This window comes from Flavobacterium sp. (assembly GCF_044369455.1).
Lineage (GTDB): Bacteria > Bacteroidota > Bacteroidia > Flavobacteriales > Flavobacteriaceae > Flavobacterium.
Genome location: NZ_JBIPLW010000005.1, coordinates 1 through 57671, shown reverse-complemented (window position 1 = coordinate 57671; position 57671 = coordinate 1). Strand labels below are relative to the sequence as shown.

55 protein-coding genes (1 of these 55 running past the window's edge) are annotated in these 57671 nt (G+C 33.2%); 33 read left to right on the top strand and 22 right to left on the bottom strand.

Annotated features, from left to right (window positions below; genetic code table 11):
• Window positions 1-66, top strand: partial view of a hypothetical protein gene (locus tag ACIQ2L_RS06340; protein WP_396157301.1) — the 3' end only. It extends 450 nt beyond the left edge of the window; 66 of the gene's 516 nt are visible here — the last part of the coding sequence; its start codon lies off the left edge, out of view; it ends in the stop codon at window positions 64-66.
• Between the two features lie 68 nt (window positions 67-134).
• Here the strand turns inward: ACIQ2L_RS06340 and ACIQ2L_RS06335 are convergent, their stop codons facing one another.
• Entirely contained in the window at window positions 135-1397 is a 1263-nt protein-coding gene (locus ACIQ2L_RS06335) for an aminotransferase class I/II-fold pyridoxal phosphate-dependent enzyme (protein WP_396157300.1), read from the bottom strand.
• 117 nt (window positions 1398-1514) lie between these two features.
• On the opposite strand from ACIQ2L_RS06335, the gene ACIQ2L_RS06330 reads away from it, so the two are divergent.
• From ACIQ2L_RS06330 to ACIQ2L_RS06320, 3 genes are all read left to right on the top strand, one after another.
• The gene (locus tag ACIQ2L_RS06330; protein WP_396157299.1) at window positions 1515-2087 is read left to right on the top strand and encodes a non-canonical purine NTP diphosphatase; all 573 of its coding nucleotides are present in this window, start codon (window positions 1515-1517) and stop codon (window positions 2085-2087) included.
• 276 nt (window positions 2088-2363) lie between these two features.
• Window positions 2364-4313, top strand: a complete 1950-nt coding sequence (locus ACIQ2L_RS06325; protein WP_396157298.1) for a DEAD/DEAH box helicase — start codon at window positions 2364-2366, stop codon at window positions 4311-4313.
• Window positions 4314-4483: 170 nt separating this feature from the next.
• Window positions 4484-5272: a carboxypeptidase-like regulatory domain-containing protein gene (locus ACIQ2L_RS06320; protein ID WP_396157297.1), complete on the top strand. Its 789-nt coding sequence runs from the start codon at window positions 4484-4486 to the stop codon at window positions 5270-5272.
• 4 nt (window positions 5273-5276) lie between these two features.
• Here the strand turns inward: ACIQ2L_RS06320 and ACIQ2L_RS06315 are convergent, their stop codons facing one another.
• Together ACIQ2L_RS06315 and ACIQ2L_RS06310 are read right to left on the bottom strand one after the other, a co-directional pair.
• Window positions 5277-5939, bottom strand: a complete 663-nt coding sequence (locus tag ACIQ2L_RS06315) for a TrmH family RNA methyltransferase (protein WP_396157296.1) — start codon at window positions 5937-5939, stop codon at window positions 5277-5279.
• A gap of 13 nt (window positions 5940-5952) precedes the next feature.
• A complete protein-coding gene (locus tag ACIQ2L_RS06310) occupies window positions 5953-7230 on the bottom strand; it encodes a hypothetical protein (RefSeq protein WP_396157295.1) in 1278 nt (425 codons plus the stop codon).
• A 57-nt stretch (window positions 7231-7287) separates the two neighbouring features.
• Here ACIQ2L_RS06310 and ACIQ2L_RS06305 point away from each other — a divergent pair, with 57 nt between their 5' ends.
• Window positions 7288-7986: an SIR2 family NAD-dependent protein deacylase gene (locus ACIQ2L_RS06305; protein ID WP_396157294.1), complete on the top strand. Its 699-nt coding sequence runs from the start codon at window positions 7288-7290 to the stop codon at window positions 7984-7986.
• Window positions 7987-8144: 158 nt separating this feature from the next.
• Complete coding sequence (gene purB, locus ACIQ2L_RS06300; RefSeq protein WP_396157293.1) at window positions 8145-9488, top strand: adenylosuccinate lyase; 1344 nt, start codon at window positions 8145-8147, stop codon at window positions 9486-9488.
• Here the strand turns inward: purB and ACIQ2L_RS06295 are convergent, their stop codons facing one another.
• On the bottom strand, window positions 9489-10808 hold the full coding sequence (locus tag ACIQ2L_RS06295) for an ammonium transporter (protein WP_396157292.1): 1320 nt from the start codon (window positions 10806-10808) through the stop codon (window positions 9489-9491). It abuts the gene before it with no gap.
• A 212-nt stretch (window positions 10809-11020) separates the two neighbouring features.
• On the bottom strand, window positions 11021-12493 hold the full coding sequence (gene guaB / locus ACIQ2L_RS06290; RefSeq protein ID WP_396157473.1) for an IMP dehydrogenase: 1473 nt from the start codon (window positions 12491-12493) through the stop codon (window positions 11021-11023).
• Between the two features lie 185 nt (window positions 12494-12678).
• On the opposite strand from guaB, the gene ACIQ2L_RS06285 reads away from it, so the two are divergent.
• The gene (locus tag ACIQ2L_RS06285; protein WP_396157290.1) at window positions 12679-15174 is read left to right on the top strand and encodes a cation-translocating P-type ATPase; all 2496 of its coding nucleotides are present in this window, start codon (window positions 12679-12681) and stop codon (window positions 15172-15174) included.
• On the opposite strand, the gene ACIQ2L_RS06280 is transcribed toward ACIQ2L_RS06285, so the two are convergent.
• Complete coding sequence (locus ACIQ2L_RS06280; protein WP_396157289.1) at window positions 15171-16034, bottom strand: hydroxymethylglutaryl-CoA lyase; 864 nt, start codon at window positions 16032-16034, stop codon at window positions 15171-15173. The two genes, ACIQ2L_RS06285 and ACIQ2L_RS06280, sit on opposite strands and share 4 nt — an antisense overlap.
• Before the next feature lie 172 nt (window positions 16035-16206).
• Here ACIQ2L_RS06280 and ACIQ2L_RS06275 point away from each other — a divergent pair, with 172 nt between their 5' ends.
• Together ACIQ2L_RS06275 and ACIQ2L_RS06270 are read left to right on the top strand one after the other, a co-directional pair.
• A complete protein-coding gene (locus ACIQ2L_RS06275) occupies window positions 16207-16818 on the top strand; it encodes a SatD family protein (RefSeq protein WP_396157288.1) in 612 nt (203 codons plus the stop codon).
• Window positions 16815-17567: a DUF3307 domain-containing protein gene (locus ACIQ2L_RS06270; RefSeq protein WP_396157287.1), complete on the top strand. Its 753-nt coding sequence runs from the start codon at window positions 16815-16817 to the stop codon at window positions 17565-17567. Before ACIQ2L_RS06275 ends, ACIQ2L_RS06270 begins: the two co-directional genes overlap by 4 nt.
• On the opposite strand, the gene ACIQ2L_RS06265 is transcribed toward ACIQ2L_RS06270, so the two are convergent.
• Entirely contained in the window at window positions 17538-18572 is a 1035-nt protein-coding gene (locus tag ACIQ2L_RS06265) for a quinone-dependent dihydroorotate dehydrogenase (protein ID WP_396157286.1), read from the bottom strand. The genes ACIQ2L_RS06270 and ACIQ2L_RS06265 overlap by 30 nt on opposite strands.
• 98 nt (window positions 18573-18670) lie before the next feature.
• On the opposite strand from ACIQ2L_RS06265, the gene nadC reads away from it, so the two are divergent.
• Genes nadC through priA form a run of 4 tightly spaced genes read left to right on the top strand, consistent with a single transcriptional unit; the run spans window position 18671 to window position 23417 of the window.
• On the top strand, window positions 18671-19528 hold the full coding sequence (gene nadC, locus ACIQ2L_RS06260; RefSeq protein ID WP_396157285.1) for a carboxylating nicotinate-nucleotide diphosphorylase: 858 nt from the start codon (window positions 18671-18673) through the stop codon (window positions 19526-19528).
• Window positions 19529-20476 carry a YihY/virulence factor BrkB family protein gene (locus tag ACIQ2L_RS06255; RefSeq protein WP_396157284.1) on the top strand — a complete coding sequence of 316 codons (948 nt, stop codon included), beginning with the start codon at window positions 19529-19531 and terminating at the stop codon, window positions 20474-20476.
• Window positions 20473-20898, top strand: a complete 426-nt coding sequence (locus ACIQ2L_RS06250; RefSeq protein ID WP_396157283.1) for a DUF2147 domain-containing protein — start codon at window positions 20473-20475, stop codon at window positions 20896-20898. Before ACIQ2L_RS06255 ends, ACIQ2L_RS06250 begins: the two co-directional genes overlap by 4 nt.
• An 11-nt stretch (window positions 20899-20909) precedes the next feature.
• On the top strand, window positions 20910-23417 hold the full coding sequence (gene priA, locus ACIQ2L_RS06245; RefSeq protein ID WP_396157282.1) for a primosomal protein N': 2508 nt from the start codon (window positions 20910-20912) through the stop codon (window positions 23415-23417).
• A 6-nt stretch (window positions 23418-23423) separates the two neighbouring features.
• Here the strand turns inward: priA and ACIQ2L_RS06240 are convergent, their stop codons facing one another.
• Entirely contained in the window at window positions 23424-24119 is a 696-nt protein-coding gene (locus tag ACIQ2L_RS06240) for a LytR/AlgR family response regulator transcription factor (RefSeq protein WP_396157280.1), read from the bottom strand.
• A gap of 188 nt (window positions 24120-24307) precedes the next feature.
• Here ACIQ2L_RS06240 and rpsF point away from each other — a divergent pair, with 188 nt between their 5' ends.
• From rpsF to ligA, 5 genes are all read left to right on the top strand, one after another.
• Entirely contained in the window at window positions 24308-24652 is a 345-nt protein-coding gene (gene rpsF, locus ACIQ2L_RS06235) for a 30S ribosomal protein S6 (protein WP_396157279.1), read from the top strand.
• A gap of 2 nt (window positions 24653-24654) precedes the next feature.
• On the top strand, window positions 24655-24951 hold the full coding sequence (rpsR, locus tag ACIQ2L_RS06230; protein ID WP_136152299.1) for a 30S ribosomal protein S18: 297 nt from the start codon (window positions 24655-24657) through the stop codon (window positions 24949-24951).
• A gap of 65 nt (window positions 24952-25016) precedes the next feature.
• Entirely contained in the window at window positions 25017-25457 is a 441-nt protein-coding gene (rplI, locus tag ACIQ2L_RS06225; RefSeq protein WP_396157277.1) for a 50S ribosomal protein L9, read from the top strand.
• A gap of 138 nt (window positions 25458-25595) precedes the next feature.
• Window positions 25596-26069, top strand: a complete 474-nt coding sequence (locus ACIQ2L_RS06220) for a DUF6495 family protein (RefSeq protein ID WP_396157276.1) — start codon at window positions 25596-25598, stop codon at window positions 26067-26069.
• A gap of 75 nt (window positions 26070-26144) precedes the next feature.
• Window positions 26145-28145, top strand: a complete 2001-nt coding sequence (gene ligA, locus ACIQ2L_RS06215; RefSeq protein ID WP_396157275.1) for an NAD-dependent DNA ligase LigA — start codon at window positions 26145-26147, stop codon at window positions 28143-28145.
• 14 nt (window positions 28146-28159) lie between these two features.
• Here the strand turns inward: ligA and ACIQ2L_RS06210 are convergent, their stop codons facing one another.
• Together ACIQ2L_RS06210 and ACIQ2L_RS06205 are read right to left on the bottom strand one after the other, a co-directional pair.
• Window positions 28160-29074, bottom strand: a complete 915-nt coding sequence (locus ACIQ2L_RS06210) for a bifunctional metallophosphatase/5'-nucleotidase (protein WP_396157274.1) — start codon at window positions 29072-29074, stop codon at window positions 28160-28162.
• A gap of 72 nt (window positions 29075-29146) precedes the next feature.
• Entirely contained in the window at window positions 29147-29923 is a 777-nt protein-coding gene (locus ACIQ2L_RS06205; RefSeq protein WP_396157273.1) for a 5'-nucleotidase C-terminal domain-containing protein, read from the bottom strand.
• Between the two features lie 48 nt (window positions 29924-29971).
• Here ACIQ2L_RS06205 and ACIQ2L_RS06200 point away from each other — a divergent pair, with 48 nt between their 5' ends.
• The 13 genes from ACIQ2L_RS06200 (at window position 29972) to ACIQ2L_RS06140 (ending at window position 44228) form a co-directional block, all read left to right on the top strand.
• Entirely contained in the window at window positions 29972-30490 is a 519-nt protein-coding gene (locus ACIQ2L_RS06200) for a DUF6913 domain-containing protein (protein WP_396157272.1), read from the top strand.
• Window position 30491: 1 nt separating this feature from the next.
• On the top strand, window positions 30492-31376 hold the full coding sequence (dapA, locus tag ACIQ2L_RS06195) for a 4-hydroxy-tetrahydrodipicolinate synthase (protein ID WP_396157271.1): 885 nt from the start codon (window positions 30492-30494) through the stop codon (window positions 31374-31376).
• Between the two features lie 109 nt (window positions 31377-31485).
• On the top strand, window positions 31486-32280 hold the full coding sequence (locus ACIQ2L_RS06190) for an outer membrane protein assembly factor BamD (RefSeq protein ID WP_396157270.1): 795 nt from the start codon (window positions 31486-31488) through the stop codon (window positions 32278-32280).
• A gap of 7 nt (window positions 32281-32287) precedes the next feature.
• On the top strand, window positions 32288-32608 hold the full coding sequence (locus tag ACIQ2L_RS06185) for a DNA-directed RNA polymerase subunit omega (protein ID WP_284652222.1): 321 nt from the start codon (window positions 32288-32290) through the stop codon (window positions 32606-32608).
• 5 nt (window positions 32609-32613) lie between these two features.
• On the top strand, window positions 32614-33825 hold the full coding sequence (gene coaBC, locus ACIQ2L_RS06180) for a bifunctional phosphopantothenoylcysteine decarboxylase/phosphopantothenate--cysteine ligase CoaBC (RefSeq protein WP_396157269.1): 1212 nt from the start codon (window positions 32614-32616) through the stop codon (window positions 33823-33825).
• Window positions 33815-34702: a DUF4835 family protein gene (locus ACIQ2L_RS06175; RefSeq protein ID WP_396157268.1), complete on the top strand. Its 888-nt coding sequence runs from the start codon at window positions 33815-33817 to the stop codon at window positions 34700-34702. The genes coaBC and ACIQ2L_RS06175 overlap by 11 nt, the downstream gene beginning before the upstream one ends.
• A gap of 41 nt (window positions 34703-34743) precedes the next feature.
• A complete protein-coding gene (gene recN, locus ACIQ2L_RS06170) occupies window positions 34744-36396 on the top strand; it encodes a DNA repair protein RecN (RefSeq protein ID WP_396157267.1) in 1653 nt (550 codons plus the stop codon).
• Window positions 36397-36461: 65 nt separating this feature from the next.
• Window positions 36462-37649, top strand: a complete 1188-nt coding sequence (gene fabV / locus ACIQ2L_RS06165; RefSeq protein WP_396157266.1) for an enoyl-ACP reductase FabV — start codon at window positions 36462-36464, stop codon at window positions 37647-37649.
• 99 nt (window positions 37650-37748) lie between these two features.
• Complete coding sequence (locus tag ACIQ2L_RS06160; RefSeq protein ID WP_396157265.1) at window positions 37749-40160, top strand: choice-of-anchor J domain-containing protein; 2412 nt, start codon at window positions 37749-37751, stop codon at window positions 40158-40160.
• A gap of 117 nt (window positions 40161-40277) precedes the next feature.
• On the top strand, window positions 40278-41282 hold the full coding sequence (locus ACIQ2L_RS06155; RefSeq protein ID WP_396157472.1) for a glycosyltransferase: 1005 nt from the start codon (window positions 40278-40280) through the stop codon (window positions 41280-41282).
• Window positions 41279-41863, top strand: a complete 585-nt coding sequence (gene coaE, locus ACIQ2L_RS06150; protein ID WP_396157264.1) for a dephospho-CoA kinase — start codon at window positions 41279-41281, stop codon at window positions 41861-41863. Before ACIQ2L_RS06155 ends, coaE begins: the two co-directional genes overlap by 4 nt.
• 70 nt (window positions 41864-41933) lie before the next feature.
• Complete coding sequence (locus ACIQ2L_RS06145; RefSeq protein ID WP_396157263.1) at window positions 41934-43514, top strand: sensor histidine kinase; 1581 nt, start codon at window positions 41934-41936, stop codon at window positions 43512-43514.
• Window positions 43515-43526: 12 nt separating this feature from the next.
• The gene (locus tag ACIQ2L_RS06140) at window positions 43527-44228 is read left to right on the top strand and encodes a response regulator transcription factor (protein ID WP_396157262.1); all 702 of its coding nucleotides are present in this window, start codon (window positions 43527-43529) and stop codon (window positions 44226-44228) included.
• A gap of 140 nt (window positions 44229-44368) precedes the next feature.
• Here the strand turns inward: ACIQ2L_RS06140 and ACIQ2L_RS06135 are convergent, their stop codons facing one another.
• From ACIQ2L_RS06135 to ACIQ2L_RS06115, 5 genes are all read right to left on the bottom strand, one after another.
• Entirely contained in the window at window positions 44369-45109 is a 741-nt protein-coding gene (locus ACIQ2L_RS06135; RefSeq protein WP_396157261.1) for an acyl-[acyl-carrier-protein] thioesterase, read from the bottom strand.
• Between the two features lie 11 nt (window positions 45110-45120).
• Window positions 45121-45720, bottom strand: coding sequence for a hypothetical protein (locus tag ACIQ2L_RS06130; RefSeq protein WP_396157260.1), 600 nt, complete (start codon window positions 45718-45720; stop codon window positions 45121-45123).
• A gap of 2 nt (window positions 45721-45722) precedes the next feature.
• The gene (locus ACIQ2L_RS06125) at window positions 45723-46361 is read right to left on the bottom strand and encodes a hypothetical protein (RefSeq protein ID WP_396157259.1); all 639 of its coding nucleotides are present in this window, start codon (window positions 46359-46361) and stop codon (window positions 45723-45725) included.
• A gap of 48 nt (window positions 46362-46409) precedes the next feature.
• On the bottom strand, window positions 46410-47339 hold the full coding sequence (miaA, locus tag ACIQ2L_RS06120) for a tRNA (adenosine(37)-N6)-dimethylallyltransferase MiaA (protein WP_396157258.1): 930 nt from the start codon (window positions 47337-47339) through the stop codon (window positions 46410-46412).
• Window positions 47340-47460: 121 nt separating this feature from the next.
• Window positions 47461-48822 (bottom strand): exonuclease domain-containing protein, encoded by a 1362-nt coding sequence (locus tag ACIQ2L_RS06115; protein WP_396157257.1) that lies wholly within the window; start codon window positions 48820-48822, stop codon window positions 47461-47463.
• Here ACIQ2L_RS06115 and ACIQ2L_RS06110 point away from each other — a divergent pair.
• Window positions 48812-49183, top strand: a complete 372-nt coding sequence (locus ACIQ2L_RS06110; protein WP_396157256.1) for a hypothetical protein — start codon at window positions 48812-48814, stop codon at window positions 49181-49183. The genes ACIQ2L_RS06115 and ACIQ2L_RS06110 overlap by 11 nt on opposite strands.
• A gap of 54 nt (window positions 49184-49237) precedes the next feature.
• Here ACIQ2L_RS06110 and ACIQ2L_RS06105 read toward each other — a convergent pair whose 3' ends face one another.
• The 5 genes from ACIQ2L_RS06105 to ACIQ2L_RS06085 all read right to left on the bottom strand — a co-directional run bounded on the left by ACIQ2L_RS06105 (window position 49238) and on the right by ACIQ2L_RS06085 (window position 53608).
• On the bottom strand, window positions 49238-49420 hold the full coding sequence (locus tag ACIQ2L_RS06105; protein ID WP_396157471.1) for a hypothetical protein: 183 nt from the start codon (window positions 49418-49420) through the stop codon (window positions 49238-49240).
• A 219-nt stretch (window positions 49421-49639) separates the two neighbouring features.
• A complete protein-coding gene (locus tag ACIQ2L_RS06100) occupies window positions 49640-50308 on the bottom strand; it encodes a YggS family pyridoxal phosphate-dependent enzyme (RefSeq protein ID WP_396157255.1) in 669 nt (222 codons plus the stop codon).
• A gap of 14 nt (window positions 50309-50322) precedes the next feature.
• Window positions 50323-51549, bottom strand: a complete 1227-nt coding sequence (locus tag ACIQ2L_RS06095) for a DUF1015 domain-containing protein (protein ID WP_396157254.1) — start codon at window positions 51547-51549, stop codon at window positions 50323-50325.
• A gap of 93 nt (window positions 51550-51642) precedes the next feature.
• Window positions 51643-52530: a 3-hydroxyacyl-CoA dehydrogenase family protein gene (locus ACIQ2L_RS06090; protein ID WP_396157253.1), complete on the bottom strand. Its 888-nt coding sequence runs from the start codon at window positions 52528-52530 to the stop codon at window positions 51643-51645.
• A 109-nt stretch (window positions 52531-52639) separates the two neighbouring features.
• A complete protein-coding gene (locus ACIQ2L_RS06085; RefSeq protein WP_396157252.1) occupies window positions 52640-53608 on the bottom strand; it encodes a Gfo/Idh/MocA family protein in 969 nt (322 codons plus the stop codon).
• A 240-nt stretch (window positions 53609-53848) separates the two neighbouring features.
• Here ACIQ2L_RS06085 and ACIQ2L_RS06080 point away from each other — a divergent pair, with 240 nt between their 5' ends.
• The gene (locus ACIQ2L_RS06080; protein ID WP_396157251.1) at window positions 53849-54490 is read left to right on the top strand and encodes a protein-L-isoaspartate(D-aspartate) O-methyltransferase; all 642 of its coding nucleotides are present in this window, start codon (window positions 53849-53851) and stop codon (window positions 54488-54490) included.
• Here the strand turns inward: ACIQ2L_RS06080 and smpB are convergent.
• Window positions 54487-54939 carry an SsrA-binding protein SmpB gene (gene smpB / locus ACIQ2L_RS06075; RefSeq protein WP_396157250.1) on the bottom strand — a complete coding sequence of 151 codons (453 nt, stop codon included), beginning with the start codon at window positions 54937-54939 and terminating at the stop codon, window positions 54487-54489. The two genes, ACIQ2L_RS06080 and smpB, sit on opposite strands and share 4 nt — an antisense overlap.
• Before the next feature lie 506 nt (window positions 54940-55445).
• The coding region (locus tag ACIQ2L_RS06070) for a T9SS type A sorting domain-containing protein (protein ID WP_396157249.1) at window positions 55446-57671 on the bottom strand (2226 nt) is incomplete at its 5' end.

Below are 57671 nucleotides of genomic sequence, written 5' to 3'. Positions count from 1 at the left end.
TTTTCTGATTACAATGCGGTAGTAAATTACTTTAATATAGACGAAAGTAAAATAAAGCAATTGTAATTTGCAATATAAAAAAAACCATTCGCCGAGCGAATGGTTTTTTATTTCTATATAATTCGATTTTTTTTTTAAGCATCTAAATCAACCGTAGTAGCATCTGCAATCTTTTTATACGTTCCGTTTACCAATTTCTCGCGAATGATCTCAAAAGCAGTTAGCGTTTCATCAATATCAGCTAAAGTGTGAGAAGCTGTTGGAATCATACGCAATAAGATAATTCCTTTTGGAATTACAGGATAAATCACTATCGATAAGAAAATACCATAGTTCTCTCTCAAATCATTTACCATTACCATTGCTTCTGGCACACTTCCTTCAAGATAAACTGGTGTTACGCAAGTATTGGTATCACCAATGTTGAAACCTCTAGTTCTTAATCCGTTTTGCAATGCATTTACGTTTTCCCAAAGTTTGTCTTTTAATCCAGGATTATCTCTTAATAATTGTAATCTCTTTAATGCACCAACGGTTTGAATCATTGGTAAGGATTTGGCAAACATTTGTGAACGTAAATTGTATTTTAAATAATCAATAATTTCTTTATCAGCAGCCAAGAAGGCACCAATACTCGCCATAGATTTGGCAAACGTCGAGAAGTAAACATCAATTTGGTCTTGTACTCCTTGCTCTTCACCAGCGCCAGCGCCAGTTTTACCAAGTGTTCCAAAACCGTGAGCGTCATCAACCAAAAGACGGAAATTGTATTTCTTTTTCATTTCCACAATTTCTTTCAACTTTCCCTGTTGGCCTCGCATTCCGAAAACGCCTTCAGTTATGAATAGAATTCCTCCACCCGTTTCAGTTGCCATTTTTGTCGCACGCTGCAAGTTTTTTTCCATGCTTTCTATATCATTATGACGGTAGGTAAAACGTTTTCCCATATGAAGACGGACACCATCAATTATACAAGCGTGCGCATCAACATCATAAACAATAATATCATTTTTAGTAACCAATGCATCAATACAAGACATAATACCTTGGTAGCCAAAGTTCAATAAATAGGCAGATTCTTTTTGAACAAAAGCAGCCAATTCATTTTCTAATAGTTCGTGAGCATCAGTGTGTCCGCTCATCATTCGTGCTCCCATTGGATAGGCTGCACCGTATTGAATCGCAGCATCAGTATCTGCCTGACGCACTTCCGGATGATTGGCTAGACCCAAATAGTCGTTCAAACTCCAGTTTAATATATTTTTTCCGTGAAATTGCATTCTTGGTCCAAGCTCTCCTTCTAATTTTGGGAAAACATAATATCCTTCGGCTTGAGAAGCCCATTTTCCTAGCGGACCTTTATTGTTTTGTATTCTTTCGAATAAATCTTTTACCATAATCACTTTGTGTTTAATCGGTGCAAAAGTAATAATTTATTATTGAAATTTATCCTTAAGTAATCATGTTTTATGAGCTTTTGAAAGATTATATTTGTAAACCAAAAAAAATCAATAATGCAACTCGTTTTCGCTTCCAATAACAAAAACAAAATCAAAGAAATACAATTATTACTTCCTCAATCTATTGAAATTTTAAGCTTGGAAGATATCGGTTGCTTTGAGGAAATTCCAGAAACTGCGGATACTATTGAGGGCAATGCTATTCTCAAAGTCAATTATGTAACCGAAAATTATGGTTACAATTGTTTTGCCGATGACACTGGTTTGGAAGTCGACGCTTTAAACGGTGAACCTGGAGTTTATTCCGCTCGATATGCTGGCGAAAAAAAAGACGCTAATGAAAATATGGATAAATTATTAGATAACCTTAACGATAAATCTAATAAATCCGCCCAATTTAAGACCGTAATTGCTTTAAATATTGATGGAATTCAAAAATTGTTTACAGGTATCATTAAAGGAACTATTATCGACCAAAAAATAGGAACCAATGGTTTTGGTTATGATCCCATCTTTATAGCTGATGGTTATGATAAAACTTGTGCTGAATTGACCTTAGAAGAAAAATCAGTTATCAGCCACAGAGGTTTAGCTGTGAAACAATTGATTGATTTTTTGGGTCGCTAAGTAGCTGAAAAACTGGGTTACTGAGTTGAGGTGACGTTTAGAATAGCCCCGATAGGAGCTAGCTACCCTGCCTGTCTGCTGGCAGGCATGTAGCGCGGATAGCGGGAGCAATAGTGTAAAAAAAGATAAAAGTTCTGCTCCAAATTAAAAAAACTTATCCACTCAGCTACTCAGTCACTTCTTTGACTAAAAGTTAACTTATTAAATATCAGGATATAACAAATTAGTTTATGTGGTATTTAAAATCTACCTTTGCACCAAATTTTAAAATACAATATGAATAAATTTGAACAATTAGGTCTGAATGAATCGTTACTGCTGGCGATCAAAGATCTAGGATTTGAGAATCCGTCAGAAGTGCAATTAAAAGCGATTCCAGTACTATTGGAACAAAACACAGACTTAGTAGCTTTAGCACAAACAGGTACAGGGAAAACGGCAGCTTTTGGTTTCCCGCTTATACAAAAAATCGATGCTGAAGACAGAAGTACACAAGCGTTAATTTTATCCCCAACGCGCGAGCTTTGCTTACAAATCACCAACGAGATTAAACAATACTCTAAATATGTAAAAGGTTTACATACTGTGGCAGTTTATGGTGGTGCCAGCATTACAGAACAAGCGCGAGAGATTAAACGTGGAGCACAAATTATTGTGGCAACTCCAGGTAGAATGCAAGACATGATTAATCGTGGTCTTGTAAACATCAAAAACATCAACTTCTGTATACTTGACGAAGCTGATGAGATGTTGAACATGGGGTTTTATGAAGATATCGTTTCGATATTATCAGACACTCCAGACGAGAAAAATACTTGGTTATTCTCAGCAACCATGCCTGCAGAAGTAGCGAGAATTGCAAAGAAATTTATGCACGATCCAGCAGAAGTTACTGTTGGAAGTAAAAATTCAGGTACAGCTACCGTTTCTCACGAGTTTTACTGTGTGAACGCTCGTGACCGATACGAGGCATTGAAAAGATTAGCAGATGCTAATCCAGATATCTTCTCTGTAGTTTTTTGTAGAACTAAAAGAGATACGCAAGCGGTTGCTGAAAAGTTAATTGAAGATGGGTATAATGCTGCAGCTTTACACGGAGATTTATCACAAGCACAACGTGATGGTGTGATGAAATCGTTTAGAGGTCGTCAAATTCAAATGTTGGTTGCTACTGATGTTGCTGCGCGTGGAATTGACGTTGATAATATCACACACGTTGTAAATTATCAATTACCTGACGAAATAGAAACCTATACGCACCGTTCAGGAAGAACTGGTCGTGCCGGTAAATTGGGAACTTCCATCGTAATTATCACCAAAAGTGAAATACGTAAAATTTCATCAATAGAAAGAATCATTCAACAAAAGTTTCAGGAAAAAACCATTCCATCTGGAATTGAAATCTGTGAAATTCAATTGTTGCACTTAGCTAACAAAATCAAAGACACCGAAGTAGACCACGAGATAGATAATTATCTTCCTGCGATCAATGAGGTTCTTGACGGATTATCTAAAGAGGAACTAATTAAAAAAATGGTGTCTGTTGAGTTTAATAGATTTATTGCATATTACAAAAAGAAACGTGATTTATCTGGTGAAAAAGGTGGAGAACGAAGTGAAAGAAGTACTGAGCCAAGAGAGATTAGAGCTGGAGATCCTGTTCGTTATTTTGTAAACATTGGCTCACGAGATGATTTTGATTGGATGCAACTGAAAGACTTCTTGAAAGATACTTTAGATTTGGGTCGTGATGATGTGTTTAAAGTTGATGTAAAAGAGGGTTTCTCTTTCTTTAATACAGATGGCGAACATACTGATAAAGTGATGTCTGTTCTTAATGGCTTTGACATGAACGGTAGACGTATCAATGTTGAAATTTCTAAAAATGATGGTGGAAGCCGCGAAAGACGCGATCATAACGGAAGAAGTGGTGGCGGATTTAGAGGCGATAGAAACTCTGGTGGAGAACGAAGAAGTTCAAGCGGCGGAAGTTTCGGTCCAAGAAAAGAAGGTGGTTTTAGAAGTGATAGAAATAGTACTCCTAGAACAGAACGTTCGGACAGACCAAGACGAGAAGGTGGTTTTAATCGAGATAGCGCTCCAAAAAGAGAACCAGGTTCTTTTCAGAGAGAAGACAGAGCACCAAGGCGTTCTGAAGGAACTTCTGAAAGACCTGCTGGACGTTCTTTTGATGATGCAAAAGCAAGAAGACCAAGAAAAAGTTAAAAACGCTTATAGATAAAGGCTTTAAATTCCAAATTTCAATAAGATACTATTGGGATTTGGAATTTGTTTTTTTGGAATTTATGAATGACTGTTAATTTTGTTCTAATTCTCTCTAGAATTTTTATATTTTCTTAAAAGAGTTTCTTACTTTTAAACCATCAAATATAATCATGAGATATTTATTTCTTCCCCTTTTATTTTTACTTTCCTTTAGTGCTCAAGCACAAGATAATTCAATAGCTCAAAAAGTAACTGGAACTATTATTAATGATAACACCATGTTGCCAATAGCAAATGTTAATGTAATTAATATTAATAAAGTAAAGGGAGTTGTTACTGATATAAAAGGTTTTTTTGAATTAGATGTAAGTGTTAGTGATACTCTTCATATTTCATTACTTGGTTATCAGTCGTTGCGTGTTAGAGTAACTAATGACTGGTTAAAAAATGGCACTGCTAAACTTCTTTTAACAGAAAAAGCGATTGCTTTAGAAGAAGTGATTGTAAAAAAATACGATTTAACGGGCTACTTAGAAGTTGATTCCAAACTGATTCCAGACAAAGATAATTATCGATATAGTATTTCAGGATTACCACAAGGGTATGAAACTGGAAGTTCTTCACCTGGTGCCTTTAGTAGAGTGTTAGGTTCTATATTCAATCCGGCTGACATGCTTTATAATTTCTTTGGAAATAAATCCAATGAGCTTAAGAAACTAAAAAAGATGAAAAAAGATGATACCGTACGGCATCTTTTAGAATCAAAGTTTGACAGAGAAACACTTGGCGTTCTTTTGGGTGTTGACAAAAAAGAAATTGCTGAAATCCTTACGCGTTGTAGTTATTCCGAGGAGTTTATCAAAACTGCTAATGACTTGCAAATTATGGATGCCATTAGTGAATGCTATGAGCAGTACAAAGTGTTATCCAAAAAACATGAAAAGTATATTCATGAGTAACTATTTATGTTTCTTTTTTAGAATAATACCGTTCCTCAATCCGCTTAATATCCTTAATCGTATTCTTTGCCCAAAGCAAGCGTTTTTCCAATATTTCGTCTTCGGAAAGTTTCCAATTCACATTCGATTGCCGAAGCCGAGTGGTAATATCTTGAATAATTATCGATGCCGAAACAGAAATATTCAAACTCTCCGTAAATCCAACCATCGGAATTTTTAAAAAACCATCGGCTTGATCCATCACTTCCTGTGAAAGTCCTTCTTTTTCGGTACCAAAAAATAAAGCGCTTTTCCTGGTCACATCAAATTCTTGTAACAAACAAGAATCATTATGCGGAGTAGTAGCAATGATTTGATACCCTTTACTTTTTAGTGTTTGAATACAGTTTGATATGTTCTCAAATTTGTTAATATCAACCCATTTTTGAGCGCCCATCGCAATTTCTTTATCGATATTTTTGCCAAAACGCTGTTCAACAATATTAATTTCTTGTATGCCAAAAACCTCACAACTACGCATCACAGCACTCGTATTATGAAACTGAAACACATCTTCTACTGCAATGGTAAAATGATTCGTGCGATTGTCTAATACTTTTTGAAACCGTTCCTTTCTGTTGTTTGTTAAAAATTCTTCGAGATAGTTGAGATAATCGAAGTCAATCATAATTATTTTTAGTTTATCTATTCGCTTCAGATATCCAATGAAACTGTCTCTCTGCTAACTGGAAAGTCTTATCACTTTTAATTAGTTCATAGAATAAAGTGTCCTTTTTGAACACACCTTCTAACTGAAGTGTATTTTTATTAATAAATTTATATTTCATCTTAAATAAACTAACACTATCTGACATCCCTTCTTTAAAATGAATTATTTTTTTGGAATTATCAGTTTCATAAATAAAGTAAGCTCTCCCGTACCTATTCAAAAAGGTAGTATCGGCTGTTTTGATGCTTCCCATTTTTCCTTTATCAAATATAAAATCTCTCCATACTAATGTATCATTAGCGTCAAAAGTAACGACTTTATTATTCTTTTTAAATTCTTTAATATTGTATACACCTTTTGGAATTACATTCGTATCAGGCACATTTACTTGCCCGTACCAATCGATGCAATCGTATAGATTAAAACCAATGGTAAGAATTATAAAGACAACCTTTAGAACAATTCGAACTATTCTTTGCCATCTTTTAGTCAATGGATAATTATATTTAGTTGTTGGAACTGTTGGTTTATTAAATACAAAAAAATTAAGGTATTTTCTGCTGTCAATTGTTAATAAAAATAAGTAACAAATGACAATCTCCATAGAATATAACTTAACTGGAATATCATAACACATATTCATTACAAACACATTTATAAATACCCCAAGTCCAACAATTAACCCTAGTGGAATTGTTCTTCTGTACAGAAGTAACAGGCCAACAGTGACTTCCATAAAACCCGAAAAGAATTGGTAGGGTTGAGAATAGCCAATAAACATCCAACTAAATCGCATCGGTAGAAAATCGCCTAGAGGTGTCGCTAATTGACTTAAAGTTGGAAAAGGCATTTGCAACGCAAACAATTTGATAAAACCATATGTAAATGCTACCGAAGCTATGTAATACCGAATCAACGTTATTAGCCAATAGAATATGGTAGGTGTCTCCTTATTTTTTCTGCCCAAAAAGTTCCATAATAACGCAAAAACAAAGGATAAAATTATAATGGTATAAAACTCAGCCCAAGCATAGGAAGTATCTCCGCTTCCATAACCTTCGGTGTTGAGTGGATGCTTGACATGCAAAAACCAATCGTTAAAATTAAAAACTATCCATTGAAATCCTTTTGTGTAGAAATCAGTTACGTAACTTAATCCAGGAATAAAACTTAATAACATCCAAGGAGCGATTGTTAAGAAAAAATAAAGGAAGAAAAATTTAAAAAATGTATTTTTGATGTACTTCATAACTAAATGTTTTAGTAAAAATAGTAAAATGCAATAATTTAGCAGAAAATTTTTTAGATGAAAAAGAAATTAGTGGTTTTGACTGGTGCCGGAATTTCTGCCGAAAGCGGTATCAAAACCTTTCGCGATGCCGATGGTCTTTGGGAAGGACACAACGTTATGGATGTCGCTTCTCCCGATGGTTGGCAACGTAACAAGGAATTGGTTTTGGATTTTTATAATCAACGACGACGACAATTGCATGAAGTAAAGCCCAATAAAGGTCACTTCGTTTTAGCCGAATTGGAAAATGATTTTGAGGTAAATATTATTACACAAAATGTTGATAATCTTCATGAACAGGCGGGAAGTACCAAAGTTTTGCATTTGCATGGCGAATTGCTAAAAGTGCGCAGTACTAAAAACGAAGAATATATATTGGATTGGAAAGAGGATTTGATTCTTGGAGATGTAGATGATTCGGGTAACCAACTGCGCCCGCATATTGTTTGGTTTGGCGAAATGGTTCCAGCTTTTGAAGAAGCAATAAACATCATTGAACTAGCGGATTATGTAGTTGTTATTGGAACATCACTTCAAGTGTATCCAGCAGCTAGTTTGATGCATTATGCGAATCCAGAGGCAAAGGTTTTTTATATTGACCCAAGACCAGCAAGCATAACTAATTTACAAAATCCGTTGGAAGTGATTGCCATGAATGCTACCGAAGGAGTTCCTTTTTTAAGAGAAAAATTGATTGTTAAATTTAAAAGCTAAACGTATCGTTAGCCCCGATGGAAGCGGCACCGAAGTATAGCGTACAGCGGGAGTGAATATTCTTAGAAAGACAAAAGTTCTGCTCCTAAAAAAACTGAACACTAATTACTGAACACTGAACACTATTCCTTATTTTTGCACAACAAACAACACAACACATGGCATTAACTCCACTAAACGCCGTTTCACCCATTGACGGAAGATACCGAAGCAAAACAAAATCACTTTCCGAATATTTTTCTGAAGAAGCTTTAATAAAATACCGTGTTTTGGTTGAAGTGGAATACTTCATTGCTTTATGCGAAGCCAATCTACCCCAGTTAAAAGGAGTGAATGCATCAGTTTTTGACAGCTTACGCAATCTTTATAAAAATTTTACTACCGAAGATGCCCTTTGGATAAAAGAAACTGAGAAGACAACCAATCATGATGTAAAAGCAGTAGAGTATTTCATCAAAGAAAAATTTGAAGCTGTAGGATTGTCAAAATATAAAGAGTTTATTCATTTTGGATTGACCTCACAAGACATCAATAATACTGCTATTCCGTTATCAACGAAAAATGCCTTTCAAGAAGTGTATTTGAAATCATTGATTTCATTAGTTGCAAAGCTTAAAGAGCTAGCAATGGAGTGGAAAGATATTCCAATGTTAGCTAGAACACACGGTCAACCAGCTTCTCCAACACGTTTAGGAAAAGAGATTTTGGTTTTTGTGGAGCGTTTGGAAGAACAGATGCGTTTGTTATTTAATATTCCGTTTGCAGCTAAATTTGGAGGAGCAACCGGAAATTTCAATGCCCATCATGTGGCGTATCCCAATGTAGATTGGAAACAATTCGGAACTACTTTCGTTGAAAATACGCTTGGCTTACAACATTCCTTTCCAACCACTCAAATAGAACATTACGATCATTTTGCTGCTTTTTTTGATGCTTTAAAAAGAATCAATAACATCATTATTGATTTAGATAGAGATATTTGGACGTATGTTTCGATGGAGTACTTCAAACAAAAAATAAAAGCAGGTGAAATTGGTTCTTCGGCCATGCCGCATAAAGTAAATCCAATTGATTTTGAAAACTCAGAAGGAAATTTAGGTATTGCCAATGCTATTTTTGAACATCTTTCTGCCAAATTACCCATTTCAAGATTGCAACGTGATTTAACTGATAGCACTGTGCTTAGAAACATTGGCGTTCCAATAGCACATACTTTAATAGCTTTTGACGCTACTTTGAAAGGGTTGAATAAGTTGTTGTTGAATGAATCTAAATTTGCTGAAGATTTAGAAAAAAACTGGGCTGTAGTTGCCGAAGCGATTCAAACCATTTTGCGACGAGAAGGATATCCAAATCCGTATGAAGCTTTGAAAGGATTGACACGAACCAATTCGGTTATTAATAAAGAATCCATTCATGATTTTATAGAAACCCTAAATATTTCTAATGCTATTAAAGAAGAGTTGTTAAGAATTACACCAAGTAATTTTACAGGGATTTAATTATAAAAATTCTCCATGTTGCGTAATATCTAATCCTAATGCTTCTTTTTCTTCACTTACACGTAATCTTGAGATTTTGTTGGTAATATAAAAAAGAGCATAAGATGCGGTGAAAGCAAAAATAGAAACACAAATTAAAGCAATTAGTTGGTTTGTAAATAGTTTAGTTTCCCCAAATAGTAAACCTTGATCTACAACTGTAGGATTTATTGCTTTTGAGGCAAAAACACCTGTCAAAATCATTCCAGTCATTCCGCCAACTCCGTGACAAGCAAAAACGTCTAATGCATCATCTATCTTACCTTTAGGAAATTTACTAACTGCAAAATTACTGACAATACTAGATAGTATTCCAATAGTGATTGCATGTGGAATACTAACATAACCGGCAGCTGGAGTAATGGCGACCAATCCAACAACAGCGCCAATACAAGCGCCCATAGCTGAAAGTTTATGACCTAATATTTTATCAAAAAACACCCATGCCATAGAGGCAGCTGCCGCGGCAACAGTTGTTGTGCCTAGCGCTTGCACAGCCAATCCATTAGCACCCATTGCAGAACCAGCATTGAACCCGAACCATCCAAACCATAATAATCCGGTACCTAATAACACATACGTAATTCGAGCTGGATTTACTTTTTGACTTTTTCTTTTTCCTAAAAACATCGCTCCAGCCAAAGCAGCCCAACCCGCACTCATGTGAACCACTGTACCTCCAGCAAAGTCAAGAACGCCCATTTTAAAGAAAATCCCATCCGGATGCCATGTGCAATGGGCAAGAGGAGTATAAACAAATAAAATGAATAGAACCATAAATAGGAGGTAAGACCAAAATCGAATTCTCTCGGCAAATGCGCCAGTAATAAGTGCTGGAGTGATTATAGCAAACTTAACTTGAAAGAGTGCAAATAGGAGTAAGGGTATTGTTGGCGCTAATGGCCAAGTTGAATTTGTTCCAACATTGTTAAAAAATAAATTAGGAATAGGATTTCCTATAAATCCACCTATAGATGGACCAAAACACAGTCCATAAGCTACCACAATCCATAACACGCTAACAATTACCATAGCCATAAAACTTTGTAACATGGTACTGATTACGTTTTTCTTTCCAACCATTCCACCATAAAAAAAACCTAAACCCGGTGTCATAAGTAAAACCAAAGCAGTGGCAACAATCATCCATGCAATATCTCCAGTATCAAATTTTATGAATTCGGTTGAAGATCTTGTATTCTGAAAAATAACATTTGAAAATAAAGTAAGAAGTAAAATCGTGATGAGTATCACACTTAAGACAATTTTTCTAACGGACATTTTTTTGATATTAAAATTTTGACAAAAATATTATTTTTATGCCGCATACCCATTAAATATTATTGACATTTATTAATTTTTATCAAATATTCAATTTTGACCCTATTTTATTCAGGGGTATTTAATAATAAATCATCTTTTGGTCTTATTCTATAAACAAAAAAGGCACACGATTTAACATATGCCCTTTGCCTGATTTCTGATACCTTATTTTATCTTGAATAATTTGGTGCTTCTTTTGTAATCGTCACATTATGTGGATGACTTTCTCCAATTCCGCTTTGTGTAATACGAACAAAACGACCAGTTTCTTGTAATGTAGGAATGTCTTTAGCGCCACAATAACCCATTCCGGCACGAAGTCCACCAACAAATTGCTGCATGCTTTCGTTTAATTCACCTTTGTATGGAACTCTGCCCACAATCCCTTCGGGAACTAATTTTTTAATATCATCTTCCACATCTTGAAAATAACGATCTTTTGAACCGTCTTCCATAGCTTCTATAGAACCCATTCCACGATAGGATTTGAATTTTCTTCCTTCAAAAATAATAGTTTCACCCGGGGATTCTTTTGTTCCAGCAAGCAGTGAGCCCAACATCACGCAATCTGCTCCTGCAGCAATCGCTTTGGGAATATCTCCTGTATACCGAATTCCACCATCAGCAATTACTGGAACTCCAGTTCCACGCAACGCAGCAGCTACTTCTAAAACGGCTGAAAATTGTGGAAAACCAACGCCGGCTACAACTCTAGTCGTACAAATTGAACCTGGACCAATTCCGACTTTTACGCCATCAGCACCATTTTCTACTAAATATAAAGCGGCTTCTGCAGTAGCAATATTACCAACGATTACATCCAAGTTTGGAAATTTAGCTTTTACAATTTTCAAAACATCAACCACTCCTTTTGTGTGTCCATGAGCGGTATCGATAATTACGGCATCAACTCCAGCATTTACAAGTGCTGTTGCTCTTTCTAGGGCATCGGCGGTTACACCAAGGGCAGCAGCAACGCGCAAACGACCAAATTTATCTTTATTGGCAACTGGCTTTTGCGCTAATTTGGTAATATCTCTAAACGTAATTAATCCAATTAATTTATAATTAGCATCAACTACAGGTAATTTTTCAATTTTATTTTGTTGCAAAATTCCTTCGGCTTCCTGCAAAGTGGTTCCTTCGGCAGCGGTAACTAAATTTTCCGAAGTCATAACTTCTAGTATAGAACGCGAATTAATTTTCTCGAAACGCAAATCTCTATTGGTTACAATTCCTTTTAACGTTCCGTTTTCATCCACTATGGGAATTCCACCTATTCCATGTTCTTTCATCAGCATTTTAGCATCGCCAACGGTCGAGTTCAAAGGCAATGTTACCGGATCGATTATCATTCCAGCTTCGGCACGTTTTACTTTTCTAACTTTTGCAGCTTGTTGCTCAATAGTCATGTTTTTATGCAAAACACCAATTCCGCCTTCTTGTGCCATGGCAATTGCCATCGAACTTTCGGTAACCGTATCCATCGCTGCAGAAACAACAGGAACATTCAACGAAATATTTCTTGATATTTTCGATTGGATATTTACTTCGCGCGGTAAAACTTCGGAGTAGTTTGGGATTAGCAGAACATCGTCATAGGTTAAACCTTCGCCAACGATTTTTGAAGTATGTGCTTTCATTGCAATTTGTAGTTTATGCTGAACTTGGTTCAGTATTGTAGTTAAATTGCGAGCAAATATAATTAAAAGTTGGAAGTTAGAAGTTGGAAGTTGGAAGTTTTTTACAAATGTCAATTAGAACTCTTTAAAAACATTGCAAATCCAATAAAAATTACTAACTTAGTAAAACTTCTTAACTTCTTTATATGACTAATGTTAAGACAACTTTTAAAGGACTTACAAATAATGAAGTTATTACCTCGCGGATAGAGAATGGCTCAAATTCTTTGGAATATCATAAGAAAAATCACTTTTTAATTTCACTTTTTGCAATGGCAAAAGAACCTATGTTTTTACTTTTGGTCATTGCCGCTAGTATCTATTACATTACAGGTGATTATGGAGATGGAATTTTTATGACTCTTGCTATTTTTCTTGTCGCGGGTATTTCTCTTTTTCAAGAAGCCAGGAGTAGAAATGCCATTGAAACTTTAAAAAAATTATCCCAACCCAAAAGTAAAGTCATTCGCAATAGCGAAATAATTGAAATACCAAGTGAAGAAATTGTGATTGGCGATTTTATTCAAGTAGAAGAAGGAACTTTTATTCCTGCTGATGCTGTGATAATTCAATCCAATGATTTTTCGGTAAATGAATCTATTTTGACTGGCGAATCCTTATCTGTTTTTAAAAGTGAATCTATACAAGAGAAACAAGTGTTTCAGGGAACTATCGTTGCCACCGGATTAGCAATTTGTCAAGTCACAGCGATTGGCAATAAAACTAATATGGGTAAAATTGGCAAAAGTTTAGAAGAAATAGTGGAAGAAAAAACACCTTTACAGATTCAAATAACCAATTTTGTAAAGATAATGTCAATCATTGGATTGGTGATTTTTGGATTTGTTTGGGCTGTGAATTTTTATCATTCGAAAAGTGTTTTAGATAGTTTATTAAAAGCATTAACTATTGCCATGAGCGTAATTCCAGAGGAAATTCCAGTAGCTTTTACCACATTTATGGCGCTTGGTGCATGGCGTTTAATGAAAATGGGAATTATTACCAAGCAAACCAAAACAGTGGAAACGCTCGGTAGTGCAACAGTAATTTGCACCGACAAAACGGGAACTATTACTGAGAATAAAATGAGTTTGGCACAACTATATCTATTTACTTCAAATACAATTATTAATACTGATCATAAATTAAATCCAGAAGCCGAAGATGTTTTGAGTTATGCTATGTGGTCAAGCGAACCTATTCCGTTTGACGCTATGGAAATCGCAATTCATGAAGCGTATACCCAATTGGAAAGTGTTGATGAAAGACCTAATTATAAGTTGGTTCACGAATATCCATTAGGAGGAAAACCTCCTATGATGACACACATTTTTGAAAATTCTAAAGGCGAAAAAATTATTGCTGCCAAAGGTGCACCAGAAGCATTAATTGAAGTTAGTAACTTATCTGAAAAAGATAAAAAGCAGATTATAGTTGCAATGGAAACCATGGCAGCAGAAGGTTATCGAGTTTTAGGTATTGGAGTAACTGATTTTTCTGGAAAAGATTTTCCAAAAACACAGCAGGAGTTTAAGTTTCATTTTAAAGGATTAGTTGCCTTTTATGATCCACCGAAAGCTAATATTCAAGAGGTTTTTGAGAAATTTTATAAAGCCGGAATCCAAGTAAAAATTGTCACAGGTGATAATGCCGCTACAACTGCTACTATTGCGAAACAAATAGGTTTCAAAGACGCTGATAAAGTCTTGAATGGTGACGAATTAATGGCAATGGACGAAGCTATTTTAAAAGCTAAAGTCATGGAAACCACCATTTTTACCAGAATGTTTCCCGAAGCCAAACTTAAAATTATCCAAGCACTGAAAGACAACAACCAAATTGTAGCGATGACTGGCGATGGTGTAAATGATGGTCCAGCATTAAAATCGGCTCATATTGGAATTGCTATGGGCAAAAAAGGGACTGAAATTGCCAAACAAGCCGCTAATTTAATTTTAATCGACGATGATTTTAGTAAAATGCTTGACGCCATTGCGATGGGAAGAAAGATTTATATCAATCTCAAGAAAGCCATTCAATATATTATTTCTATTCACATTCCCATTATTCTCATTGTTTTTATTCCATTGGCTTTAGGATGGATTTATCCAAACATTTTTACTCCTGTTCATATCATTTTTTTAGAAATAATTATGGGTCCAACATGTTCTATTATTTATGAAAATGAACCAATGGAACGAAACTTAATGTTGCAAAAACCAAGACCGTTAACATCCACTTTTTTTAATTTAAAAGAAATAACGATGAGTATAATTCAAGGTTTGGTAATTACCTTAGGATTGCTTTTTATATATCAATATTGTGTTCAAAACGGAAGTACTGAAGCAGTAACCCGAACAACTATTTTCTTAACTTTAATTGCCTCAAATATCTTTTTAACATTGACCAATCGTTCTTTGTACTATTCTGTTTTCACAACTATTCGATACAAAAACAATCTTGTTCCAATGATAATTGGTGTAACCATTTTAATGACAAGTTTGTTATTGTTTGTTCCAATGTTTACCCGTTTTTTTCTTTTTGAAAAGGTATCGTTAGTTCAACTTGATTTGAGTATTCTGGTTGGATTTACTTCAGTTCTGTGGATTGAGATTTATAAGATTTTTAAAAGAAAAAATTAATGATATTCCTTGAAAATTTTTGAAGCTTCATTATAAGCACTTTCAAAACTCATTGGACTGATGTTGGTGTTTTCTTTTTGGGCTGTAAAATAGGAGACGAGTTTTTCTGTTGGCATATTACCCGTTAAATCATCTTTTGCCATTGGGCAACCGCCAAAACCTTGAATAGCTCCGTCATACCGACGACAACCCGCTTTATACGCCGCATCAATCTTTTCATGCCATTTATCTGGAGTGGTATGCAAATGGGCACCAAATTCAATTTGAGGATATTTTGGAATTAAATTGGAAAATAAATAATCAATTACATCCGGTGTTGAACTACCAATAGTATCGGATAGCGAAAGAATTTTTACACCCATAGTTGCTAATCGTTCGGTCCATTCGCCAACAATTTCGATGTTCCACGGATCGCCATACGGATTTCCAAATCCCATAGAAAGATAAGCAACCACTTCTTTATTTGTAGCATCGGCAATATCTAAAATTTCTTGGAGTGTTACCAAACTTTCTGCAATTGTTTTGTGCGTATTTCGCATTTGAAAATTCTCAGAAATAGAAAAGGGAAAACCTAAATATTGAATTTCCTTGTGAACGGAAGCCAATTGTGCGCCTTGCGTGTTGGCGATAATGGCCAACAATTTACTTTGTGTTTGCGATAAATCCAATTGTGACAAAACTTCTGCTGTGTCTTGCATTTGCGGAATGGCTTTTGGCGACACAAAACTCCCAAAATCAATCGTGTCAAAACCAACTCTTAAAAGCGATTGAATGTATTGAACTTTGGTTTTGGTAGGAATAAAAGTTTTGATGCCTTGCATGGCATCTCGTGGACATTCTATGATTTTGACGTTTTTCATAAACAGTTTCAAAGATAGTAAAACTTATTTTCTATCGAAACTATCATGGATCATAATTTATTACACTTTTTGGTAATAATTAAAAATATTACGCTTTTTGGTAATAATTAAAAATATTACGCTTTTTGGTAATAATTATTGTTTTATAACTATTTTTTATTATTTTTGGTCTATGATTGTGATACTTACAGGCGATATAATCAATTCTAGAAAGCTTCCTTCCAAAAAATGGATTGGTGATTTGAAAGCTATGTTTCAACTGTTTGGAAAGACACCAAACGATTGGGAAATCTACCGTGGCGATGAGTTTCAGTTGGAAATTAAAAATCCAGAGCATGCACTGCTAATCGCTTTTCAGATAAAATCTTTTTTTAAGTCGGTTAATTTGGATGTTCGTATGAGTTTAGGTTTTGGTGATAAAATCTATAAAGCAAGGAAAATTACAGAAAGCAACGGTAGTGCTTTTGTTCGCTCGGGAGAATTATTTGAAACTTTAAAAAAGCAAAAATTGAATTTAGCCCTTTCTACGGGCGATATTGCTTTAGATGAAGAATTAAATTTGCTCTTGCGATTAAGCATGGCGTTTATGGACAATTGGCTACAACAATCGGCGGAATTTATATTAGTTGCTATTCAAAACCCCACACTTTCGCAAGAAGAAATTGGAGGAAAATTAGGAATAAATCAAGCGGCAGTGAGCAGAAGGCAGAAGCGTTCGCAATATGAATTGATGATGCAAGTAGATCATTATTTTAGAAAAAAAATAAAAATGCTACGGGTATGATAGTATTGATCAAATTACTCTTAGCACACTTGATTGGCGATTTTTTATTGCAACCAACTTCTTGGGTTTTAGATAAAGAGAAAAAGAAACATAAAAGCAACTATTTGTATATTCACACCTTAGTGCATTTTTTATTAGCTTGGATTTTAGTGGGCGATTGGTCTTTTGGTTGGTTTGCTTTTGTACTTGCTTTACTTCACGGGTTTGTAGATTTCATAAAATTACAGTTTCAAAAATCCAAAACTAGAGTAAAATGGTTTTTAGTGGATCAAATGATGCACTTGATTGTAATTGCTTTTGTATCATTTATTTGGAATGAAAATATTTCAAGTTGGAACGCGTTTATTGGTGCTGTTTCAGGGTTATTTGCTTCCACGGCTACATTTTCAAAATACAGTTGGTTATTTGTAACGGCGCTATTGTTTTTGACCAAACCAGCTTCTATTCTCATAAAAAATATTATTTCCCTTTGGTCGCCTGAAAATAAGTCTGATAAAGACAACTCACTTCAAAATGCTGGAAATGTTATTGGCATTTTGGAGCGATTATTTGTTTTTTATTTTGTAGTAAATGGTAATTATGACGCCATCGGATTTCTGTTGGCCGCGAAATCAATTTTTAGATTTGGAGATTTAAAAGAAGCCAAAGACAGAAAACTAACCGAATATGTTCTTATCGGTACATTATTGAGTTTTGGTTTGGCATTTGTTACCGCTCTTTTAGTGAACTTTATCTTGAGTTTTAGCTAAAATTAGTTGGTTGATATCCTTTACCAATTTTGGTCCTTCGTAAATAAATCCAGTATACAATTGTACCAAACTCGCACCAGCTTCCAATTTTTCTAGTGCATCTTCAGCCGAATGAATGCCGCCAACACCAATGATTGGAAACGCTTTATTACTTTTTTCAGAAAGAAACCGAATCACTTCTGTAGCCCTTTTAGTCAATGGTTTTCCCGACAATCCGCCAGTTTCTGTTTTATTTTCGGATTGTAAACCATCTCTTGAAATTGTGGTATTGGTGGCAATAACACCTGCTATCTTAGTTTCGTTTATAATCGTTATAATATCCAATAATTGTTCATCAGTCAAGTCAGGAGCAATTTTTAACAATATTGGTTTTGGAATTTGTTTTTTGGAATTTGAATTTTGCAAATCTCTTAAGAGTTCAGTTAATGGTTTTTTTTCTTGAAGTTCTCTAAGATTTGGTGTATTTGGTGAACTAACATTTACCACAAAATAGTCGACATAATCGAATAAGGCATCAAAGCAAGTTAAGTAATCATCGATAGCATTTTCATTAGAAGTAATTTTGTTTTTTCCAATATTGCCACCAATTAGAATTCCATTATTTTTCTTCAGTCTATTTACAGCTGCATCAACACCATCATTATTGAAACCCATTCTGTTGATAATAGCACTGTCTTCTTTTAATCGAAACAAACGTTTTTTTGGATTTCCTTCTTGGGCTTTAGGCGTTAAAGTTCCTATTTCGATAAATCCGAAACCAAAGTTGGAAAGTTCTTTGTAGCACTTTGCATCTTTGTCAAAACCAGCAGCCAATCCTACCGGATTTTTAAATTTCAGTCCAAAAACTTCTCGTTCCAATCGAGTATCTTTTACCTCATAAATCGATTTTAATATAGAGGGAACAAAAGGAATTTTAGCTATAAATTTGATAAAACTAAAAGAAAAGTAATGCACTTCTTCTGGGTCAAACCAAAATAAAATAGGACGAATGAGTAATTTGTACATATGTTGTTATGTTGTACTGCAAAAATAGAAATTCAAATTCAATTTTCATTTTTTAATCCGTAAATTAAATACTAATTTAGCCAATCAATAGCTGCATAATGATTTCAGAAAAACAGTTTCAAAGAGAACTCGATTTAATTATTCAAAATGGGATTCGCGAAGATGTAGGTCCAGGTGATTATAGCTCATTAGCTTGTATTCCCGATTCTGCCAAAGGGAAAGCCAAACTTTTAGTAAAAGATACTGGTATTATTGCCGGAGTTGCTTTTGCTCGTATGATTTTTGAAAATGTCGATCCAACTTTGGAAGTCGAAACTTTCATCAATGATGGTTCCCAAGTTAAATATGGTGATGTCGTTTTTCATGTTTCTGGCAATTCACAATCTATTTTAAAAGCAGAACGATTAGTGCTGAATTCGATGCAACGAATGTCTGCCATTGCCACAAAAACGAATCAATTTGTAAAACTTTTAGAAGGAACAAAAACCAAAATATTGGACACGCGCAAAACCACACCCGGATTTAGAGCTTGTGAGAAATGGGCTGTCAAAATTGGTGGTGGCGAAAACCATCGTTTTGCTCTGTATGATATGATTATGCTCAAAGACAATCACAATGATTTTGCTGGAGGAATTTCACATGCTATTGCAAAAACCAAAGCATTTTTGAATCAAAATAATCTCGATTTAAAGATAATAGTCGAAGCAAGAAACCTCGACGAAATTAAAGAAATACTTAATAATGACGGCGTTTACAGAATTTTGATTGACAATTTCAATTTTGACGATACTCGAAAAGCGGTTGCTTTAATTGGAGACAAATGCTTAACCGAAAGTTCAGGTAATATTAGTGAAAACACCATACGCCAATATGCAGAATGCGGAGTAAATTATATTTCTTCGGGAGCTTTAACACATTCTGTATACAATATGGATTTAAGTTTAAAAGCAATTTAAATGGCAATAACCACAACTGAAAATAAATTCATCAAACTTCCAATAATTAAACAGCTTGTTTTCTTATTGCAAAAGATAAAATTACCTTGGTTGCATGGTTTGTCTTTGTTTGACTTGATAGAATTGTATATTAATGGAATTATTGAAGGTGCTATTTCATATCGTGCAGCGGCTATTGCATGGAGTTTCTTTATGGCTTTATTTCCATTCATGCTTTTTATACTAAATCTTATTCCGTATATACCTATTCAAGGTTTTCAAGAAGATTTTTTAGGATTTGTACAGCAGAATGTTCCGCCCACAACCTATGATGCAATTTACGTTATAATAAATGATATTTTACACAACAGTCATAGCGGCTTACTTTCGATTGGAATCCTAATAGCAATAATTTTAATGGCCAACGGAATCTTTGCTATTCTGGGAGGTTTTGAAGCTTCGCATCACATGAAAATGTCGTTAAAACGAAAATTTTTAAGACAATATTTTGTTGCGTTGACTTTGTCAATACTATTGTCATTTTTATTGTTAATAACTGTGGCAGCGATTTTAGTCTTTGAAGTTATTATTCAAAAATCAAAAATTCAAGATGTACTTTCACATAATATTCCGTTGATAGAAATGGGAAGGTATGTTTTTGTCGTTCTGATGATATTATTTTCAACTTCATTTTTGTTTAAATTTGGAATCAAATATGAAAAAAGTAGGTCATTCATATCTATAGGTTCCGTTTTTACTACTATTTTGATAATTATTTCTTCCTATTTCTTCGGAATTTGGGTTGTAAAATTTTCAAAATACAATGAACTTTACGGCTCTATCGGAACCTTGTTAGTGGTGATGTTTTATATTTGGATTAATTGTATGATATTGCTTTTAGGATTTGATTTAAATGCTTCCATTCAACACATAAAAAGAGAAAAACAAAAAGAACTTGACACACTATGAAACTAAAAACACTTTATATTTTTATATTCTTTATTAGCCAAATTAGTTTTTCACAAACTATTTTTGGAAAATGGAAAACCATTGATGACGAAACTGGAAAAGAAAAAAGTATAGTCGAGATTTTTGAAAAACAAGGAAAAATTTACGGCAAAATTATTGAAATTTTAGAATCGGAAAATAGGCATCGCAAATGTGAAAAATGTGAGGGAGAAGATAAAAACAAACCAATTTTAGGTTTAATCATAATCAAAGGGTTGAAAAAAAGCGGTGAAGTTTATGCCGGAGGAAAAATTACAGACCCAAAGAACGGAAGTTCTTATAATTGTAAAATTTCTATGGATGGAAAAGATAAAATAATAGTTCGAGGCTTTGTTGGAATTTCACTTTTTGGAAGATCACAAACATGGATTCGACATAAATAGCGAACTAAAAAATGAATTACTTCATTGAAGTTATTGTACCACTTTCGGTACCTAAAACCTTTACGTATAAAGTTTCAGAATCAGAATTTAATTTTATAAAAAAAGGAATGCGTATTGCGGTTCCGTTTGGAAAAAGTAAAATCTATACCGCACTTGTAATCGATTTACATCAAAATGCACCAACACTTTACGAGGCCAAAGAAATACATCAAATTCTTGACGAAAAACCAATTGTAAACCAATTTCAAATCAATCATTGGTTTTGGATTGCGTCCTATTATATGTGTAACATTGGCGATGTGTATCGTAGTGCTTTGCCATCGGCATTAATTTTAGAAAGTGAAACTATTATTTCGCAACGAAAAGAAATTTTTGTTGATGAAAGCTCTCTTACTGATGACGAGTATTTAATATATGAAGCATTGCAACACCAAAGTTCATTAAAGGTTCAAAACATTATTGATATTCTCAATAAGAAAACGGTTTTACCAGTCATTCAAAGACTGATTCATAAAAATATCATTTCACTCGAAGAAGAAATTCAAGAGGAATATAAACCCAAACTCATTCGCTATATTCGATTGCACGAAAATTATTTAGATGAAAATAATTTAATTGAGCTGCTAAATAATTTAAAATCTGAAAAAAGAAAAAATCTCGTGCTTCAGTATTTCCAATTACAAGCACAAGATCCGAGTAATAGCGAACTGGCGAAGCAAAAGAAACCAATTTCGGTGAAGCAATTAATGGAAGCGGCACAAACATCTGCCACTATCTTAAAAGCTTTGGTTGATAAACAAGTATTTGAAGAATATTATATTCAAGAAGACAGAGTAAATTTTGATAAAAACAAAATCGACAATGAACTATTACTGAGTGATTCACAACAAATTGCGTTTACTGAAATTAAAAAATCATTTACTGAAAAAGAGGTTTGTTTGCTTCATGGTGTAACTTCGAGTGGTAAGACAGAAATCTATACTAAACTTATTGAGAATTACATAGCCGATGGAAAGCAAGTGTTGTATTTATTGCCCGAAATTGCTTTGACCACTCAATTGGTTTCTCGTTTGACCCAATATTTTGGCAATAAAGTGGCTGTTTTTCATTCTAAATACAGTAATAACGAAAGAGTGGAAGTTTGGAATCAAGTATTAAATATTTCCGAAAAAGCTCAAGTGGTAATAGGAGCAAGGTCGGCTTTGTTTTTGCCTTTCTCCAATTTGGGATTAATTATCGTTGACGAAGAGCACGAACCAACTTTTAAGCAACAAGATCCAGCACCTCGATATCATGCTCGTGATGCTGCGATAGTTTTGGCAAATGCACATAAAGCATCCCAAGCCAATGGACAACTGGGCGGAGCCAAAGTTTTATTAGGTTCTGCAACGCCAAGTATAGAAACGTATTATAATGCGACTAGCGGAAAATTTGGATTAGTCACTTTAAGAGAACGGTTTGGTAAAGTCCCAATGCCTGAAATTCAGTTGGTTGATTTAAAAGACAGCTATTTCAGAAAAAAGATGAAGGGACATTTTAGTTTAACTTTGATTGAAAATATCACTGATGCTTTTGCCAATGGTGAACAAGTCATTTTATTTCAAAACCGTCGTGGATTTTCACCGGTTTTAGAATGTATGACTTGTGGTCACGTACCCCAATGTCCACAATGTGATGTGAGTTTGACTTTTCATAAATACAAAAACCAATTGCGTTGTCATTATTGTGGGTATAATATGGGTAAACCAACGAATTGTCACATTTGTTCGAGCGTTGACTTAGAAACCAAGGGTTTTGGAACGGAACAAATAGAATTAGAGTTAGCCGAATTATTTCCGCAGAAGAATATTAAACGAATGGATCAAGACACCACTCGAGGTAAATACAGTTTTGAGAAAATCATAGACGGATTTAAGAATAGAGAAATTGATGTTTTAGTGGGAACGCAAATGCTTGCTAAAGGATTGGATTTTGATAATGTATCTTTAGTTGGGATTATGAATGCGGATAATATGCTCTATCATCCCGATTTTAGGGCTTTTGAAAGAAGTTTTCAGATGATGACTCAAGTGGCAGGCCGTTCAGGAAGGGCAGAGAAGCGCGGTAAGGTTATTATTCAGACTTATAATCCGTTGCATAATATTATTCAGCAAGTCACGAATAATGATTATGAAGGCATGTATAAGGAACAACTTTATGAAAGAAATATTTATTTCTATCCGCCATTTTATCGTTTGATACGACTCACCTTAAAACATCGTGATTTTGAGATGTTGAAAGAAGGTTCGATGTGGCTATATCAGGTTTTGCAACAAAATTTGACGATTCCTGTTCTTGGTCCGGAAGAACCAGCTATTGGCAGAATTCGAAATGAATACATTCGAACCATAATGATTAAGATTCCAGTAGACATTTCGATTCAAGCCACAAAAAAAACTACCCAGAAAATACTGAATAGTTTTGATTCGGTTTCAAAATACAGAACTATAAAAGTTACTGTAAACGTCGATTTTTATTGAATAAATTTAAGCCAAAGCCAACGCTTTAATTAAATCTTCTTTTTTGTTCCTGCTTAGCGGTATTTTGGTAACACCAATTTCAGCAAACTTGCTATTAAATCGTTCCACTTTATCTATATTAATAATATAAGATTTGTGAACTCTGATAAATTTTTCTTTCGATAAATCATTTTCGAACGATTTCATCGTAGACAATACAAGATTACTATCTTCGTCTGTAACTACTTTTACATAATCTCCATAAGCTTCAATCCACTTAATTTTATTGGTATAAATTTTAAGTTTTTTAAGATTACTCTTAATAAAGATATGTTCTCCTTCTTCTTCTTGATTTTCTTTTTTAAGCATATGGAAATCCATTGCCCTTCGAACAGAGGAATTAAAACGATCAAGCGCTATCGGTTTCTGTAGGTAGTCCGTAGCATCATAATCAAATGCTTTCATAGCATACTCAGCCTTTGACGTGATAAAAATAATTTGCGGTTTAACTTTTAAACCGTCAAGAAAATCAAATCCACTGATTACAGGCATCTCAATATCTAGGAAGATAAGATCAACTGTATGGACCGACATGCAATTTTTTGCTTCAATTGCATTAGAAAAATCACCAACTAAATGTAGGTTTTGGTGATTATTTACTAACTTTGCGATGATCATCCTTTGAATAGAACTGTCATCGACAACAACACAATTTAGTTTCATAATTTTTTATATTATAGATTTGGTTTTGTAAAAATAAATACTTTTTTTTAATTCACCAAGCATTTCGTCGATTATCTTTGCTTTTAAACGATATTTTTTACTTTTAGACGATTTAACGCAGCTTGTGGTTATTATTCAAAATAACTTTTGTATCTTCGCGCCCAATTTAAAATTTAATCATAATTATTATGAATCATTACGAAACTGTTTTCATCTTAAATCCCGTTTTATCTGAAGTTCAGGTAAAGGAAACAGTAAGCAAATTCGAAGATTTTCTTACGACAAAAGGAGCAAAGATGGTATCCAAAGAGGATTGGGGCTTGAAAAAACTAGCTTACGAAATCCAAAACAAGAAAAGTGGTTTTTACCATTTATTCGAATTCCAAGTATCAGGAGAAGCTTTAATCGCTTTTGAAACTGAGTTTAGACGTGACGAGAGAGTTATGCGTTTCTTAACTGTAAGTTTAGATAAACACGCTGTCTCTTGGGCAGAAAGAAGAAGAACTAAATTAAAAGAAGCAAAAGCAAACTAATCATGGCAAATTTACAACAATCAGCTTCAGGAAAGAAAGACGGAGATATCAGATATCTTACTCCTTTAAATATTGAAACCAACAAAACTAAAAAGTATTGTCGTTTCAAAAAATCAGGAATCAAATACATCGATTATAAAGATGCCGATTTTTTATTGAAATTCGTTAACGAGCAAGGTAAAATTTTACCACGTCGTTTAACTGGAACTTCATTAAAATACCAAAGAAAAGTGTCAGTTGCTGTCAAAAGAGCGCGTCACTTAGCTTTAATGCCATACGTGGCCGATTTATTAAAATAATATAAACTCAGTTTGTTGTCTCGTTGCAATGCAACGAGACTAACTTCTATAACAAGGACAACAACATGGAATTAATCTTAAAACAAGACGTTCAAAATTTAGGCTTTAAAGACGATGTAGTAAACGTAAAAAACGGATACGGTCGTAATTTTTTAATTCCACAAGGTTTTGCTTCATTGGCAACTCCTTCTGCGAAGAAAGTTTTAGCTGAAAATTTAAAACAAAGAGCACACAAAGAAGCTAAAGTAGTAAACGATGCAAAAGCATTGGGTGAAGCTATAAAAGCCATCGAAATTAAAATTACAGCAAAAGCTGGTGGAGAAAAATTATTTGGATCTATCTCTAACATCGACATTGCTGCAGCGCTAGAAGCTGCTGGTCAAACGGTTGATAGAAAATTCATTACTAGTGGATTGGTTAAACGTACAGGTAAATACACTGCAAGCGTAAGACTACATAGAGATGTAGTAATTGAATTACCTTATGAAATTGTAGCTGAAGTTTAATATTTCGCTATACCTATATTAAATCCCGTCTCGTTCCAAAAACGAAATCGGGATTTTTTTTAATCTGAATTTATTTTAGATTCTTTTTTATTAATAATTGTATCTTATAAAATAGATACTGAAACGAGTTCAGTATAAATGAAATACAAAAGATTAACCAAAGAACAATTTGAGGCATTGCATAAAGAGTTTTCAAATTTTCTAGCCACTCAATCAATCGATAAAACCGAATGGGATTCCATTAAAGCAAATAGACCAGAAGTTGCCGAACAAGAACTCGATGTTTTCTCTGATTTAATTTGGGAAGGTGTTTTAACCAATGCTCATTATTTAGAACATTTTTCAAAAAACCATATTTTCCTTTTTCATTGTCAGGAAAAATTAATTCAGTCTATAGTTTTAAAAGCCCTGGAACCACAAGTTGATTTTATGCAAAAAGAAGGATTACAATGGTTGAGTGATAATATGTTTACCGATACTGTTGAAATTCATACAGGAAAAAAAGAGTATCAAACCAAACGAAATAAGGCAATTTTTGATTTGATTACAGAGGGAGCGATTTTGAGTGACGGTCAATTATACCTGCAAATTAATGGAATAATTCAATCGTAAAGTATATTCCTTATTTTTCAAAAATATTGGCTATTTTAGTGCTCACAATTTGCAACTAGTATAGCCAATTTCTTTATGGATGTTAAAAAAACTATTCAAGATTTACGAGAGGAACTCAATCAACATAATCACAATTATTATGTCTTGGATAGTCCAACGATATCTGATTTTGAATTTGACCAAAAACTAACAAAATTACAAGATTTAGAAAATCAGCACCCAGAATTATTTGATGAAAATTCGCCAACGCAAAGAGTAGGCGGAACGATTACTAAAAATTTCCATACGGTTGTTCATGATTACCGAATGTATTCTCTAGATAATTCCTATTCTAAAGAAGATTTAATCGATTGGGAAACCCGAATTCAAAAAGTGCTTGGCAATGTTCCGTTGCAATATACTTGTGAGTTAAAATATGACGGTGCTTCTATCTCTATTACTTATGAAAACGGAAAATTAATTCGTGCTGTGACACGTGGTGATGGATTTCAGGGCGATGATGTAACGAATAATATTAAAACCATAAAATCTATTCCATTACAACTTAAAGGAACTTATCCTTCAAGGTTTGATATTCGAGGCGAAATAATTCTTCCATTTGAAGGTTTTGAAAAGATGAACCAGGAATTAATAGAAATTGGTGAAACACCCTATTCCAATCCAAGAAACACCGCATCTGGAAGTTTAAAATTACAAGATAGTAGTGAAGTTGCCAAACGACCGCTAGAATGTTTGCTCTATTTTATTGTGGGTAATAATTTGAATGTTGCTAGTCAATATGAAGGATTAGAAGCTGCTAGAAACTGGGGTTTTAAAGTGCCGAAACAAGCAAAGCTAGCGCATACTATTGAAGAAGTTTTTGACTATATCAATTATTGGGATACACATCGGCATGATTTGCCTTATGAAACCGATGGTGTAGTCATCAAGGTAAATAGTTTTCAGCATCAAGATGAATTGGGTTATACGGCCAAATCTCCACGTTGGGCTATGGCCTATAAATTTAAAGCGGAACAAGTTTCAACAAAATTAATTTCTATTTCCTATCAAGTGGGACGAACTGGTTCGATAACTCCAGTCGCTAATTTACAACCCGTTCAGTTGGCCGGAACCATTGTAAAAAGGGCTTCTTTGCACAATGCAGATCAAATAGAAAAATTGGATATTCGCATTGGCGATACTGTTTTCGTCGAAAAAGGCGGCGAGATTATTCCAAAAATTATAGCTGTTGATTTTGCCAAAAGAACCCTAGAATCAAAAAAAACGGAATACATCACACGGTGCCCAGAATGTCATTCTGAATTAATTAGAACCGAAGGCGAAGCCAATCACTATTGTCCAAATTTCTATGGATGTCCACCACAAATAATAGGCAGAATTCAACATTTTATTTCTCGTAAAGCCATGGATATTGAAGGACTTGGTGGCGAAACTGTGGCGTTACTTTTCAATAACGGTTTGTTAAAAGATTATGCCGACTTATATGAATTAACGGTTGAACAAATTTTGCCATTGGAAAGAATGGCCCAAAAATCGGCTGAAAATTTAATTAATGGAGTTCAAAAATCAAAGGAGGTTCCGTTTGAAAGGGTTTTGTATGCTATTGGTATTCGCTATGTTGGAGAAACGGTCGCTAAAAAACTTGCAAAACATTACAAAACCATCGATGCTATTCAAAATGCATCGCTATTGGATTTAATTTTGGTAGACGAAATTGGCGAGAAGATTGCCCAAAGTGTTATTGAGTTTTTTGAAAATCAAGAAAATATCAAAATTATAGAACGTTTGAAACAATTTGGAGTTCAATTGGAATTGGTCGAAAAATTCAATCCAAATGCTACGGACAAACTTACTGGAAAAATCTTTGTCGTTTCGGGTGTATTTGAGCAATTCTCAAGAGATGATTTGAAAAAAGCTATAGAAGATAATGGAGGTAAGGTAGGAAGTTCCATTTCTGCCAAGACAGATTATGTTGTAGCGGGAGAAAACATGGGACCAGCCAAATTAGATAAGGCCAATCAATTGAAAATTCCCATTATCACTGAATTTGATTTTTTAAATATGTTATCCAAATGAATTACTACGTTTTATTAAACCACTATCGCTTTCCCTGATGCAATCTTAGAAATATCATCATCAAAATAAAAATCAATACGACCAAGATTAATGCCATAACACCCAACTTGGTTTACCAAAACATCCTGACCATCAATATTCTTCAGAACGGTAGGTTTATCTAAGAAAGTGTGCGTATGACCACCAATTATCAAATCTATATTCTTTGTTAAACCAGCTAATTTAAAATCACAAATCTTATCGGGTTCCCCTTTATATTTATACCCAATATGCGAAAGACAAATGACCAAGTCGCATTTGTGTTCGTGTTTTAAAATCCTAGACATGTCTTGTGCAACTTCCAATGGGCTATTGTATATAGTTTCTTTATAGCTTTTCTTGTCAACTAAACCATCTAATTTAATACCAATACCAAAAACACCAACTTTTATTCCTGCTTTATGAAATATCCTAAAGGGTTTAACATGTCCGTCCATTATGGTGTTTTTGAAATCATAATTAGCAGAAACAAACTCAAATTCTGCATTGGGCAATTGCTTGTATAAACCTTCAATTCCGTTGTCAAAATCATGATTTCCTATAGTGGCCAAATCATATTTCATCATGCTCATTAATTTAAATTCCAATTCACCACCATAATAATTGAAATAGGGTGTTCCTTGAAAAATATCACCAGCATCTAATAATAATACATTAGGATTTTCATTTCTAATACTTTCAATCAAAGCCGCTCTTCGGGCAACTCCACCCATATTTGGGTTTTTAGGATGATTAGCAGGAAATGGATCAATATAGCTATGAACATCATTGGTATGAAGCACCGTCAAATGGGTTGTGTCTGCCGATTTAAAACTACTCAACGATAAGCCTCCAAGTCCTAAAAATGCAGAACTTAATGCAGTGTTTTGTATAAAATTTCTTCGTTTCATTGATACTGAATTAATTACATCTAAATTCATTTCAGAAGTTCAGCATCTTTATAATGCTGAAAAAGTAGTGAACTATTCTTTGGAAATTCTGACGTCTTTATTTGCTGTGATGATTTTGTTTTCCATGAAATAATCAATAATGATATTTCGAAGTTTATAATCTATATTATATTGGGCAACCCCTTTTTTGAAGAAAAGCATATTGTCTCCGCCATTTGACAAATAATCAGAAGTCACTACATAATAAATTGTATTGTCATCTAATGGCTTTCCTTGCACCAAAATGTTTTTAGGCTGGTTGTTATTGTCAATCGTAAAAGTCATTCCTTGCAACGGATGTGGTTTTTTTTCAGAAATGATATAGCTAATCATTTCTATAATTTGATCTGCCTTCAACGCAATGACAATGGCATTATTTTCAAAAGGCATTACTTCGTAAGCTGTTCGAGCTGTCACATCGCCTTTTGGAATAATACTGCGAATTCCACCATTATTCAGTAAACAAATATCAATCGATTTTTTCTCGCGCATCTGAAATACGTTGTCCGATTTTTCGAAAGTAATATCAGCTAAAAAGTTACCCATAGGCGTTTGCCATTCTCCAGATTTGTCGATCGTTTCAGGTGCATTTGCTAAAATTTTATTCAAATCAGCATCAATTTTACTACGATACGGTTTTATAAAGTTTTCAATATCAGCTACTTCAGAATTCTTGTCTGTAATTCCAATTTGTTTTCCTTCAATTCTGGTGATTACATATTTCTTTTGGGCACATGAAATGACAGCAATAAATGTTAATAATAAAACAAAAAGCTTTACAACACCGTTATAGTTTTTTAGATTTACCATCGTTTTCGGCACTAATTTTAGTAAATTTGTAATTCAAGTAAAAGTAGGATGTTTTTAAATCACTTCAAGGATTTTGCGACAAAAAAAATAGTTAAAAATAGTTTATCTAATGTTAAACACACAGCAACAGATGCTATTATAAAAAAAGTTGGAATTATTTTTGACGAAAGCTATTTTTATGAAAGAGAAGCAATGGTTGAAGCTTTAATTGAAAATGGTATTGCTCAAGACGATATAAAAATCCTAGTTTTTAAGGATAAAATTAAAAAAAATGAGGTTTTTGATTATCCGGTTTTTAGCAATAAAGATTTGAGCTGGACAGGAACTATTGATAAAAAAGTCGTCAAAGAATTTGTAAATGAACCTTTTGATTTATTGATAAATTATTATGACACTGAAAAAGTGTCTTTGCTTTTGGTTTCCCATTTGTCTAAAGCAAGTTTTAAAGTAGGTTTTGCTTCAATTGATAAAAGATTAAATCATTTTATGATTAGTACCAATGCTGAAAACTATAAGATTTTTATGGACGAATTGTTCAAATATTTAAAAATTCTAAATAAAATATAACATGCAATCATTAATAGGAACTGGAGTTGCGCTTATTACCCCATTCAAAAAAGATTTCTCTGTAGATATTGATGCGCTAAAAGCCATTGTAAATTTTCAAATTGATAACGGTATTGATTATTTAGTAGTTCTTGGAACCACTGCCGAAAGCGCAACTTTATCAAAAACCGAAAAAGAGCTTGTCATAAAAACTATCATTGACGCCAATAAAGGCAGATTACCATTAGTACTTGGTGTTGGCAGTAATAATACTGCAGAAGTTGTAGAAGAATTAAAATCAAGAGATTTTTCAAACTTCGAAGCGATTTTATCCGTTTCTCCTTATTACAATAAACCAACACAAGAAGGAATTTATCAACATTTTAAAGCGATCTCAGAGGCGTCTCCAATTCCGGTTATTTTGTATAATGTTCCAGGAAGAACGTCAAGCAATATGCTTCCATCCACAATTATTCAATTAGCAAACGATTTTAATAATATTGTTGCCGTAAAAGAAGCAGCAGGCGATATTGTGCAAGCTATGAAATTGATTCAAGACAAACCAAAAGATTTTCTGGTAATTTCTGGTGATGATATGATTACATTACCAATGATTTTGGCTGGTGGTTCAGGCGTTATTTCAGTAATTGCAGAAGGTTTTCCAAAACAATTTTCAGAAATGGTGCACCTTGGTCTTAACAAAAGGGTGGACGAAGCTTATAAATTACATTATCTCTTGGCAGATTGTATTGACTTGATATTTGAGCAAGGTAATCCAGCTGGAATTAAAGAAGTCTTTAAATCATTAGGGTTGTCACAGAATACAGTGCGATTACCCTTAGTAAATGTGAATGAAGATTTGGCCATTCGCTTGTCTAATTTTACCAATAAAATTTCTAAAATGTAGTTTTATTGAAGCAAAAAAAAATATTTTGTAATCAACAATTTATACCTAAATTTGCAGTTGATTTTTAAAATACAAAAAGTGTTTAAAATCAGTTGAATTAAATATATAAATGAAGAAATTTTTAGCATCATTCGCCTTATTACTTTTTTTATCATCGTGTAGCGAATATCAAAATGCACTTAAATCGGAAGATGTAGCTGTAAAGTTTGGTTCTGCTACAAAAATGTATGAAGCAAATAAATATAGTAAGGCAATACGATTATTTGAACAAATTGCGCCCGGATTCAAAGGAAAGCCATCAGCTGAAAAAATGTTTTATATGTATTCACAATCCTTATATAAAACAAAACAGTATTATTTAGCAGGTTACCAATTTGAGAGTTTTGTTGCTAGTTATCCAAAAAGCGAAAAGATTGAGGAAGCTTCATTTTTAGGAGCAAAGTCTTTCACTTTTTTGTCTCCTTTTTATAGCTTAGACCAAACAGATACATACAAAGCAATTGATAAACTTCAAAATTATATTGATACATACTCAGAAGGGCAAAATTTAGCAGAAGCCAATAGTTTAATCAAAGGGCTTAGAGAAAAATTAGAAAAAAAGTCATTTGAAAACGCAAAGATATATTACAATATTGCAGATTACAAAGCTGCAATGGTAGCTTTTGATAACTTCTTAATCAATTTTCCTGGAACTCCGTATAAAGAAAAGGCGTTGTATTACAAATTAGATTCATCCTATCTTTTGGCAATAAATAGCGTTCCTTCAAAAATGGAAGAAAGACTTGAGAATGCCAAAAATGCTTATACAAGTTTGATTAAATTTAAAGCAGATAGCGAATACAAATCAAAAGCTGACGAAATGTTAGCCCGTATTGAAAACGATTTAAAACAATATTCTAAATAAAAAAGTCATGGATTTAAAAAAGACGAATGCACCAGTAAACACAGTTACTTATAACAAAACTGTAATTGAAGAGCGTACTGGCAATGTTTACGAGGCAATAACAATAATGGCTAAAAGAGCCAATCAAATTAATTCTGAAATTAAAAAAGAATTGACTGAAAAATTAGAAGAGTTTGCTACTTATAACGATAGTCTTGAAGAAATCTTTGAAAATAAAGAGCAAATCGAAGTATCTAAATACTACGAGAAATTACCAAAACCACATGCATTAGCTGTCCAAGAATGGCTTGATGATAAGATTTATTACAGAGATACTACAAAAGACTAATTACGATGTCTGTTTTAAGCGGTAAAAAAATACTACTCGGAATTTCTGGAGGAATTGCTGCTTACAAAACTGCATCGTTAGTTCGATTATTTATAAAAGCAGGTGCACATGTCCAGGTGATAATGACACCTGCTTCTAAGGATTTTGTAACTCCGTTAACATTATCTACACTTTCTAAAAATCCGGTACATGCTACTTTTTTTAATGAAGAAGATGAGGACGCACAATGGACTAATCATGTTGAACTCGGACTTTGGGCAGATGTAATGCTTATTGCTCCCGCAACGGCCAATACGTTGTCTAAAATGGTAAATGGCAATTGTGACAACCTTTTAATCGCTACTTATTTATCGGCTAAATGTCCCGTATATTTTGCTCCAGCTATGGATTTAGACATGTATAAGCATCCTTCTACAGTTTCAAGTTTTACAACTTTAAAACAGTTTGGAAACATAATCATTCCAGCAGAAACCGGTGAGCTTGCCAGCGGATTGTCTGGCGAAGGAAGAATGGCAGAACCAGAAAACATCATTGCTTTTTTAGAAAAAGATTTAGAAAGCAAATTACCTTTAAAAGGAAAAATAATACTTATCACAGCTGGACCAACTTATGAAGCAATTGATCCTGTTCGATTTATTGGAAATCATTCCTCTGGTAAAATGGGATTTGATATAGCTATAAGCGCTGCAAATCTAGGGTCAAAAGTAATTTTGATTTCGGGACCAACTCATTTGTCTGTTCAAGATTCAAATATTAATTTAATTCGAGTTACTTCGGCAAAGGAAATGTATGATGCTTGTCATCACTATTTTCCCTCCGTCGATGTAGCCATTTGTGCCGCCGCTGTAGCAGATTATAAACCTAAATTAGTTTCAAATCAAAAGATTAAAAAATCAGACGCCGAGTTTATTATAGAACTTGAAAAGACAAAGGATATTTTGGCTTCGCTTGGGCAAAGTAAAAAAAAGCAATTTCTAATTGGTTTTGCATTAGAAACAGAGAATGAAATCGAGAATGCTAAGCTGAAAATTCAGAAAAAAAACTTAGATTTGATTGTTTTAAATTCACTTCAAGATGAAGGAGCTGGTTTTGGAAAGTCTACTAACAAAATTACATTCATTGACAAAAATTTTTTAGTAGAGCCAATGGATTTAAAATCAAAAGAATTGGTTGCAATAGATATTATGAATAAAGTAATTACTCATTATGAAAAATAGAATTAGTTTTCTTTTATTGCTTTTTGTTGGAACTATTCAGGCACAACAACTAAATTGTAAGGTGGATATTAATTCTGATAAAATCGCTACGACGAATAATCAGATTTTTAAAAACTTAGAAACGTCAATAACTGATTTTGTAAATAAAACGGATTGGACAGGAGATGAATTCAAAGCAAATGAAAAAATTGAATGCTCAATGGTTATTATCATAAATACCTATGATTCTAATCAGTTTACGGCAACTTTACAAGTTCAATCTACTAGACCCGTTTTTAATTCTACCTATGCTTCACCAGTATTTAATTATAACGATAACGATTTTAGTTTTCGCTATGTTGAATTTGAAAATTTACTATTCAACCCTACAAACTTTGATTCTAATTTGGTTTCTGTTTTAGCGTATTACAGCTATATGATTCTTGGATTTGATGCTGACACGTATACATTACTGGGTGGAAATAAACACTACGAAGTTGCCCAACAAATTATGACCGTAGCGCAACAAAGTGGCTACAAAGGTTGGAGCCAAGCAGACAGCAACCAAAATAGATACTTTTTAGTAAGCGATCTTTTATCTGGGACGTTTGATGCCTACAGAGAAGCACTATATCAGTACCATAGAGAAGGATTAGATACAATGAGTACTGATGTTAAAGGCTCAAAGGAAACTATTATTGGGGCAATAAATACACTTTCAAAAATTTACAAAGTGCGTCCAAATGCATTTATTACAAGAGTTTTTTTTGATGCAAAAGCGGATGAAATAGTCTCTATATTATCGGGCGGACCAAAAGTTGAATTAACAGAAACTATAGAAACATTAGGCAGAATCTCTCCACTCAATGTTAGTAAATGGTCAACAATTAAGTTATAATTAATACATTTACTTCGTAAACACTCCTTCATTTTCAAAACATGATTACTTCATTATCTATTGAAAATTTTGCATTAATTGAAAAATTAAACATCAATTTTTCAAATGGTTTTTCAACTATTACTGGTGAAACTGGAGCGGGAAAATCGATACTACTCGGTGCTTTGGGTTTGGTTTTAGGAAAACGAGCCGATTTAACGTCCTTAAAAAACAAAGAGGAAAAGTGTATTGTTGAGGCTGTTTTTTCAGTAGAGAAATACAATCTCAGTACTTTTTTTGAATCAAATGATTTAGATTATGAAGACGAAACAATTATCCGAAGAGAAATTCTGCCTTCTGGAAAATCGAGAGCATTTATAAATGATAGTCCAGTTAATTTGCAACAACTTCAGGATTTAAGTTTTTACTTAATCGATGTGCATTCTCAACATCAAACACTGGAATTATCTGAAGAAGAGTTTCAGTTTAAAATTTTGGATTCGATCGCTAACAATCATGAATTAGTACTAGAATTTCAATCTCTTTTAAAATCCTATCGTGCTTCAAAATCGTCTTTAGAAACAAAAAGAGTCACTCTTTCAACCATTTTAAAAGAGAAAGACTATAATGAGTTTTTATATCAAGAATTAGAATCTGCTCATTTAAAACAAGGCGAATTAGAAGCACTTGAAAAGCAGTATCAAACGTTAAATAATGTTGAATTTATAAAAGAAAATTTAGTTCAACTTATTTCAATTGCGAATGAGGACGAATTTGGAATATTAAAAAACTTAAAAGAGTTTAAAACTTTACTCCAAAAAAACAGTAACTTTTCTGCTGAATACCAATCACTATTTGAAAGAACCAATTCTATTTTAATTGAGTTTGATGACATTGTAAAAGAAATAAATAGAGAATCTGAATTGGTTTTCAATGACCCCGAAAAATTAGAATCCATCAATCAAAAACTGCAATTAATTTACAATCTTCTAAAGAAGCACAACGTATTGACAATAGAAGAATTAATAGCAATCCAATCTGAATTAGAAGGTAAAGTGGTTTCCGTTTCGCTTTTAGAGGATGAAATAAAAACACTAGAAAATACGGTTAATGATTATGAAATAAAGTTGGATTCAATAGCATTAATAATTACTAAAAGTAGGAGTGAAGCTATTCCAAAATTAACCGAAAAACTTATCGCTGTTTTAAGTCAATTAGGAATGCCCAATGTTCGTTTTAAAATAGAAATTCAATCAACAATAACGTATCAGAACAACGGAAAGGATACTATTCGGTTTTTATTTTCTGCGAATAAAGGAACCGACTTTGGTTTATTGAAAAAAGTAGCTTCTGGTGGAGAAATGTCAAGAATAATGCTGGCCGTAAAATCTATTTTATCGCAATATTCAAAATTACCAACCATTATTTTTGATGAAATTGATACGGGCGTTTCGGGTGAAATAGCCAATAAAATGGGAGAAATAATGAAAGAAATGAGTACGACAATGCAAGTATTTGCCATTACACATTTGCCTCAAATTGCTGCCAAAGGAAGTAATCATTACAAAGTTTTTAAAACTGTTTTGGGTAATAATACGGTTTCTGAATTGAAATTATTAACGACCGAAGAACGAATAAATGAAATTGCCGAAATGCTTTCAGGAAAGGATATTTCCGATTCGGCACTCAATCATGCCAAAGCATTACTCAAGTAAACAATTTAATTTATATTTTTGTTTTAACATAACTAAGAATTTATACAACCTAATTTATATAGAAAATGATTATAGAACCAAGAATGCGTGGATTTATTTGTTTAACAGCCCATCCAGATGGTTGTGCTCAAAATGTTAAAAATCAAATAGCGTTTGTAAAATCAAAAGGTAAAATTGATGGTGCCAAAAAAGTCTTAGTTATCGGTGCTTCAACTGGTTTTGGATTAGCTTCAAGAATTACAAGCGCATTCGGTTCAGGAGCAGGAACGATTGGGGTTTTCTTCGAAAAACCACCATCAGAAGGAAAAACTGCTACACCAGGTTGGTACAATTCGGCTGCTTTTGAAGCAGAAGCAAACAAAGCTGGTTTGTATGCCAAAAGTATTAATGGCGATGCGTTTTCTAACGAAATTAAACAACAAACTATCGATTTGATTAAAGCCGATTTAGGACAAGTTGATATGGTCATATACAGTTTGGCTTCACCTGTTCGGATGCATCCCACAACGGGAGTTTTACATCGTTCGGTACTAAAACCAATTGGACAAACTTTTTCAAATAAAACGGTTGATTTTCATACTGGGGTTGTTTCTCAGGTTACCATTGAACCTGCAAACCAAGAGGATATCGACAATACTGTGGTAGTAATGGGTGGCGAAGATTGGGCCATGTGGATAGATGCACTACAAAGTGCTGAAGTTTTGGCCAATGATGCAACCACAATAGCGTATTCTTATATTGGTCCAGAAGTTACGGAAGCCGTTTACAGAAAAGGAACTATAGGACGTGCTAAAGACGACTTAGAAGCAACCGCTTTTAAAATCACAGATAGTCTAAAATCTTTAAATGGAAAAGCGTATGTTTCTGTTAATAAAGCATTAGTTACCCAAGCGAGTTCGGCTATTCCGGTAATTCCATTGTATATTTCTTTACTGTATAAAATAATGAAAGCAGAAGGAATTCATGAAGGTTGTATCGAACAAATCCAACGACTTTTTGAACAAAGGCTTTACACAGGAAAAGAAATTCCTACTGATGACAAAGGAAGAATTAGGATTGACGATTGGGAAATGCGAGGCGATGTTCAAGAAAGAATCAAAATTTTATGGGAAAAAGCTACTTCAGATAATCTTTCAGAAATTGGAGATTTGGCAGGGTATAAAAAAGATTTTTTAAATCTTTTTGGCTTTGGTTTGGAAGGAGTTGATTATAAAGCTGAAGCGAACGAGTTAGTGCAAATTTCGAGTATATAGACAAATGTTACTATTTATGTAAAAATCCCGCTAATTATATTTGTGAGTTTTTTTATTTATACTTACTTTTATATCAATTAACTTTTTTAACTTAAAAACATGAAAAAAATTACTTTAGTATTCCTATTTTTATTAGGAACGATTACTGCCACTTATGGGCAGTTCTCTGAAAGTTTTGATGCTGGTACCACTACACCTCCTGGTTGGTCAGTAATCAATGGTGGTGGAGCAAATACCTTTATTTTTGCAGTTGGAGCTCCAGGTTCAGCATTTTCCGCACCCAATGCTGCTCAGATTAATTATAATGTTACGGCGCATGATGATTATCTAGTAACACCGCAAATTACTGTTACAGCTGGCTTGAATGACAGATTAACGTATTACGTTAAGAATCAAGATCCTAATCCTCTTTATATTGAGGCGTATGAAGTAAAATTATCAACTACAACAGCTACTGCTGCAGATTTTACAGTGGTAGTAACACCAGAAGCTGATGCACCAAACGCATGGACTCAATTCACTATAGATTTGACACCTTATGTAGGGCAATCTATATATATTGGTTTTCATGCTGTTTCTACTGATAAATTTAGATTATTATTTGATAATATTGTCAATGATACTCCACCAACTGTTGCTCCAAATTGTGTGACATTAACGGCACCAATTAATGCTGCAACAGCAGTAAGTCCTTCTCCATCGGTAACCTTATCATGGACAGCTGCTACAACAGGTACTGCAGCAGCTTCTTACGATGTTTATTTAGATACAAATACTAATCCTACAACTTTGTTAGGAAATCAAGTTGGTTTAACTAGAGCGGTTACAGGATTATTGTCATTAACGACCTATTATTGGAAAGTAGTTGCTAAAAATGCTGCGGGTGAAGCAACAGGTTGTTCTGTATTTAGTTTTACTACTTCTGTAGATCCTTTTGCTCCGTATTGTGGTCCTTTGGCATTTGCAACAGCCGTAGAGCCTATAACTTTAGTTAATTTTGCAGGTATTAACAACACGACTTCTGCAACAGTAGCTGGTGCAACTGCTCATGAGGTTTTTACCTCAATTACGGGTAATGTAACTGCAGGTTCTTCCTATACGATTACCTTAAAAGGAAATTCAGACGGTAATTTTACAAACCGTTTTATAGTTTTTGCAGATTGGAATCAAGATGGTGATTTTGGTGATAGTGATGAATCGTATCCAATAACACAAACTATTACAAACTCTACAGGCCTTGATGCGCAACAAGCAACACAATCATTATTAGTTCCTCCAACGGCTACAGTAGGAAATACTCGTATGCGTGTTAAAAAAATATTTGGAACAGCAGATTTCGCTAATCCATGTCTTGGGGCTGCATATGGTCAAGTGGAAGACTATACCTTAGCTGTTGCTGCTGTACCAGCTGATTTACCTGATTATGCTAATTTACAATTCCCATACACTGCAAGTATTGCAGAAGGTGGAAGTGTAACAGTTTATGGAAGAGTATATGAAGGTGGTTTAACTGATACTACTTCAGGTCAGGCACCAGGTATTAATGCTTGGGTGGGTTATAGTACAACTAATGCTAATCCAAATACTTTTACTACTTGGATTCCAGCTACGTTTTCTGGAGAAGTTGATAATGGTTTCGGAAACCCAACTGCAAATGATGAATATCAAGCGAATATTGGTGCTAGTTTAACACAGGGAACTTATTACTATGCGACAAGATTTCAACTTAATGGTGGTGCTTATGTTTATGGTGGAACTAACTTTGGTTTCTGGAACGGTACAGATAAAATTAATGGTGTGCTTACAGTAACAGCAGCAACAGCTCCAGCAAATGATTTGTGTTCTGGTGCTATTGCCTTAACACCAGGTGGTGTTTTTGCAGATCAAGATGTAAACGGAACTATGTTAGCAGCTACTCTTACAGCTGGTATAACGCCTAGTTGTCAAGCAACAAATATTGCAGACGTTTGGTACACTGTTCAAGTTCCAGCTTCGGGTAGTATAACTATAGAAACACAATCAGCAGCAGCTAATTCTTTAACGGATACAGTTATAGCAGCATTTACAGATTGTGATGGATTAACAGCTTTAGGTTGTAACGATGATGGTGGTCCAGTAGGTCCAAATGATTTTATGTCTATATTATCATTGACAGGTCAAACGCCAGGGTCTATAATTTATGTTGCTGTATGGAAATATGGAACTGTAGCTCCATCTCTAAGTTCTAAAGATTTTATTATATCTGCTTATGATGCTTCTTTAGGAAATAATTCATTCGATAATGCTAATTTTTCATATTATCCAAATCCGGTAAAAAACACTTTGAATTTGTCGTATAATAAAGAAATTTCAAATGTGGATGTATTTAATTTATTAGGACAAAAAGTAAGTTCTAACAAAGTGAATGCCAATGATGCTCAAATAGATATGTCTAACGTATCAAAAGGAGCTTATATGGTTAAAGTAACTTCGGATACTGAAGTTAAAACTATAAAAGTTATAAAAGAATAATTTTTTTATTCGCTATCTAAAACCATCCGCCAAAGCGGATGGTTTTTTTTTGTATAATACTTATCTTTGTTTTCTGAGACTTTAAAGACGAATTGTACGAAGTAAAAAAATTAAATGATGTATTTTTCAATTATTATTCCTGTTTATAATAGACCCGATGAAATCGAAGAACTTTTGGTGAGTCTTTTGGTTTCAGATTATAAAGCAGCATATGAAATTGTTATTGTAGAAGATGGCTCAACACTAGATTGTAAGAACGAAGTTGAAAAGTTTAAAGGCAAACTAAACATATCTTATTATTTTAAAGAAAATAGTGGTCCAGGAGATTCTAGAAACTTTGGTATGAATAAAGCAAAAGGAGATTACTTTATTATATTTGATTCCGATTGTATTATTCCAAATAATTATTTGTCAGAAGTTGCAAAAGAATTAACATCCAATTATGTCGATTGTTATGGAGGTTCAGATGCTGCTTTAGAGTCGTTTTCAGATGTTCAGAAAGCTATCAATTTTGCCATGACCTCATTTTTAACAACGGGTGGTATTCGAGGCGGTTCAGAAAAATTGAATAAATTTCAACCGAGAAGTTTCAATATGGGAATTTCCAAAAAAGCATTTGAACACTCAAATGGCTTTGGAAATATTCATCCAGGAGAAGACCCAGATTTGTCATTCAGATTATGGAAATTAGGTTATGAAACAAGGCTTTTTCCCAAAGCATTTGTTTATCACAAACGAAGAATTGATTGGGATAAATTTTATATTCAGGTAAATAAATTTGGAAAAGCTAGGCCAATTTTGAATTTATGGTATCCCGAATATAGTAAATTGACTTTTTTCTTTCCAACGCTTTTTGTGTTAGGGATTTATTTTTCAATTGTCTTTTTAGCATTTGGATTTAGTTTACCGATATTATGCTATTTATTTTATTTTCTTTTGATTTTTATAACAGCTACTGTTCAAAACCAAAGTTTTAAAATAGGATATCTTTCTTTAATAGCAGTTTCTAAACAATTCTTTGGATACGGAAGTGGGTTTTTAGATTCCTACATTAAAATCATTCTTTTTAAACAAAAACCCGAAGTTGCATTTCCAGAATTATTTTTTACAGTAAAATCATGACTAAAATAATCGGATTGACAGGCGGAATTGGAAGCGGAAAAACAATGGTTGCAAAATATATAAAATCATTGGGAATACCCGTTTATATTGCAGATGATGAAGCAAAAAAAATAATGACTACTGATGCCGTGATTCAGGCAATTATTAAAGAGTTTGGAACTGAAGTGATAGACAACAATAAACTAAATCGTGAAAAATTAGCCCAACTTGTTTTTAATAATTCTGAAAAACTAGAAAAATTAAACAAGATAGTTCACCCACAGGTAAAAAAGCATTTTGAATCTTGGCTTGAAATGAATAAAAATGCCCCTTTTGTGCTTAAAGAAACAGCAATCTTATTCGAAAGCGGAAGCAACAAATATTGTGATGCGATACTAACTGTTACTTCTCCATTAGAGACAAGACTTCAACGAGTAATTGAACGCGATAAAACAGATAGAGCATCCGTTCTAAAAAGAATGGAAAGTCAATGGACTGATGAACAAAGAGTTGCAAAAAGTGATTTTATAATTCAAAATATATCAATTGATGATACCAAAAAACAAGTTGATGAAATATTCAAATTATTGAAAAATCAATAATTTATGCGTTTGATGTTAATGTTTGGTTAATGTATTTATTGTATAAATGTTAAAATGTTAAATTTGTCTAATGAATAAGTTGTTTTTCCGCTTACTAGTAATTTTAATGAGTTTATCCCTAATCGGTATTATTCTTGTTCAAGTATATTGGTTTGATAAATCATTTGAAAATAATGAAGAACAATTTAAGTTTCATGTGAAGCAGGTTCTTGGAAATATTGCTGATAAATTGCAAAAAAAAGAGCAATATAGTTACTACGAGATGTATAATCATCTAAAAGATAGTACGGGAAAAGCACCAAAAAAAGATGATTTTTTAGAATTTACAGTGTACCAACGAGATTCGAGAACCAATGAGACTATTATATATTCAAACAATATAATATCTGAAGATTACGGAATTTCATCATCGTTCTTTGATAAAAAGTTAGATAGCGTTAAACAGAAAAATTTCACTTCTAAACGTAAAACTGAAGTTTATAACGGCTCTGTAGACAATTCAAGCCTTAAGCAAAATATTAGTCCAGATGTTAAAATTGAAAAATCAGGAAGGTCAGACTTGTTAGATAATGCGCAATTTGAAATGTTTTATAAAGATTATGCGGCACTAAAACCAATTCAAGAAAGGGTTTCAAATGAAACGATGCAAAAGTTATTATCTGATGAACTTAATGAATATGGAGTTAAAACACCATTTGAGTTTAATATATACAGTAATGGTTTAGCAACAAAAATAAAATCGGAACGATTTAAGTATGAAAAAAAATCCACTTATTCTATTCCAATTTTTATTGATAATGATGGAAATAACAAGTATCAATTATTACTAACATTTCCTGAAAAGAAACGATTTTTATTTTCAGAGTTAATTGGGATTTGCATATTGTCAATTGTTTTTACACTGATCATTATTATTGCCTATTCAAGCGCCTTAAATCAATTGATAAGACAACGTCAAATTTCTGAAATCAAAACAGATTTTATAAACAATATGACTCATGAGTTTAAAACACCGATTGCAACGATAAATTTAGCATTGGATGCGATTAAAAATCCAAAAGTGATTGATGATAAAGAAAAAGTGCTTCGGTATTTGCAAATGATTAAAGATGAAAATAAACGCATGCACGCTCAGGTTGAAAATGTATTACGTATTTCTAAGCTCGAAAAGAAAGAGTTAGACATAACTAAAGAATCGAACAATATTCATGAAATAATTGAAGATGCCATTGAACATGTTAATTTAATTGTTGAAGATCGAAATGGAAAAATAGCAACGCATTTTAACGCAACGCGAAGTTCCGTTTTATTGAATGACGTTCATTTTACCAATGTAATTGTTAATATTTTGGACAATGCGATCAAGTATTCTCCCGAAGAACCAAAAATTGATATTGAGACTGAAAATGTAAAAGATTTTATAATAATAAAGATTAAAGATCAAGGTTCGGGAATGTCAAAAGTTGCACAAAAAAGAATATTTGAAAAGTTCTATCGCGAGCATACAGGAGATTTACATAATGTTAAAGGTCATGGTTTAGGATTAGCCTATGTTAAACGAATAATCGAAGATCACAATAGTGAAATTTTTGTCGAAAGCGAAAAAGGAAAAGGAAGCACATTTATAATTAAAGTCCCATTGATAAATTAAAAAAAAAATACTATGGAAAATAATAAAAAAATATTACTAGTTGAAGATGATCAGAACTTCGGTATCGTGTTAAGAGAATTCTTGACACTAAATGATTTTGATGTAACATTAGCCAAAAATGGCATGGAAGGTTTCGAAAAGTTTAAAAAAGACAATTTTGATTTGTGTATTTTAGATGTCATGATGCCCTATAAAGATGGCTATACTTTGGCAAAAGAAATCAGAGAAAAAAATAAAGACGTGCCTTTGATTTTCTTAACTGCGAAATCAATGAAAGAAGACGTGCTAAAAGGTTATAAAGTTGGTGCCGATGATTATTTAAATAAACCCTTTGATTCGGATGTTTTATTGATGAAAGTAAAAGCAATCATTCAAAGAAAAGCCTCAGAGAATAAAAATGAGCCCGCTAAATTTGAATTCCAAATAGGAAGATTCCTTTTAAATTCTAAACTTCGTTATTTAAAATTAGACGATAACGAACCCATCAAATTGTCTCCAAAAGAGTCTGAATTGCTAAAAATGATGGCTATATACGAAAACGATTTGATGCCAAGAGAACTAGCACTAACCAAGATTTGGAGAGAAGATAATTATTTTACTTCCAGAAGTATGGATGTATATATAGCTAAACTACGTAAATATCTAAAAGAAGATCCAGAAGTTGAAATTCTTAACATTCACGGAGAAGGATTTCGATTGGTAATCAAAAAATAAACAAAATGGCTTCAAGAAATTGGAGCCTTTTTTTTAATTTAAATTTAAGGAGCTAATCCCGGCTGTCCATTATATCTTTTGTCTCGTTTTAAGAACGAGACAAAAGGATGCCATTACCATCCGGGCTAGGGCTTTAGCTTTTATTTCCAGTTTAATTGTAAAGCAAAACACGTTTTATTAGTTGCGTTTACTGTAAAAGTTGTCGGATTTTCATTAGTACTTCTTTCAATGTAAATCGATTCATTTAAAGAAACTTCCTTTAAGTAATTCATTTCAAAACTCGCTACGCCCTTATTTAAAAGTAATTTAGGTTCAACAAAATCCAAACACCATTCTAAATATTTCACACTGTTGGCATGATTCACAATGTCTAAATCGGAAAGTAAAATTGCTTTTTCGGCAACAAATGTTCTATCAATAGTGGTGTCTATTTTGGAGAATTGAATAGAAGTAGCTTTGTTATCTGGATACTTTTCAAAATGCTGATGTTCTAACGCTAAAGGTTCCGGTCGACGTGTTTGTGTATTGAAAACTGCCCAATAGGTTTCACATCCTACAATTTTTTCAGTACCAATATACAGTTCCAAACAACGAATAGAGCGGGAGTTTTCTAACGAATTTATCCAGGTTTTTACCGTTACACTTTCGCGCCATTTAGGTAAACGTTTAATTTCAACACGCATTCTGCTCAATACCCACGCTTGGTGATGAACCTGCATATCCGTGAAACTAATGCCACCCATTTCGGCATGAACTGCCGCAGTTAATTGAAGAATATTACATAATTCAGTATATTTCAAATAGCCATTTGGATAGCATTGTAAAAAATTAATTTCCCAATCTAAAGTTAGAATAGAGGTGAAGTCTTTTGAAATTGGCATGTTATTTCATTTTAGTTTCCAAATCGAATTCCCAAAGTTAACTGTAACTGATTCGCTTTCGAAAAAAAGGATTTATATTCTGCTGTTGTTTCTACATCAAATGTGTTGGTAACATAATGTATAGCTCCAAAAACATAAATTGCCTTTCCAATTCTATAATCTAGTATACTTCCAATTCTAATTTCATTTCCACCTTGATTTCCAAATCTAGAATTTCGACTTCCTAAATCTAATGTAGCCGAACCGTAACCAAATGTAGGCGTGAGCAATAGTTTTTTGTTTATTTTATATTCATAACCAATCAAAACATAAGCACTTGTATATTTTGAAGTACTCAAATTAGCTATTAATTCGTTATTTGTGATGTCATAAGTTACAAAATCGATACCCAAACCAGCTTTGAAATTGTTATATTCTAAAAGATTCAATTGCATCGAAAAAGCGGGTCGTGGTTTATGTGCTTTTGCTAGGGCGTTATTCCCAAAATGAACCGGAAGAAATGTCTGTAATCTAAGGTTAACCTCAATTTCTAATTCAGGTTTGCTTTTACTTTCTTGACAAAATGTTGTGTTCCAAATAAAAAGTATAAATATTAAATAGCTATATTTCATTTCTAGTAATTTATTGTATAATTTACAGCATCATTTACTATTGAAAGATTTACACTACTTGTTGTTTCTGAGTTGTTAATTGAATTATAAACAGTAACTCGTAGTTGGAAAGATTGATTCTTTTTTATCAATATCTGGTTTGGTAATTCACTAAAACTTTCTGGATCAAAATTATAAAACTCAGTATTTAAGTGATAAATTCCAACTATGCTTACTTTCCTAACCGAGTTATTAATGTTAGTTTGGTTATAACTTAGATTTAGTGGAACAACCTCTTCATTTTTTAATAATCTTGCATTTTGAAATTCAAATAGATAATTAATAAAATCTGTTTTTTTTATATTAAAAATTTCTTTTGGCATATACCCCGTTTCCTCGTTATAGATTTTTAGGTTTATGCGTGTATTTGATTGTGGTGACGGAAAAATTAATGTAATTTCTCCGTTTTGATTTGTATTTCCTTTTGAAATTAAATCGTCTTGATTAACACCAACTGAAACTTCGACATAACTGTTGGGTAAAGGCTCATTGTTAGCATTGCGAATCGTTGTTTTAAATACCAAACGTTTTTCTCCATCATATTGAATATCGCTACAAGAGAAGAAAGAAATTAGAATGCAAAATAAAAAGATTTTTTTCATAGTAGTTTTTTTCTAGACTATATATTTTAGTTAAGGTTGCGTAACGTATCATTTTAATAACTCCGAATTAATAAAAGCTTTGATTTTAGAAACATCTGTTAAATAATCGAACCAAATCACATTTTCTGTACGTTTAAACCACGTTAATTGGCGCTTGGCAAATCTTCGGGTATTTTTTTTAATTTCTTGTATAGCAAAATCTAAGGTTATCGTTCCATCAAAATAATTAAATAACTCACGATAACCCACAGTTTGTAGGGCATTTAAATCTTTATTTGAAAATAAATTTTCCGCTTCTTTGACCAAACCTTCTTTTATCATACCGTCAACTCGCTGATTAATTCGATCATACATGATTTCACGTTCAGCTTCTAATCCAATAATAATAGGAGTGAAGTTGCGTTGGTTTTTCTTTTGATTTAAAAATGAAGAATACGGTTTTCCGGTTCCGATGCAAACTTCTACAAAGCGTTTCATTCGTTGCGGGTTCTGTAATGTTTGTGGGTTTTTGTTGGAAAGTTTTTGGTAATAATCAATATCTAATTCCATTAACTTATTTTGTAAATAATCTATTCCAAATAACTCAAAATCAGCATTTATTTTTTTCCTAATGTTCTCATCAATATCAGGAAATTCATCAAATCCTTTCAATACAGCATCCACATACAAACCCGAACCGCCCACCATAATTTGGATATTATTTTTTGAAAATAACTCGTTTAATTTGGCGATGGCTTCTTTCTCAAAATCGCCAACGGTGTAATTTTCAAGGATGGATTTGTTTTGAATAAAATGATGTGTGGCACTTGCCAATTCTTCCTGAGATGGAACAGCTGTTCCGATTTTCATTTCTTTATAAAACTGTCGACTATCGCAAGAAATGATTTCACAACCAAAATGTTTTGCTAAAGCAATGCTCAAGGATGTTTTCCCGATTGCTGTTGGGCCAATAATGGTTATGAGATATTTTTTTTTCAATTACTGCATTTTTTTAGCCCAGATTGTAGCGGCATCCTTTTATAAATTTGTAATGAGCGGTTTGCTGATTACAAATTTATAAAAGATATAGCGGAAAGCTGGATTGGCTTCAAATAAAAAATTAAAACTTCACAATTCGAATTACTTTGTGTCGTCTCAAATACCCTTGAATGATAGTCCTAGTATCACGATTATTCTGCATTGGAATAATGATGTTTTTGAGGATTTCGATGTTGTTAATTTGATAGTTTAAATCATAAAAACAGTAGCCTTTATAGATTCCGTTTTCAATCAAAACAGCACTGCGTTCATCAACAGTTCGGCCTCTATCTATTAGAACCATATTGTCGCTTTCAAATTTCATTTCTTCCATAAACTCGGCAACGCGATCGTTATAAATTTCGGGAGCTTCCTTACCGACACAGGCACCATTGCATTCTTTTATTTTATATTGAAAACAACCATTTTTTGTTTCGTATAAGTTGTTTAATTTTTGACAGAGATTATATTTCTCTGTGATTTTGAACAATGAATTTTTTCCTTCTTGAACCGAAGTAAAGGAGGTAATTTCTTTTTTTCGACCATCTGCTTTTTGCAATTTTAAGGTAAGATAACCATTCGCATCTTTTTCAGAATACAATGCCCATTGAAAAATGGTTTTACGTTGTGCTCTATTATAAATGGGTTTGTTGATTTTGATTTCCTCACTTTCTTTAAGTAAAGCTATGAGTTCGCTTCCGGTTTCTTCATAGGTCACGGCAAAAACTTCCCGTTGAATTTTTTTGCTTTTTCCAGAAGTTCCAGTAAAATGTTGATTGATGCGTTTCTTAATATTTCGGCTTTTCCCAATGTAGATTAAATCGCCTTTTTCGTTATGAATATAATAAATTCCGGTTTTATAGGGCAAACTCTCAACAATGTCTAATAATTTTGGAGATAATCCTTTTTTGATTTCCGCTTTTATTAAACTGATTACTAGCTCCTTTTTGACATCTTTATCCAATAGCATTTTGAACAACTTTACCGTTGCCAAGGCGTCACCGCTGGCACGATGTCTATCGGTTACAGGAATTCCGAGTGCGCGGACCAATTTTCCTAAACTATACGATAGTTGTCCTGGAATTAATTTCTGCGATAATTCAACCGTGCAAAGTGTTGGCTTAATATAATCATACCCCAGTCGACTGAATTCGGTTCTTAGAATTCGATAATCAAAAGAAGCGTTATGCGCAACTACAATGCAATCTTCGGTAATTTCGATTATTCGTTTCGCTACTTCATAAAACTTTGGAGCAGATCGCAACATGGCGTTATTGATTCCCGTCAGTTTTACCACAAAAGGCTGTATCGGTTTTTCCGGATTAACCAAACTTATAAATTGGTCCACAATTTCGTGGCCGTCAAACTTGTAGATGGCAATTTCTGTGATGCCTTCTTCGTTGAATTGTCCTCCAGTGGTTTCTATGTCGAGTATGGCGTACATTTTTAATGTCAATATCAATATCAAAAAGCAATTGCAATGTCAATTTCAAAAATCAATTGCAATGTCAATGTCAAAAATCAATTGCAATGTCAATATCAAAAATCAATTGCAATGTCAATGTCAAAAAGCAATTGCAATGTCAATGTCAAAAAGCAATTGCAATGTCAATGTCAAAAATCAATTGCAATGTCAATATCAAAAATCAATTGCAATGTCAATGTCAAAAATCAATTGCAATGTCAATATCAAAAATCAATTGCAATATCAATATCAAAAATCAATTGCAATGTCAATATCAAAAATCAATTGCAATATCAATATCAAAAAGCAATTGCAATGTCAATGTCAAAAATCAAATTAAATTATAAAAATTTCAAATGTTGATTTTGTCATTGCCATTGATATTGAAATTGAATTATTTTTTGTTAATTATCATTTTTGAGGCAATTGCTATTAGTTCTTCTATTTCTTTTAGAAGTAAATTTCTACTATTTTCGTCACCTTCTTTTATATAATTCAATATTTTTAATGAATTTCGGGATTCTTTTAATTCTTTTACAGTTAAACCAACTTTAAAAACAAAATCTTTATCACTGATTGTTCCTTGAGCTTCGCCAAAATTTAAAGAAGCACCTCCAGAAGATCTGATTAACTGTTTTTATAATATTCATTTTCAAATGATTTATTCAAATTTCTGGTAAAAAAAATACACTCTCCAGCAAAGCGAACTAATCTATCCTCAAAATTGAAAATTTTTTCACTAAAAATATGATTTTCCTCCATTATTTGATATTGAATTTTGCAATTGAAATTGTCATTAATTTCTATTTCCAAATATACTACTTCCAATCCGAACCATAGTACTGCCGCATTCAATTGCTAATTGATAATCGCCACTCATTCCCGTTGAAAGAGTATTCAGTTGGCAGTTAGTAGTGTTCAGGGATTTGTATTTATCGAAAATAGTTTTTAGAGATTGAAATTCTTTTTTTATTTGTTCTTGATTATCAGTAAAAGTTGCCATTCCCATTAAACCAACTACTTTAATATTAGTCATTCCATTTTTGTCATTCTGAACGAAGTGAAGAATCACTTCCAATTCTTTTTCATCCAAACCAAATTTAGTTTCTTCTTCCGCAATATGCATTTGGAGTAAACAATTTATCACTCGATTATGTTTTACCGCTTGTTTGTTAATTTCTTGTAACAATTTTAAACTGTCAACACCATGTATCAAACTAACATATTCAGCCATATATTTCACTTTGTTGCTTTGAACATGCCCAATCATGTGCCACTCAATATCCTTCGGCATTTGCTGCCATTTTTCCGTCATTTCCTGGATTTTATTTTCGCCAAAAACACGTTGACCGGCTTCATAAGCCTGCATCAAATCGGAAATCGGTTTGGTTTTAGAAACTGCAACTAGTGTTACTTTTTCTGAAAGTTGCGATTTTATTTGAAGTAAATGGTCTTTGATTGACATTATAGTTTAACTAGTTATAATTCATATATAATTAATCCACTTCTGAACTTTGGTTCGATATAGGTACTTTTAGGCGGCATAATTAAATTATGATTAGCCAGCGCTTTAATTTCTGAGATGTCCGATGGGAACAACATAAAACCCACTTCAAATTCACCTTCGTCTACCAATTCTTTAATTGTTGCCACCGATTGTTTTCCAGGAATGTATTCAATGCGTTCGTCGTTTCGTAAATCTTCAATACCTAAAAGAGGTTGCAAGACTTTATCGTATAAAATTTGAGCGTCTAAATTCGTCAATATTGAATTTTGATTTTTGAAATTGTCATTGATTTTGTAAAAAAGTGCATAAAAATGACCATCAATATACATTCCAAATTCAAACTTACTTTGTGGTTTCCATAATTCTTGCTCTTTGTCTTTTATGATGAAATGTTCCGAAAGTTTTTCGAGAAAATCGTCTTTAGAGTAGCCATTCAAATCGCGGATAATTCGGTTAAATTCATAAATTTTAACCTGACTTTCAGCAATTAAGAAACTCATAAAATAGTTCAAATTCTCATTCCCTAGATGCTTGTCTTCATCATAAAGCATTTCCGCAGAAGCCGAACGGTGATGTCCATCTGCAATATATAATTCTGGTATTTTTTCAAATTGAGTAGTAAGCCATTGAATTTCTTCATCACTATCAATTTTCCAAAGCTGATGTTTTTCTTTATTAGTAGTTGAATAATTATAAATTGGTTGACTTTTTTTCTTTTCCGAAATCCAATTATTCAAAGTTTCGTTATCAGGATACGTAATCAGAACAGGTTCGGTATTAAAGCCCGTTTGATGCAAATAATCCTTGAAATATTCCACACGATATTGTAGTGTGTCTTCATGTTTCTTGATAATATTATTTTTATAATCTTCTATTGAAGTTCCAGCAACAATTCCTGTGAACGATTGTGTTTTGGTTTTTATTTCATATACAAAGAATACTGCTGTATCTTCTTCTAAAAAAATGCCATCTTCTTTAAAGTCCTGATATTTGTGCGCTACACCTTTAAAACGTTTATCCAAAGTGATTTTTTGTGAATGCATATAGGCAGGATGAATAACGTGTAAAAAAGAATAGGGATTGAAACTCAACCAAGCCGCAAGCTCAGCTGAACTGTAATCATCATAGTTTCTACAAGTCACCAACCCAATTTTATCTGGAGTGGGACGAACCGCTTTAAAAGGGATAATTTTGCTCATGTTACTTAACCACGATGGTCACTAAGTTTTTTACGAAGGTCACGAAGATTTTTTGTGCTTTGTGCCTTCTTCGTGCGCTTTGTGGTTAAAATTTTATTTAAACTGCTTCGAAACTTTCTCTGCTTTTTTACTTTCGGAATAATCATAAAATCCTTCTCCTGATTTTACTCCAAGTTTTCCGGCCATGACCATATTTACTAAAAGTGGGCAAGGAGCATATTTTGGATTTTTAAATCCATCATACATTACATTTAAAATCGAAAGACAAACATCCAACCCAATAAAATCGGCTAATTGTAATGGTCCCATTGGGTGCGCCATTCCGAGTTTCATTACGGTATCAATTTCTTGAACACCAGCAACTCTGTTATATAAAGTTTCAATACTTTCGTTAATCATGGGCATCAAAATTCTGTTGGCTACAAAGCCGGGATAATCATTGACTTCTGTTGGAGTTTTTCCCAATTTCACGGATAAGTCCATAATAATTTTTGTCACTTCATCTGATGTACTGTAACCACGAATAATTTCGACTAATTTCATAATCGGCACCGGATTCATAAAATGCATTCCGATTACTCTCTCTGGGTGAACCACTTGAGCGGCAATTTGAGTTATGGAGATGGAAGAAGTATTGGTTGCCAAAATCACATTATGGTCGCAAATGTCGCTTAATTGTTTGAATATTTGAAGTTTTAAGCCAACATTCTCAGTAGCAGCTTCCACAACCAAATCAGTTCCAACAACACCATCTTTGATGTCGGTATAAGTAATTATATTTTCAATTGTTTTGTGTTTATCTTTCTCAGAAATTGTACCTTTTGAAACCATTCTGTCAAGATTAGCAGCAATAGTTGCCATTCCTTTTTCGAGTGATTTTTCGGAAACATCAATAAGTTTTACAGTAAAACCGCTTTGTGCGAAAGTATGGGCAATTCCGTTACCCATAGTTCCGGCGCCTATTACAGCTATTGTTTTCATCTATATTTATTTAAATATTTTAAAATTTAAGGCTTGAAAGATTTTAAACCATTAAGACATTAAGTTTCATTAAGTCTTAATTTTTCTAAATTTCTTAATGGTTCAATTTTTATTTTTCATTCATTGAATCAATAATCATATACGCCACACGCAATGCTTCGGTTCCATCTTCGAGCGTTACAATGGGAGTTGTGTTATTATTGATGGCATCAGCAAAAGTTTCCAATTCATCTAAAATAGCGTTGTTTTGGCTTACTTCTGGATTAATAAAGTAAATCTGTTTTCGGTCGCCTTCGGCATTTTGAAGAATCATGTCAAAATCACCAGGATTTTCTGGAGCTTCTTTCATTTTCACAACTTCACAGGTTTTGTCTAGATAATCTACAGAGATATAGGCATCTTTTTGAAAGAAACGCGACTTACGCATATTCTTTAACGAAATTCGACTCGATGTAATATTGGCAACGCAGCCATTTTCAAATTCAATTCGCGCATTGGCAATATCTGGCGATTGGCTCAAAACCGAAACGCCACTGGCGTGAACCAATTTAACCTTTGATTTAACCACACTCAAAATAGCATCAATATCATGTATCATCAAATCTAAAACTACAGGAACATCGGTGCCTCGTGGGTTAAATTCAGCCAATCGATGCGTTTCTATAAACATTGGTGTTTCAATTTGATCTTTTACCGCAGTAAATGCCGGATTGAAACGTTCTACGTGACCAACTTGTCCTTTTACGTTGTACTCTTTTGCTAAAGCAATAATTTCTTCAGCTTCGGCAACAGTTGTTGATATAGGTTTTTCAATAAAAACATGTTTGCCACTTTTGATGGAAACTTTGGCACATTTGTAATGCGAAAGGGTAGGAGTAACGATATCGATAACATCAACGGCATGAATTAATTTAGCAATAGTATCAAATTGTTTATAGCCTAATTCCGCAGCAATTTTAGCTCCGTTTTCGTGGTTTTCATCATAAAAACCAACGAGTTCGTATTTATCAGATTGTTGTAATAAACGCAAGTGTATTTTTCCGAGATGCCCAGCACCTAAAACGCCAACTTTAAGCATAAAAATAAATTTTATCAAAAATAGCAAATTCAAACTGCAATTACCAAATAGGGTATACCAATTTTAATTAAATTCCAAATCTTAAAATTCCAAATTCCAATTAAGTATCAAATTTTAAAATTCAAAATAAAGTTTTGAATTTGGTAATCGAGTTTTTTTTGGTTGTATATTATTGTGAATTTGGCATTTGTTTTTTGGGATTTTTACTTCTATTTTTACGCAAATAAATTACTACCCCAATTGAAAGACACAAGTAAGCATCAAGGACTTCGAAATCAATTAGCGAAAATACTAGAAGAAAAAGGAATTACCGATACTAAAGTCTTGGAATCCATAAAGAAAATACCAAGACATTTGTTTTTAGATTCTAGTTTTGAAGATTTTGCCTATCAGGATAAAGCATTTCCAATTGCTGCGGGACAAACCATATCGCAACCCTTTACGGTGGCTTTTCAAACACAATTGTTAGAGGTAAAAAAAGACCATAAGATTCTTGAAATAGGAACTGGTTCGGGTTATCAAACGGCAGTTTTAGTTGCGATGGGAGCAAAGGTTTATTCGATAGAACGACAAAATGAATTGTTTAAAACAACCTCGGCTTTATTACCTAAACTAGGTATACGTCCAAAACATTTATCGTTTGGCGATGGTTATAAAGGATTACCAAACCACGCACCTTTTGATAGTATCATTGTAACCGCTGGAGCACCAGTAATTCCGAAACCATTGATGGCGCAATTAAAAATAGGAGGAAAATTGGTTATTCCTGTTGGAGATAAAGAACAAGTTATGACCATGCTCATCCGTAAAAACGAAACGCAATTTGAAAAGCACGAGTTTGGCGATTTTAAATTTGTACCTTTATTGGAAAATAAAAATTAAAATGATTTTTTAATTCGGTCTATATCTCGTTTAACATCTTGCTCTTTAAGACTTTCACGTTTATCATAAGTCTTTTTTCCACGACAAAGCCCAATATCTAATTTAGCAATTCCTTTTTCATTAGTAAATAATTTCAAAGGAATAATAGTAAGACCCTTTGTTTCAGCATTTTTTTCAAGTTTTCGTAACTCTCGTCTATTCAAAAGTAGTTTACGTTCACTTTTGGCTTTATGATTGAATTGATTACCATACAAATATTCATCAATTTGGGTATTAATGGCAAATAATTCTCCGTTATGAAATTCACAAAAACCTTCGGTGATATTGGCTTTTCCTAAACGAATGGATTTGATTTCGGTACCAGTTAAAACGATTCCAGCAGTATAAGTTTCGATTATTTCATAATCAAATTTGGCGCGTTTGTTCAGTATGTTTATGGTTTTTAACATAGGAGGACAAATGTAATACAAAATCAAGTGTTTTGAAAATTACATCATTAAATAACAAATGGTTATTTCTACTATTTAATCGATAAGGAATTTGTGTTTTTTGTGTAATGGCTGTTACTCAAAGTATTGGCACAAAGTTTCACTAAGAGTTAAAATAGCACCAAAAAAGAGTTAGCTCATTAAGTAGAAAATGGTCATTTTAACCCGTTGGGTGTAATTAGTTTTTGATGATAATTTTTCGTCAGTTCGAGTGATTTTCGATAGAAAATCGTCCTTCGATTTCACTCAGGATGACAGAACAAGGAAAATTTCATTAAAAACGGTTCTCGATACATTTTTTGTGCATCTCGTCCCAAAAAACGAGATGCACAAAAAACACTCGAACTGACGTTTTTAATAATTACACCCAACGGGTTCATTATAGTATTATCAAACCAATTAAAACCAGTAAATTATAGCTAAAAAACACGAACCTGTCTGCCGACAGGCAGGCGAAGCAATCGCTACTACTCCTTCAAAAACTTCCCATTAGCACTACCTTTATCACTTGTTATTCTAACAAAATAACTGCCACTTTGCAAGCTAGAAACATCGATGGTTTCATTAGGGTTAGTATTTACTTGAACCAATTGCCCAAGCGTATTATAAATACTTAATGAACTAATCACAACATGCTGCTTAGTTGTAATAGTCAAACTATTTTTTGCAGGAACAGGCGCCAAACTAAACACACTGCCAAAATCAAAATCTTGGTTGCCCAAAGCTGCAACAGTAGTAGTTGTCGTATTGGTTATAATTGGGAAATTATAATCAAAATAAATACTGGCGGTATTGGTGAAGGTATTTCCCAAAACCAAGGTGGGTTTGGTTTTTATTTTAAACGCCACATAGCCATCATTGTTAGCATCATCAAAAGGCAAATTGATATTCTCAAAAATAAACTCTACCTTATTGGTATTGGTAATTTTCGTTACAAACGGGTGACTACTACTTTGCGGAATCAAACTGCTGATATCAAATTTTGTGGTATCTAACATGTCTTTTATTACCACATTTTGCGCTGCAAATGTCCCTGTATTTTCAAAACGGATAACATAATGCACATAATTCCCCACCATGCTTGGCGTAATGGTTGAGCCTTCTAAACACGTTTTATCGTTGGGATCATAGGATCCAACAACAATTTGTTTAAGAGAACTTGTATTATCTGCTACAATTTCATCGTTTGCTAACGGATTAATAATAGCTGTAAAATCTAATTGGTCACCATTATTCACCGCTGGAGTTTCCATTGGAGAGTTGATGTTAAAAGTCAAGTTGATTTCTCTGGTTTCAAACGGATTTAAATTAGTGTAATTCCAACTCAAACTGTTTGTTCCTGTAGTATTAACAATGGGCGATGCCGTTACCAAATCCATAATAGCATCATTAAAAGTAAAACTCAACGAACCATTTGCCACTTGATTTCCTTTGTTTTTATAAATGATTTTATAAAAAGCATCAAAACCCGGGCGTGCTACTTCTATTGGAATAATTGTTACTTCTAAATCATTTTTTATTCCGTTGGCAGTAATACAAAAATTTTGAGTAAAAGGACTAACTGTTGTTGGAAAAGTAACCGTAACCGTTGCAGGTGAAATCGCAAAATAATTCGGATTTTCTATAATTGGAACTATAGAATGAGTTCCTACTCCAACCGGAATACTATATGAACCTGTATTGTTTGCAATAAAAGTTCCAGTAGTAGTGCCATTAGTAAGATTAAATTTTAAGTTTGGATAATTTATATTACTATCATCACAGCCATTGGAATTGCTATCATAGCGATTATTCCCTTGTATCGTATAAAAAGTTCCGCCTGGCGTAAAACTACAATAGGAGTTAACATTGCAGTTGGTATTCCCATACTCTGTGATTTGGGTTTGAATAGAAGCTAGTTGACCTTCATCGGCGCAGATATATTGTAAGTTAGAATTAAAAAAAAATGTAATATCTTCATTTCGACCATTCTTTACAAATAGAGTGATAAGTTGATTTATACTACAATCCAAAGATTGAAGATTAGTTAAGCCACTTACATCTAAAGTTGGAAGTAGATTTTGATAACAATATAACTGTTGAAGATTAGTTAAACCACTTACATTTAAACTTGGAAGTTGATTATTATGACAGCTTAACCAATTAAGATTAGTTAAACCATTTAAATTTAAACTGGTAAGTTGATTATAACTACAACGTAACTGTTGAAGATTAGTTAACCCACTCACATCTAAACTGGTAAGTTGATTAAACCAACAATCTAAAACTAGAAGATTAGTTAAGCCATTTACATCTAAACTTGGAAGTGGATTATTTGTACAAAATAAACTTTGAAGATTTGTTAAGCCACTTACATTTATACTAGATAGTTGATTATAATCACAACTTAAAGTTTGAAGATTCGTTAAGCCACTTACATTTAAACTTGGAAGTAGATTATAAGAACAATCTAAAATTTGAAGATTCGTTAAGCCACTTACATTTAAACTTGGAAGTTGATTTCCTCTACAAATTAAAGTTTGAAGATTTGATAAACCACTAATATTTAAATTAGGAAGTTGATTATTGCCACAATTTAAATATCTTAGATTAGTTAAACCACTTACATTTAAACTCGTTATTTGATTATACCTACAACTTAAATATAGCAAATTCGTAAAACCTTCTATTCCTGTCAAATTAGTAATATTAGT

What these genes read in the sequence shown, in the direction of transcription:
- ACIQ2L_RS06140 (WP_396157262.1), top strand. Translation starts at nt 43,527, where the DNA reads ATGGAAAATAATAAAAAAATATTACTAGTTGAAGATGATCAGAACTTC.
- ACIQ2L_RS06265 (WP_396157286.1), bottom strand. Translation starts at nt 18,572, where the DNA reads ATGTACAAATTACTCATTCGTCCTATTTTATTTTGGTTTGACCCAGAA.
- ACIQ2L_RS06210 (WP_396157274.1), bottom strand. Translation starts at nt 29,074, where the DNA reads ATGAAACGAAGAAATTTTATACAAAACACTGCATTAAGTTCTGCATTT.
- ACIQ2L_RS06085 (WP_396157252.1), bottom strand. Translation starts at nt 53,608, where the DNA reads ATGCTTAAAGTTGGCGTTTTAGGTGCTGGGCATCTCGGAAAAATACAC.
- ACIQ2L_RS06125 (WP_396157259.1), bottom strand. Translation starts at nt 46,361, where the DNA reads ATGAAAAAAATCTTTTTATTTTGCATTCTAATTTCTTTCTTCTCTTGT.
- nadC (WP_396157285.1), top strand. Translation starts at nt 18,671, where the DNA reads ATGATTTCAGAAAAACAGTTTCAAAGAGAACTCGATTTAATTATTCAA.
- ACIQ2L_RS06200 (WP_396157272.1), top strand. Translation starts at nt 29,972, where the DNA reads ATGTTTTTAAATCACTTCAAGGATTTTGCGACAAAAAAAATAGTTAAA.
- rpsF (WP_396157279.1), top strand. Translation starts at nt 24,308, where the DNA reads ATGAATCATTACGAAACTGTTTTCATCTTAAATCCCGTTTTATCTGAA.
- ACIQ2L_RS06155 (WP_396157472.1), top strand. Translation starts at nt 40,278, where the DNA reads ATGTATTTTTCAATTATTATTCCTGTTTATAATAGACCCGATGAAATC.
- recN (WP_396157267.1), top strand. Translation starts at nt 34,744, where the DNA reads ATGATTACTTCATTATCTATTGAAAATTTTGCATTAATTGAAAAATTA.
- ACIQ2L_RS06100 (WP_396157255.1), bottom strand. Translation starts at nt 50,308, where the DNA reads ATGTCAATCAAAGACCATTTACTTCAAATAAAATCGCAACTTTCAGAA.
- ACIQ2L_RS06115 (WP_396157257.1), bottom strand. Translation starts at nt 48,822, where the DNA reads ATGTACGCCATACTCGACATAGAAACCACTGGAGGACAATTCAACGAA.
- guaB (WP_396157473.1), bottom strand. Translation starts at nt 12,493, where the DNA reads ATGAAAGCACATACTTCAAAAATCGTTGGCGAAGGTTTAACCTATGAC.
- ACIQ2L_RS06330 (WP_396157299.1), top strand. Translation starts at nt 1,515, where the DNA reads ATGCAACTCGTTTTCGCTTCCAATAACAAAAACAAAATCAAAGAAATA.
- ACIQ2L_RS06130 (WP_396157260.1), bottom strand. Translation starts at nt 45,720, where the DNA reads ATGAAATATAGCTATTTAATATTTATACTTTTTATTTGGAACACAACA.
- dapA (WP_396157271.1), top strand. Translation starts at nt 30,492, where the DNA reads ATGCAATCATTAATAGGAACTGGAGTTGCGCTTATTACCCCATTCAAA.
- ACIQ2L_RS06145 (WP_396157263.1), top strand. Translation starts at nt 41,934, where the DNA reads ATGAATAAGTTGTTTTTCCGCTTACTAGTAATTTTAATGAGTTTATCC.
- priA (WP_396157282.1), top strand. Translation starts at nt 20,910, where the DNA reads ATGAATTACTTCATTGAAGTTATTGTACCACTTTCGGTACCTAAAACC.
- ACIQ2L_RS06320 (WP_396157297.1), top strand. Translation starts at nt 4,484, where the DNA reads ATGAGATATTTATTTCTTCCCCTTTTATTTTTACTTTCCTTTAGTGCT.
- ACIQ2L_RS06325 (WP_396157298.1), top strand. Translation starts at nt 2,364, where the DNA reads ATGAATAAATTTGAACAATTAGGTCTGAATGAATCGTTACTGCTGGCG.
- rpsR (WP_136152299.1), top strand. Translation starts at nt 24,655, where the DNA reads ATGGCAAATTTACAACAATCAGCTTCAGGAAAGAAAGACGGAGATATC.
- ACIQ2L_RS06295 (WP_396157292.1), bottom strand. Translation starts at nt 10,808, where the DNA reads ATGTCCGTTAGAAAAATTGTCTTAAGTGTGATACTCATCACGATTTTA.
- ACIQ2L_RS06280 (WP_396157289.1), bottom strand. Translation starts at nt 16,034, where the DNA reads ATGAAAAACGTCAAAATCATAGAATGTCCACGAGATGCCATGCAAGGC.
- coaBC (WP_396157269.1), top strand. Translation starts at nt 32,614, where the DNA reads ATGTCTGTTTTAAGCGGTAAAAAAATACTACTCGGAATTTCTGGAGGA.
- ACIQ2L_RS06310 (WP_396157295.1), bottom strand. Translation starts at nt 7,230, where the DNA reads ATGAAGTACATCAAAAATACATTTTTTAAATTTTTCTTCCTTTATTTT.
- smpB (WP_396157250.1), bottom strand. Translation starts at nt 54,939, where the DNA reads ATGTTAAAAACCATAAACATACTGAACAAACGCGCCAAATTTGATTAT.
- ACIQ2L_RS06175 (WP_396157268.1), top strand. Translation starts at nt 33,815, where the DNA reads ATGAAAAATAGAATTAGTTTTCTTTTATTGCTTTTTGTTGGAACTATT.
- ACIQ2L_RS06255 (WP_396157284.1), top strand. Translation starts at nt 19,529, where the DNA reads ATGGCAATAACCACAACTGAAAATAAATTCATCAAACTTCCAATAATT.
- ACIQ2L_RS06270 (WP_396157287.1), top strand. Translation starts at nt 16,815, where the DNA reads ATGATAGTATTGATCAAATTACTCTTAGCACACTTGATTGGCGATTTT.
- purB (WP_396157293.1), top strand. Translation starts at nt 8,145, where the DNA reads ATGGCATTAACTCCACTAAACGCCGTTTCACCCATTGACGGAAGATAC.
- ACIQ2L_RS06285 (WP_396157290.1), top strand. Translation starts at nt 12,679, where the DNA reads ATGACTAATGTTAAGACAACTTTTAAAGGACTTACAAATAATGAAGTT.
- ACIQ2L_RS06190 (WP_396157270.1), top strand. Translation starts at nt 31,486, where the DNA reads ATGAAGAAATTTTTAGCATCATTCGCCTTATTACTTTTTTTATCATCG.
- ACIQ2L_RS06090 (WP_396157253.1), bottom strand. Translation starts at nt 52,530, where the DNA reads ATGAAAACAATAGCTGTAATAGGCGCCGGAACTATGGGTAACGGAATT.
- ACIQ2L_RS06205 (WP_396157273.1), bottom strand. Translation starts at nt 29,923, where the DNA reads ATGGTAAATCTAAAAAACTATAACGGTGTTGTAAAGCTTTTTGTTTTA.
- ACIQ2L_RS06110 (WP_396157256.1), top strand. Translation starts at nt 48,812, where the DNA reads ATGGCGTACATTTTTAATGTCAATATCAATATCAAAAAGCAATTGCAA.
- fabV (WP_396157266.1), top strand. Translation starts at nt 36,462, where the DNA reads ATGATTATAGAACCAAGAATGCGTGGATTTATTTGTTTAACAGCCCAT.
- ACIQ2L_RS06135 (WP_396157261.1), bottom strand. Translation starts at nt 45,109, where the DNA reads ATGCCAATTTCAAAAGACTTCACCTCTATTCTAACTTTAGATTGGGAA.
- ACIQ2L_RS06185 (WP_284652222.1), top strand. Translation starts at nt 32,288, where the DNA reads ATGGATTTAAAAAAGACGAATGCACCAGTAAACACAGTTACTTATAAC.
- rplI (WP_396157277.1), top strand. Translation starts at nt 25,017, where the DNA reads ATGGAATTAATCTTAAAACAAGACGTTCAAAATTTAGGCTTTAAAGAC.
- ACIQ2L_RS06240 (WP_396157280.1), bottom strand. Translation starts at nt 24,119, where the DNA reads ATGAAACTAAATTGTGTTGTTGTCGATGACAGTTCTATTCAAAGGATG.
- ACIQ2L_RS06160 (WP_396157265.1), top strand. Translation starts at nt 37,749, where the DNA reads ATGAAAAAAATTACTTTAGTATTCCTATTTTTATTAGGAACGATTACT.
- ACIQ2L_RS06315 (WP_396157296.1), bottom strand. Translation starts at nt 5,939, where the DNA reads ATGATTGACTTCGATTATCTCAACTATCTCGAAGAATTTTTAACAAAC.
- ACIQ2L_RS06335 (WP_396157300.1), bottom strand. Translation starts at nt 1,397, where the DNA reads ATGGTAAAAGATTTATTCGAAAGAATACAAAACAATAAAGGTCCGCTA.
- coaE (WP_396157264.1), top strand. Translation starts at nt 41,279, where the DNA reads ATGACTAAAATAATCGGATTGACAGGCGGAATTGGAAGCGGAAAAACA.
- ligA (WP_396157275.1), top strand. Translation starts at nt 26,145, where the DNA reads ATGGATGTTAAAAAAACTATTCAAGATTTACGAGAGGAACTCAATCAA.
- ACIQ2L_RS06305 (WP_396157294.1), top strand. Translation starts at nt 7,288, where the DNA reads ATGAAAAAGAAATTAGTGGTTTTGACTGGTGCCGGAATTTCTGCCGAA.
- ACIQ2L_RS06220 (WP_396157276.1), top strand. Translation starts at nt 25,596, where the DNA reads ATGAAATACAAAAGATTAACCAAAGAACAATTTGAGGCATTGCATAAA.
- ACIQ2L_RS06095 (WP_396157254.1), bottom strand. Translation starts at nt 51,549, where the DNA reads ATGAGCAAAATTATCCCTTTTAAAGCGGTTCGTCCCACTCCAGATAAA.
- ACIQ2L_RS06275 (WP_396157288.1), top strand. Translation starts at nt 16,207, where the DNA reads ATGATTGTGATACTTACAGGCGATATAATCAATTCTAGAAAGCTTCCT.
- ACIQ2L_RS06250 (WP_396157283.1), top strand. Translation starts at nt 20,473, where the DNA reads ATGAAACTAAAAACACTTTATATTTTTATATTCTTTATTAGCCAAATT.